Annotated in this window: 55 protein-coding genes, 2 tRNA genes and 1 pseudogene (1 of these 58 cut by a window edge); 28 read left to right on the top strand and 30 right to left on the bottom strand. The window is 65.5% G+C overall.

Features of this window, described 5'->3' with window-relative positions; genetic code table 11:
• The 4 genes in view from RH858_RS14955 to RH858_RS14940 are tightly spaced (at most 33 nt apart) and all read left to right on the top strand, a layout consistent with a single transcriptional unit that may run on beyond the window.
• Positions 1–2,032, top strand: partial view of a chemotaxis protein CheA gene (locus tag RH858_RS14955; protein ID WP_310562306.1) — the 3' portion only. The gene continues 26 nt to the left of window position 1, outside the view; 2,032 of the gene's 2,058 nt are visible here — the last part of the coding sequence; its start codon lies off the left edge, out of view; it ends in the stop codon at positions 2,030–2,032.
• Positions 2,029–2,832 carry a protein-glutamate O-methyltransferase CheR gene (locus RH858_RS14950; RefSeq protein ID WP_310562305.1) on the top strand — a complete coding sequence of 268 codons (804 nt, stop codon included), beginning with the start codon at positions 2,029–2,031 and terminating at the stop codon, positions 2,830–2,832. The genes RH858_RS14955 and RH858_RS14950 overlap by 4 nt, the downstream gene beginning before the upstream one ends.
• Positions 2,832–4,043: a HEAT repeat domain-containing protein gene (locus tag RH858_RS14945; protein WP_259534360.1), complete on the top strand. Its 1,212-nt coding sequence runs from the start codon at positions 2,832–2,834 to the stop codon at positions 4,041–4,043. The genes RH858_RS14950 and RH858_RS14945 overlap by 1 nt, the downstream gene beginning before the upstream one ends.
• Before the next feature lie 33 nt (positions 4,044–4,076).
• Entirely contained in the window at positions 4,077–4,946 is an 870-nt protein-coding gene (locus RH858_RS14940) for a CheF family chemotaxis protein (RefSeq protein WP_259534359.1), read from the top strand.
• 52 nt (positions 4,947–4,998) lie between these two features.
• Here the strand turns inward: RH858_RS14940 and RH858_RS14935 are convergent, their stop codons facing one another.
• Positions 4,999–5,868, bottom strand: a complete 870-nt coding sequence (locus RH858_RS14935) for a CheF family chemotaxis protein (protein ID WP_310562303.1) — start codon at positions 5,866–5,868, stop codon at positions 4,999–5,001.
• A gap of 95 nt (positions 5,869–5,963) precedes the next feature.
• Positions 5,964–6,785 (bottom strand): amidohydrolase, encoded by an 822-nt coding sequence (locus RH858_RS14930; RefSeq protein ID WP_259534357.1) that lies wholly within the window; start codon positions 6,783–6,785, stop codon positions 5,964–5,966.
• Positions 6,786–6,844: 59 nt separating this feature from the next.
• On the opposite strand from RH858_RS14930, the gene RH858_RS14925 reads away from it, so the two are divergent.
• Entirely contained in the window at positions 6,845–7,279 is a 435-nt protein-coding gene (locus tag RH858_RS14925; protein ID WP_310562302.1) for a DUF5788 family protein, read from the top strand.
• A gap of 54 nt (positions 7,280–7,333) precedes the next feature.
• Here RH858_RS14925 and RH858_RS14920 read toward each other — a convergent pair whose 3' ends face one another.
• A complete protein-coding gene (locus tag RH858_RS14920; RefSeq protein ID WP_259534355.1) occupies positions 7,334–8,251 on the bottom strand; it encodes a DUF4349 domain-containing protein in 918 nt (305 codons plus the stop codon).
• 263 nt (positions 8,252–8,514) lie between these two features.
• Between RH858_RS14920 and RH858_RS14915 the strand changes: the two genes are divergently transcribed.
• The 5 genes and pseudogenes from RH858_RS14915 to RH858_RS14895 all read left to right on the top strand — a co-directional run.
• Entirely contained in the window at positions 8,515–9,525 is a 1,011-nt protein-coding gene (locus tag RH858_RS14915) for an extracellular solute-binding protein (protein WP_310562301.1), read from the top strand.
• Positions 9,522–10,340 carry an ABC transporter permease gene (locus RH858_RS14910; RefSeq protein WP_310562300.1) on the top strand — a complete coding sequence of 273 codons (819 nt, stop codon included), beginning with the start codon at positions 9,522–9,524 and terminating at the stop codon, positions 10,338–10,340. The genes RH858_RS14915 and RH858_RS14910 overlap by 4 nt, the downstream gene beginning before the upstream one ends.
• Positions 10,337–11,461: an ABC transporter ATP-binding protein gene (locus RH858_RS14905; protein WP_310562299.1), complete on the top strand. Its 1,125-nt coding sequence runs from the start codon at positions 10,337–10,339 to the stop codon at positions 11,459–11,461. Before RH858_RS14910 ends, RH858_RS14905 begins: the two co-directional genes overlap by 4 nt.
• A 131-nt stretch (positions 11,462–11,592) precedes the next feature.
• Positions 11,593–12,051, top strand: a complete 459-nt coding sequence (locus RH858_RS14900; protein ID WP_259534351.1) for a PH domain-containing protein — start codon at positions 11,593–11,595, stop codon at positions 12,049–12,051.
• Positions 12,048–13,547 (top strand): annotated as a pseudogene (locus RH858_RS14895) (PH domain-containing protein); the annotation flags it as partial. The gene RH858_RS14900 and the pseudogene RH858_RS14895, both read left to right, overlap by 4 nt.
• Before the next feature lie 67 nt (positions 13,548–13,614).
• Here the strand turns inward: RH858_RS14895 and RH858_RS14890 are convergent.
• Complete coding sequence (locus RH858_RS14890) at positions 13,615–13,980, bottom strand: VOC family protein (protein WP_259534350.1); 366 nt, start codon at positions 13,978–13,980, stop codon at positions 13,615–13,617.
• Positions 13,981–14,063: 83 nt separating this feature from the next.
• Between RH858_RS14890 and guaB the strand changes: the two genes are divergently transcribed.
• The 3 genes from guaB to RH858_RS14875 all read left to right on the top strand — a co-directional run bounded on the left by guaB (position 14,064) and on the right by RH858_RS14875 (position 17,547).
• Positions 14,064–15,560: an IMP dehydrogenase gene (gene guaB, locus RH858_RS14885; RefSeq protein WP_259534349.1), complete on the top strand. Its 1,497-nt coding sequence runs from the start codon at positions 14,064–14,066 to the stop codon at positions 15,558–15,560.
• 106 nt (positions 15,561–15,666) lie between these two features.
• Positions 15,667–16,851 (top strand): TrmB family transcriptional regulator, encoded by a 1,185-nt coding sequence (locus tag RH858_RS14880; protein ID WP_310562298.1) that lies wholly within the window; start codon positions 15,667–15,669, stop codon positions 16,849–16,851.
• A gap of 99 nt (positions 16,852–16,950) precedes the next feature.
• On the top strand, positions 16,951–17,547 hold the full coding sequence (locus RH858_RS14875) for a HalX domain-containing protein (protein ID WP_310562297.1): 597 nt from the start codon (positions 16,951–16,953) through the stop codon (positions 17,545–17,547).
• A 42-nt stretch (positions 17,548–17,589) separates the two neighbouring features.
• On the opposite strand, the gene RH858_RS14870 is transcribed toward RH858_RS14875, so the two are convergent.
• Together RH858_RS14870 and RH858_RS14865 are read right to left on the bottom strand one after the other, a co-directional pair.
• Positions 17,590–18,765 (bottom strand): aminotransferase class I/II-fold pyridoxal phosphate-dependent enzyme, encoded by a 1,176-nt coding sequence (locus RH858_RS14870; protein ID WP_310562296.1) that lies wholly within the window; start codon positions 18,763–18,765, stop codon positions 17,590–17,592.
• Positions 18,762–19,244 (bottom strand): Lrp/AsnC family transcriptional regulator, encoded by a 483-nt coding sequence (locus RH858_RS14865; RefSeq protein ID WP_259534346.1) that lies wholly within the window; start codon positions 19,242–19,244, stop codon positions 18,762–18,764. The genes RH858_RS14870 and RH858_RS14865 overlap by 4 nt, the downstream gene beginning before the upstream one ends.
• Before the next feature lie 147 nt (positions 19,245–19,391).
• Here RH858_RS14865 and RH858_RS14860 point away from each other — a divergent pair, with 147 nt between their 5' ends.
• Positions 19,392–19,817: an EamA family transporter gene (locus tag RH858_RS14860; RefSeq protein ID WP_259534345.1), complete on the top strand. Its 426-nt coding sequence runs from the start codon at positions 19,392–19,394 to the stop codon at positions 19,815–19,817.
• A 27-nt stretch (positions 19,818–19,844) separates the two neighbouring features.
• On the opposite strand, the gene RH858_RS14855 is transcribed toward RH858_RS14860, so the two are convergent.
• The 4 genes from RH858_RS14855 to RH858_RS14840 form a co-directional block, all read right to left on the bottom strand.
• The gene (locus RH858_RS14855) at positions 19,845–20,444 is read right to left on the bottom strand and encodes a thioredoxin family protein (RefSeq protein WP_259534344.1); all 600 of its coding nucleotides are present in this window, start codon (positions 20,442–20,444) and stop codon (positions 19,845–19,847) included.
• Positions 20,445–20,550: 106 nt separating this feature from the next.
• Entirely contained in the window at positions 20,551–20,856 is a 306-nt protein-coding gene (locus RH858_RS14850) for a hypothetical protein (RefSeq protein ID WP_310562295.1), read from the bottom strand.
• 308 nt (positions 20,857–21,164) lie between these two features.
• Positions 21,165–21,731 carry a cob(I)yrinic acid a,c-diamide adenosyltransferase gene (locus RH858_RS14845; RefSeq protein ID WP_310562294.1) on the bottom strand — a complete coding sequence of 189 codons (567 nt, stop codon included), beginning with the start codon at positions 21,729–21,731 and terminating at the stop codon, positions 21,165–21,167.
• Between the two features lie 143 nt (positions 21,732–21,874).
• Positions 21,875–22,270, bottom strand: coding sequence for a thioesterase family protein (locus RH858_RS14840; protein ID WP_259534336.1), 396 nt, complete (start codon positions 22,268–22,270; stop codon positions 21,875–21,877).
• A 154-nt stretch (positions 22,271–22,424) separates the two neighbouring features.
• On the opposite strand from RH858_RS14840, the gene RH858_RS14835 reads away from it, so the two are divergent.
• From RH858_RS14835 to RH858_RS14825, 3 genes are all read left to right on the top strand, one after another.
• Complete coding sequence (locus RH858_RS14835) at positions 22,425–22,580, top strand: hypothetical protein (protein ID WP_259534335.1); 156 nt, start codon at positions 22,425–22,427, stop codon at positions 22,578–22,580.
• A gap of 569 nt (positions 22,581–23,149) precedes the next feature.
• On the top strand, positions 23,150–23,608 hold the full coding sequence (locus tag RH858_RS14830) for a hypothetical protein (RefSeq protein WP_259534334.1): 459 nt from the start codon (positions 23,150–23,152) through the stop codon (positions 23,606–23,608).
• 1 nt (position 23,609) lies between these two features.
• Positions 23,610–24,248: an METTL5 family protein gene (locus tag RH858_RS14825; RefSeq protein ID WP_259534333.1), complete on the top strand. Its 639-nt coding sequence runs from the start codon at positions 23,610–23,612 to the stop codon at positions 24,246–24,248.
• Positions 24,249–24,273: 25 nt separating this feature from the next.
• Here RH858_RS14825 and RH858_RS14820 read toward each other — a convergent pair whose 3' ends face one another.
• The gene (locus tag RH858_RS14820; RefSeq protein WP_259534332.1) at positions 24,274–24,573 is read right to left on the bottom strand and encodes a DUF6432 family protein; all 300 of its coding nucleotides are present in this window, start codon (positions 24,571–24,573) and stop codon (positions 24,274–24,276) included.
• A 128-nt stretch (positions 24,574–24,701) separates the two neighbouring features.
• On the opposite strand from RH858_RS14820, the gene RH858_RS14815 reads away from it, so the two are divergent.
• Both RH858_RS14815 and RH858_RS14810 read left to right on the top strand, forming a co-directional pair.
• Positions 24,702–25,811 (top strand): hypothetical protein, encoded by a 1,110-nt coding sequence (locus RH858_RS14815; RefSeq protein ID WP_259534331.1) that lies wholly within the window; start codon positions 24,702–24,704, stop codon positions 25,809–25,811.
• Between the two features lie 37 nt (positions 25,812–25,848).
• Entirely contained in the window at positions 25,849–26,232 is a 384-nt protein-coding gene (locus RH858_RS14810) for a DUF5611 family protein (RefSeq protein ID WP_259534330.1), read from the top strand.
• Between the two features lie 4 nt (positions 26,233–26,236).
• On the opposite strand, the gene RH858_RS14805 is transcribed toward RH858_RS14810, so the two are convergent.
• From RH858_RS14805 to RH858_RS14790, 4 genes are all read right to left on the bottom strand, one after another.
• Positions 26,237–26,467, bottom strand: a complete 231-nt coding sequence (locus RH858_RS14805; protein ID WP_259534329.1) for a hypothetical protein — start codon at positions 26,465–26,467, stop codon at positions 26,237–26,239.
• Positions 26,468–26,472: 5 nt separating this feature from the next.
• Positions 26,473–28,128: a lysine--tRNA ligase gene (lysS, locus tag RH858_RS14800; protein ID WP_259534328.1), complete on the bottom strand. Its 1,656-nt coding sequence runs from the start codon at positions 28,126–28,128 to the stop codon at positions 26,473–26,475.
• A gap of 4 nt (positions 28,129–28,132) precedes the next feature.
• A complete protein-coding gene (gene pyrH / locus RH858_RS14795; protein ID WP_259534327.1) occupies positions 28,133–28,852 on the bottom strand; it encodes a UMP kinase in 720 nt (239 codons plus the stop codon).
• 69 nt (positions 28,853–28,921) lie between these two features.
• Positions 28,922–29,707, bottom strand: coding sequence for a helix-turn-helix domain-containing protein (locus tag RH858_RS14790; protein ID WP_259534326.1), 786 nt, complete (start codon positions 29,705–29,707; stop codon positions 28,922–28,924).
• 149 nt (positions 29,708–29,856) lie between these two features.
• Here RH858_RS14790 and RH858_RS14785 point away from each other — a divergent pair, with 149 nt between their 5' ends.
• From RH858_RS14785 to RH858_RS14770, 4 genes are all read left to right on the top strand, one after another.
• On the top strand, positions 29,857–31,791 hold the full coding sequence (locus RH858_RS14785) for a hypothetical protein (protein ID WP_310562292.1): 1,935 nt from the start codon (positions 29,857–29,859) through the stop codon (positions 31,789–31,791).
• Between the two features lie 15 nt (positions 31,792–31,806).
• Complete coding sequence (locus tag RH858_RS14780; RefSeq protein WP_259534324.1) at positions 31,807–34,302, top strand: MMPL family transporter; 2,496 nt, start codon at positions 31,807–31,809, stop codon at positions 34,300–34,302.
• An 81-nt stretch (positions 34,303–34,383) separates the two neighbouring features.
• A complete protein-coding gene (locus tag RH858_RS14775; protein WP_310562291.1) occupies positions 34,384–35,268 on the top strand; it encodes a molybdopterin synthase in 885 nt (294 codons plus the stop codon).
• A 270-nt stretch (positions 35,269–35,538) separates the two neighbouring features.
• Positions 35,539–35,808: a hypothetical protein gene (locus RH858_RS14770; RefSeq protein WP_310562290.1), complete on the top strand. Its 270-nt coding sequence runs from the start codon at positions 35,539–35,541 to the stop codon at positions 35,806–35,808.
• A 96-nt stretch (positions 35,809–35,904) separates the two neighbouring features.
• Here RH858_RS14770 and thrS read toward each other — a convergent pair whose 3' ends face one another.
• From thrS to RH858_RS14740, 6 genes are all read right to left on the bottom strand, one after another.
• Positions 35,905–37,851, bottom strand: a complete 1,947-nt coding sequence (gene thrS, locus RH858_RS14765) for a threonine--tRNA ligase (protein WP_310562289.1) — start codon at positions 37,849–37,851, stop codon at positions 35,905–35,907.
• Between the two features lie 247 nt (positions 37,852–38,098).
• Positions 38,099–40,933 (bottom strand): aconitate hydratase, encoded by a 2,835-nt coding sequence (locus RH858_RS14760; RefSeq protein WP_310562288.1) that lies wholly within the window; start codon positions 40,931–40,933, stop codon positions 38,099–38,101.
• A 214-nt stretch (positions 40,934–41,147) separates the two neighbouring features.
• Positions 41,148–41,519, bottom strand: a complete 372-nt coding sequence (locus RH858_RS14755) for a rhodanese-like domain-containing protein (RefSeq protein ID WP_310562287.1) — start codon at positions 41,517–41,519, stop codon at positions 41,148–41,150.
• A gap of 100 nt (positions 41,520–41,619) precedes the next feature.
• On the bottom strand, positions 41,620–42,108 hold the full coding sequence (locus RH858_RS14750) for a TspO/MBR family protein (protein WP_310562286.1): 489 nt from the start codon (positions 42,106–42,108) through the stop codon (positions 41,620–41,622).
• 56 nt (positions 42,109–42,164) lie between these two features.
• Entirely contained in the window at positions 42,165–43,700 is a 1,536-nt protein-coding gene (locus RH858_RS14745; protein WP_310562285.1) for a TrkH family potassium uptake protein, read from the bottom strand.
• 1 nt (position 43,701) lies between these two features.
• The gene (locus tag RH858_RS14740) at positions 43,702–46,089 is read right to left on the bottom strand and encodes an amino acid permease (protein WP_310562284.1); all 2,388 of its coding nucleotides are present in this window, start codon (positions 46,087–46,089) and stop codon (positions 43,702–43,704) included.
• Positions 46,090–46,295: 206 nt separating this feature from the next.
• On the opposite strand from RH858_RS14740, the gene RH858_RS14735 reads away from it, so the two are divergent.
• The 4 genes from RH858_RS14735 (at position 46,296) to RH858_RS14720 (ending at position 50,247) form a co-directional block, all read left to right on the top strand.
• Positions 46,296–47,090 carry a TrkA C-terminal domain-containing protein gene (locus tag RH858_RS14735; protein WP_310562283.1) on the top strand — a complete coding sequence of 265 codons (795 nt, stop codon included), beginning with the start codon at positions 46,296–46,298 and terminating at the stop codon, positions 47,088–47,090.
• Positions 47,091–47,240: 150 nt separating this feature from the next.
• Positions 47,241–48,578, top strand: coding sequence for a Trk system potassium transporter TrkA (trkA, locus tag RH858_RS14730; protein WP_310562282.1), 1,338 nt, complete (start codon positions 47,241–47,243; stop codon positions 48,576–48,578).
• Between the two features lie 148 nt (positions 48,579–48,726).
• Positions 48,727–49,050, top strand: coding sequence for a DsrE family protein (locus RH858_RS14725; RefSeq protein ID WP_259534313.1), 324 nt, complete (start codon positions 48,727–48,729; stop codon positions 49,048–49,050).
• A 63-nt stretch (positions 49,051–49,113) separates the two neighbouring features.
• Complete coding sequence (locus RH858_RS14720) at positions 49,114–50,247, top strand: cysteine desulfurase family protein (RefSeq protein ID WP_310562281.1); 1,134 nt, start codon at positions 49,114–49,116, stop codon at positions 50,245–50,247.
• Position 50,248: 1 nt separating this feature from the next.
• On the opposite strand, the gene RH858_RS14715 is transcribed toward RH858_RS14720, so the two are convergent.
• The 9 genes from RH858_RS14715 to RH858_RS14675 form a co-directional block, all read right to left on the bottom strand.
• Positions 50,249–50,782, bottom strand: a complete 534-nt coding sequence (locus RH858_RS14715; RefSeq protein WP_259534311.1) for a metal-dependent hydrolase — start codon at positions 50,780–50,782, stop codon at positions 50,249–50,251.
• A 218-nt stretch (positions 50,783–51,000) separates the two neighbouring features.
• Positions 51,001–51,183, bottom strand: a complete 183-nt coding sequence (locus RH858_RS14710; protein ID WP_259534310.1) for a hypothetical protein — start codon at positions 51,181–51,183, stop codon at positions 51,001–51,003.
• Positions 51,184–51,247: 64 nt separating this feature from the next.
• Positions 51,248–51,502: a hypothetical protein gene (locus RH858_RS14705; protein WP_259534309.1), complete on the bottom strand. Its 255-nt coding sequence runs from the start codon at positions 51,500–51,502 to the stop codon at positions 51,248–51,250.
• Positions 51,499–51,738 carry a hypothetical protein gene (locus RH858_RS14700; RefSeq protein WP_259534308.1) on the bottom strand — a complete coding sequence of 80 codons (240 nt, stop codon included), beginning with the start codon at positions 51,736–51,738 and terminating at the stop codon, positions 51,499–51,501. The genes RH858_RS14705 and RH858_RS14700 overlap by 4 nt, the downstream gene beginning before the upstream one ends.
• A gap of 174 nt (positions 51,739–51,912) precedes the next feature.
• Positions 51,913–51,987: transfer RNA gene (locus RH858_RS14695), tRNA-Ile, on the bottom strand.
• Between the two features lie 104 nt (positions 51,988–52,091).
• A tRNA-Asn gene (locus tag RH858_RS14690) sits at positions 52,092–52,164 on the bottom strand.
• 86 nt (positions 52,165–52,250) lie between these two features.
• The gene (cca, locus tag RH858_RS14685) at positions 52,251–53,648 is read right to left on the bottom strand and encodes a CCA tRNA nucleotidyltransferase (RefSeq protein WP_310562280.1); all 1,398 of its coding nucleotides are present in this window, start codon (positions 53,646–53,648) and stop codon (positions 52,251–52,253) included.
• Between the two features lie 55 nt (positions 53,649–53,703).
• A complete protein-coding gene (locus RH858_RS14680; RefSeq protein ID WP_259534306.1) occupies positions 53,704–54,507 on the bottom strand; it encodes an ABC transporter permease in 804 nt (267 codons plus the stop codon).
• Positions 54,504–55,496 (bottom strand): ABC transporter ATP-binding protein, encoded by a 993-nt coding sequence (locus tag RH858_RS14675; RefSeq protein WP_310562279.1) that lies wholly within the window; start codon positions 55,494–55,496, stop codon positions 54,504–54,506. Before RH858_RS14675 ends, RH858_RS14680 begins: the two co-directional genes overlap by 4 nt.
• A 258-nt stretch (positions 55,497–55,754) precedes the next feature.
• On the opposite strand from RH858_RS14675, the gene RH858_RS14670 reads away from it, so the two are divergent.
• Positions 55,755–56,405, top strand: coding sequence for a helix-turn-helix domain-containing protein (locus RH858_RS14670; RefSeq protein WP_310562278.1), 651 nt, complete (start codon positions 55,755–55,757; stop codon positions 56,403–56,405).
• Positions 56,406–56,467: the final 62 nt, after the last annotated feature.

Below are 56,467 nucleotides of genomic sequence, written 5' to 3'. Positions count from 1 at the left end.
CGCCGAGGCGGAAGACGGGATCACCGACCTGAACAACGCGCTGCTCGCGCTGGAAGCAGATCCCGGCGATTCCGGAGCGATCGACGACGTGTTTCGGGTCGCACACACCCTGAAAGGCAACGCCGCGGCGATGGGGTACGACGGCGTCTCGGAACTGGCTCACACGCTAGAGGACCTGCTCGACGACGTCAGGACAGACGACCTCGAGGTGACGCCCGAACTGATGGATCTGCTGTTCGAGGGCGTCGACGCGATCGAGGCGATGGTCGGAGAAATCGCCGACGACGGCGAGGTGAGAACGGATGCCGGCGGAATCGAACGGCGCCTCCGGGAGTGGGAAACCGACGACGGTCTCGGTGACGGCGACGATACCGGCAGCGGGACCGAGGCGATCGACGAACTGGACGCCGACTCCTCGGAGCTCGTCCGGGCGTCGGTTCGGATCGGCGAGACGGCGATGCCGGGCGTCGACGCGACGTTCGTGCTCGAAACCCTGCAGGAAATCGTCGACGCGTTCGCGACCGATCCCGACCCCGAACTCCTCGAGGACGGCGAGTACGGCGACGGGTTCGACGCGTATCTGCCGGCGGCAGACGGCGCCGGCGCAACCGCGGCGATCGAGGAGTTGCCCCAGGTGGAGCGCGTCGAGACCGTTCCCCTCGGAGGAGGGCCGGATTCAGACGACGACCGCGAGGGAGACGCCAGTCCGTCGGAGAACGAGACCGACGACCCCGCCGGCGGAACAGGAAGCGAGGAACCCGGCGGCGAAAAACCGGACGACGACGAGAAACCGGACGACGAGAAACCGGACGACGAGAAATCGAACGACGAGATATCCACGATCCGGGTCGACGTCGAACAGGTGGACGAGCTGTACGGCCTGGTCGAACAGCTGGTGACGAGCCGTATCAAGCTCCGTCGCGAGCTGGAGTCGGCGGGCGTCGAGTCGGACGCGCTCGACGAACTGGACAAGCTCGCAAACAGCCTCCAGGACACCGCGATGGACATGCGGCTCGTCCCCTTCTCGCAGGTCGCCGACTCGTTTCCCCGGCTGGTGCGCGACGTCGCCCGCGACGTCGACAAACAGGTCGCTTTCGAGATGGAAGGCGGTGACGTCGAACTCGACCGGACGATCCTCACCGAGATGCGGGATCCGCTGGTTCACGTGCTCCGGAACGCCGTCGATCACGGGATCGAATCGCCCGAGGAACGCGAGGCCGCCGGCAAGGATCCGACCGGAACCGTCGAGTTGACTGCGACGCGGAGCCGCGATCACGTCGTCATCGAGGTGTCCGACGACGGCGCCGGCATCGACCCCGACGAGCTCGCCGAGAAGGCGATCGACGAGGGCGTCGTCACCCGCGAGGAGGTCACGGCGATGGACGACGGGGAGATCTACGACCTGGTGTTTCATCCCGGCCTGTCGACCGCAGAGGAGGTGACCGACGTCTCCGGACGCGGTGTCGGCATGGACGTCGTACGGACGACGGCCCGCGGGCTCGACGGCTCGGTGTCGATCGACAGCGAACCGGGCGCCGGCACGACCATACGGTTTCGGCTGCCGGTCACCGTCGCGATCGTGAAGGTAATGTTCGTCAGGGTTGGCGACACCGAATACGGCATCCCGATCAAGAGCATCGCCGAGGTGTCCCGCGCGGACGACGTCGCGGAGGTGCACGGCGAGGAGGTCATCCGCCACGAGGACGACCTGTATCCGGTGATCCGGCTGGCGGATCGCCTCGGGGAACGACCGCTGGATACCGGCGGCGAGATGACGAGCGCGGCCGCCTCGACGAGCGCGGCGGCGACCGACGGCGGGGACGCAAACGGCGTCGATACCGAGGACGGAATGCTCGTCAGGATCCGCGAGGAGACCCGGCAGGTCGCGTTACACTGCGACGAGGTGCTCGATCAGGAGGAGATCGTTGTGAAACCGCTCGAAGGACCGCTCTCTGGGACCCCGGGCATCGGCGGTACGGCGGTGCTCGGCGACGGGGACGTGGTCGCCGTACTCGACGTGATGAGCTTATGACCGGTGAAACTCCCTTCGAGGGTGTGTTGCGCCAGATCGAAGACTCCGTCCCGTTCGAGCCGGGCTATTACAACGAGTCGTACCTCGATCGGCGGATCTCCGCCCGGATGCGGCGCCGCGACGTCGACGACCACACGGAGTACGAGCGGCTGCTCCGGGAGGAACCCGACGAACGGGAGGCGCTGATGGACGCACTCACGATCAACGTCACCGAGTTCTTCCGCAACCCCGAGATGTGGGAGGTTCTCAGGGGGGTGCTCCGGGAGATGACCGAAACGAAGCGCCAGGTAAACGTCTGGTCTGCACCGTGTGCGGACGGTCGGGAGCCGTACTCGGCGGCGATGCTCGCGTGTGACGACCCCGAGATCGACGAGCGCCGGCTCTCCGTGCTCGGGACGGACATCAGCGACGAGGCGCTGGAAAACGCCAGGGCAGGCGTCTACCACACCACCCGAACCACGGACATCGCCGCGGAACTCGAACCGCTGTCAGCGCCCGAACAGTGGGTCGACCGCGACGGCGACTCCTTCCGGGTTCGGGACCAGGTAAAAGAGCTCGTCGAGTTCGAGAAACACGACCTGATCCGGGACGGACAGATGTCGGCGTTCGACGTCGTGTTTTGTCGCAACCTGCTCATCTACATCGACTCCGGGCACAAGGGCGACGTCTTCGACACGCTCGAGTCGTCGCTGTCCCCGGGGAGCGTGCTGGTGGTGGGAATGACCGAGAGCGTTCCCCCGGACCGTCGGGATCGGTACGAACCGGTAAACAAGCGCCGTCGCGTGTTCAGGTGGGCGTGATGTCGCTGTACGAACTCGCCCGCGAGGGCAACGTCGAACGGCTCAGGGACGCGCTCAACAGCGACAGCCCCGCAGTCAGGCGGCGCGCGGCCGAACTCCTGGGGGAGCTGGGAGACGAGGACGACCAGCCCACGATCGACGCGCTGTTGCGGGCGGCAACCCGCGACGAGGAAACCCGCGTACGGGGGGCCGCGATCGACGCGCTGGATCAGGTGGGGCAGTCGGCGGTCGAACAGTTGCTCCGGGAGCTCACCGGCGGCGGCGCCGGCGACGCAGACTGGGTTGCGGCCCGGCGGTTCGCCCGGGCGCTGTCGGCCGAACGGCCGGAGCTCCGGATGGCGGCGGCGAACGCGCTCGGCCGACTCAACGACCCCGACACCGTCCCGGCGCTGGTAAATGCACTCGAGGACGAGGATCCCCGAGTTCGACTGCGCGCATGTCACGCCTGCGGGTCCATCGCCGATCCGCGAACCGTCCCGCGGCTGGTCGACCGACTCGGCGACCAGCCCCGGATCCGACACGCCGCCGCGAACGCACTGGGGGCGATCGCGACCGACCGGGCGCTTTCCGCGCTCATCGAACTGCTCGAAGACGACGACGAGTCGATCCGTCGGATCGCCGCAAGCGCACTCGGGGAGGCGAACAACGCCAGGCCGATCGAGCCGTTGGCGCGAGCGCTCGGCGACGACAGCGAGATCGTCCGCAAGGCGGCGGTGTACTCGATCCTCGAACTGCTGTCGAACGTCCCGACCGACCGCAGCCACGCGGTCAGGGATCGGATCGTCTCGCAGCTTCGCGAGACCGGTGACGCCACCGCGATCGAACCCCTTGTAGAGATCATCAGAAAAGGTCGACAGGACCGGCAGCGCCGCAACGCCGCCTGGATCCTCGGGAGAGTCGCCGACTCGGACTCCGAGGCCGCGATCGGGGCGCTGGCCGACGCGTTGGCCGACGAGGACGAACGAACCGCTCAGTTTGCGGCCACGAGCCTGGCGTCGATCGGTGGCCCGGTCGTCGAATCGGCGCTGCTGGACCGACTCGATCCCGATGTCGAGGAAGGTGCCCGGGCGAAGGCGGCGTTCGTCCTCGGCCAGGTCGGCGGAACGCAGGCCAGAGACCGGCTCGAAAAGCTCACAGACGACGACAGTGCCGCGGTCCGGAAGCGAGCCTTCGCGGCGGTGTCGAAGCTCAGGGCAGGTGGTGACGCGTGAGGGGTGCTCCGCCATGAACGGAGGTGACGGTTCGTGAGCAACGAAGAATACAAGATCGCCGACACGACCGGTCGGTTCGCGATCGCAGTCAACGAGGGGCGCGCCGTCAACGACGTCTCCTGGACGTCCGGTCGGATCCTGCTTTCGAACCGGCGACTAATCCTCGCGAGCAACAACGGCAAGCGGACGATCCCGCTGTCGAAGCTGCAGAGCCTCGGCGGGAGACACGACGCGAACCAGGAGATCACCAGGGTCGCCGGCTACGTGAGCTTCGATCTGGGCGAGCAGGTGATCCTCGTCAGCGCGGGCGACCACGAGAGCTTCGAGCGCGACGTCTACCGGGCGCTGCTCGACCAGCGGATGGTGCGGGCGAAACATCCGGCAGTTGCCGGCGGCGTGGTCAAGGAAGCGGCCACCTGGGAGCGGGCACGGATCAAACTCGACGGCGACGGGCTGAGCGCCGCCCTCGAGAGCGGCGCGTTCGTGAACCTCGACCTCGACGACATAAGCGGGCTCGAGACGACCGAACGGACGATCGACGGGGAGAAACAGCCGGTCCTGGAGGTCTCTCACACGGACGAGGAGGGAACGAGCATCGAAACCCACATCTCCGGGCCGCCGCGCCGGTGTCGGTTCGTCAAGTCGTGGCTGGACAAGGGGGTCGAACGGAGCCAAACGAACGTCGATCTCGACGAGCGCGAACGGGAAGTGCTGATGGCGCTGTACTCGGGTGTGTCACCGTTCGAGATCCCCGCGTTTCTGGGGATGGACGTCGACGACGTCGAGGAAATCTTCGAGCGACTGATCGAACTCGACGTCGTCGAGGAAGTCAGGGTTCGCCGGGAAGTCGCGCTCAACGCTCGCGGCCGGAACATCGCGAGCGAGGCGATGAACGAGCAGTGATCCGTGAAACGAGCAGTGATCCGTGGTCTGTCTGCGACAGGGGCCGGCTGCTTCACCCGTTTACCGACTCCAGATACGTACTGACGACCATCTGCCCTTTCGGCGTCAGCGTCGGTCCCCCCTCCCCGTCGACGACGAGCCCCCGGTCCCGGAGCCCCTCGAGCACCATCGACGCCCGCGTGGCGTCGCCGGTGACGATGTCGGAGACGGTCACGTCACCGTCGGCGGTGTAGAGGGTGACGAGGATCTGGAGCTCTTCCTCGGTCGGATCGAGTTCGTACACCTCCTCCATCACCTCGCCGTACTCGAGTTTGACGTACCGACCGATCACGTTGAGCGTCCGTTCGCTGGGGACGGTGACGAGCGACGTCACCGGGGTCCCCTCGGGGACGTGTCGAACAGACAGGGTCGGTCGGGTCTCGCCCTCGAGTGTCCGCTGGAGCCGCTCGTAGTCGACGACAGTCGAGAGATCGATCGAAAACGGCTCCCGACAGCCAACGAAGCTCAGCTCCCCGTCGCCGAGTTTGATCGCCGCCCGCTGGTCCGGTTCGTCGGTGACGCGCCCACCCACCTTCGCGGGGTGGCGGACCGACGCCGTGACGTCGTGCAACAGCGCCTTGAAAAGCACCGTCGTGAACCGCTCCATCGGCTCCGGGTTCCCTTCGACAACCGCAGTCCGTCGCGCGTTCCCGTCGGTGTACGCGACGGTGACGGTGTCGCTGAAAAACGACTGGAGGTCGCCGGGCACCGTCCCGACGGCGACGTCGAACACCGACGAGAGCGGCACCGTCGTTTTGACCTCGTCGGTGGCGAGCACCAGTCGACGCTGGCTGAGCAACACTCGCCCCGCGACGGGCTCGTTCCCGGCTACGTCGGCGGTGTGGACCCGCCCCACGAAGTCGGCGACGACGGATTCCCCCATCGATTGTTCCCGGGTAGCGCGTGGCCTTTACGCTTTCCCGCGAACTTTCAGGCGTGATAACGACCCGAACCCGTGGAGTTCGGACGTGGCACCCGTCACTCGCTCCCGGCGAGCCCCGGGATCACCCGTCCGGGGTTCTTCGAGAACGCCCGCCGCATCGCGTCCTCGGGAACGTCGAGCGTGAGGATCTCCATCACCGCAACGTCGGGATGCGAATCGGGTGCCCCGCTGGCGAACAGCACCCGATCGGGATGTTCGCGGAGCGCCCGTTCCATCGGATCGCGATACCTGACGAACCGGGTGTCGAGGTAGAGTTCGTCGTGTGCCGACAGCAGTTCGATCGACTCGGCCATGAGTTCCCGGTTCAGCGGGAATCCACCGAATCCGGAGAGGACGACCGGAAACTCGTAGTCGAGGACGAACTCCGCGACCGCCTGGGGAGGGAATCGAACCCCGCCTCTGACGAGCACGGGGGAACCGACGTCCGCGAGCATCTCGAGGACGTCGGCCTCCGGGAGTCCGTCCCGGGCAGGATCGAGGAGGAACCCGTGGAACCGATCGTCGTAGGCGTACTGCTCGACGTCCTCCGGATCGGCGTGATACGGCTCCCGCTTGACAGCGAGGTTCCGGACCCGGCCGATCGTCGACGAGTCGGGGACGCGGGGACCCCCCACCCGTGCGAACGCCATGAACGGTCGATCGACGCTCAACCGCGCGACGGCGTTGTTCATCCGGAGATACCCGCCCGATTCTCTGGGTCCAGGTGCAACGACCGCGCGAACGACTCCGGCCTGGTGGAGTTCCCGCTCGAGCCGTTCGGGGGTGATGTCCCGCCCCCGTCGAGTGACCGCCTCCCGGTCCGGATCGAGGCGCACACCCACGTCGACGATCCGGAACCCGTGCTCCAGCTCCAGCATCGGCTGACAGTCCACGGTCCAGACGCTTAAGCGTCCGTGGTGTCAACCCCTACGCTGCGGTGAAAGAGTATCAGCGCAAGGGGCTGCTCGAACGCGTGAATCGGGAGGCGGCCACGGTCGGCGCGTCGATCCCGGAGACGATCGAACTCGACGGCGAGGAGATCCAGCTGCGGTCGTTCGTCTTCGAGATCAAGCGCCGGGAGACGATCCCGTCGGGAGAGCGAGAGCGGGTCGAAACCGCAAAGCGGAACCTCCGCCGGGAACGCCGCAGACGGCTCGACCGGCTCGAAACCGAGGAGATGAGCTACGCCGAGGGCGAACGGCTCGCGGAGTCGATCGTCGGGATTGACCGCGCCCTGGACGCGCTCGAACAGCTCGGGCCGGTCGATCTCGAAGCCGAACAGCGACGCAACGAGGCGGCCGACCGGAAACGGTGGATGTCGTTTCTGCGACAGGCGCTCGGCCACGACGACGACGCGAAACGCCGCTTTTGAAAAGCACTGCGTGGATTCCGTCGGCCTCACCGCCGCGACCGCCAGACCAGCACCTCACCGCCGCGACCGCCAGACCAGCACGCCACCGAGCGCGACGAGGAACGGCGCTCCGAACGTCAGCGCGTACGGCGCGGCGTACGCCGCCGCGACGACGCTCGCCCGTAGCACGGTCGCCACGCCCGAGATCGACTCGAGGAACGCCTCCGTTACTGGCGTGTCGTACCAGGCGTCGGGATCGGCCGTCTCCGGCTCCGGCGTCGATTCGGCGAGCGAGACGGTGATCGTCGCGTACGCGACCTGCTGTTCGAGGGCGCGCTGGCGGGCCTCGAGCCGTTCGATCTCCTCCTGGGTGGCGGACAGCCGCTCCTGGACTGCGAGCACGTCCTCGGTCTCGTTGGCCTGCTCGTACAGTTTCCGGTACTGGTCCCGCTCGGCCCGGAGGTTCTCCAGGCGCGCCTCGATGTCGACCAGCTGGTCGGTCACGTCCTCGGACTCGGTCGACACCGACTGCACGTTGCCGACGCCGCCGATCTCGTCGATCGCCTCGTCGAACGAGTCGCTCGGTACCCGGACCACGAGTTCGCCGGTGGTCCACGTCTCGTTGTCCCGCTCGTGGACCTGCCTGGTGGAGTCGCTCACGAACCCGTCGTGGTCGGCGACGATCTTTCGAATCTCCCCGTCGGCTGTTTCGTAGGAATCGACTTCGAGTTCGACGCTGCCGGTGAAGATCAGATCCCTGTCCGGCGCCGGCTGTGGGGCTGTCGTCGAGCCCGTCGTGGCCGTCGTCGAGAATGTCTCCCCCTCGATGTCGACGTCCGCGTCGTCGGCAGCGACGTCTGCAGACCGTTCCGCTTCGACCTGTTCTTCGATCGCCGCCGAGTCCGCGTCGTCCTCGAGCGGTGCGCTACCGACACAGCCGGCCGCGAAAAGCAGGAGCACAAGTGCTGCGACTGCGAGGGTTCGTCTCTGCATACTCCGACGTCTGCGCGAGATTGCCCTATAAGTTGGCAAGGCACAAACGCCCCTTTGAGTCTTCCAGAAGGGACTCCGATCGCATCAGTCACCAGATCGTTCTCGCCGAGGACAACAGACCACTATCGCCGAGTACGAACGGAACCGGTTACGAACTGGCGCGTGAGGAAGACACAGCTGGCGTATTGTAACCATATTTAGTTTATTTTCACAGAGAGATAACCCTAGGTGGTTATATGAGGCCCGGAGTCAGACGTAGAAGCATGAAGCGACATGAGGATGCGGAGGCCACCGGAAATTGGTGCCGTCGTTCCGCCGTCGCGGAGCCGGATGGATCCGGTCACGGTCGGCGTCGGTTTCTCCGCGACCTCGGGACAGGAATCACGGCGGGGGTCGCCCTTCCGGCGCTTTCGGGCTGTCTGGGATCGGCCGCCGAGTCCGTGAGCGTTCTGGCTGCCGGGAGCCTCGCGCACACCTTCGAGGACCACGTCGGGCCGGCGTTCGAGGAACGGACCGGCGTCGCCCTCCACGGCGAGTACTACGGGTCGAACGCGGTGATGCGGATGGTCGAAGACGGGACCAAACACCCGGACGTCGTCGTGAGCGCGGACGCGACTCTCCTTCGCGACCGCCTGTACGAGGGGTTCGTCGACTGGGACGTGGAGTTCGCGACGAACGTGCTCGGGATCGGCTACAACCCCGACACCGACCTCGGCAAGGGCCTCGAACGCGACGAGCCGTGGTACGAACTGGTGCGGGGACTGCCCGAGGGAGACCTCACTATCGGCGATCCGGACCTGGACCCGCTGGGGTACCGGGCGGTACAGGCGTTCGAGCTCGCCGAGGCGGAGTACGGGCTGGACGGGTTCCGCGAGGAGCTGCTCGAGCTGACCTACCGGGAGCCCGAGGAGCCACAGATGATGGCGGGCGTCTCGACGGGCGCACGCGCCGGCGCGGTCGTCTACGGCAACATGGCCGTCGATCACGGGATGCCCTTTTACGAGTTCCCGCCGGCGTACAACTTCGCGGAGCCGAAGCTTTCCGATCACTACGCGAGGGCGGTCTTCGTCACCGACGAAGAGGGGTACGAGGCAGTCGGGCGGCCGATCCTGTACAACGCAGCCGTGCCGGCGGAGGCTGACACCCCCGACGCGGGTCGTCAGCTCGTGGAGTTCCTGATGGACAGGCCGGAGATCCTGATCGATGCCGGGCTTTCCGTCCCCGACTCGCTGCCGCGAGCGTTCGGGGAGCCGCCCGCGGAGGTGGCGCCGTGAGCTTCGAACGTCGGACACCGGTGTGGCGCGGGATCCGCGTTCCCGAGCTTTTGGTGCCCGCGCTTCTGGGCGGGCTGATCCTCGCGTACTTCCTGTTGCCGTTCGTGACGTTCCTCTACCGGACCGGGACCGCCGACGTACTCTCGGGACTGGCCACGCCGGAGGCGCAGCTTGCGATCCGGAACTCGCTTCTCACTGCCCCCGTCACCACCGCGATCGCGACCGTTCTCGGCGTCCCGCTCGCGTACGTGCTCGCCCGGAAATCCTTCCCCGGCAAGCGGGTGGTCGAGGCGCTGGTGATCATGCCGCTGATCGTCCCACCGGTCGTCGGCGGCGCGATGATCCTGACGGCAGTCGGGCGGTTCACGCCGCTTGGATCGGCGGCGGCCGCCGTCGGGCTCCCGCTGACGGACAGCCTCGCGGGCGTGATCCTCGCACAGCTGTTCGTCGCCGCGCCGTTCGTCATCATCACGGCCCGGGCCGGCTTCGGCGCGATCGACGTCCGGGTCGAGCAGGCCTCCCGGTCGCTGGGGTACGGGCCGGTGTCGACGTTCTGGAACGTCTCCTTGCCGCTGGCCCGAGGGGCGATCATCGCGGGGATCATCCTCACGTTCGCGCGGGCGATCGGCGAGTTCGGCGCCACCATGATGGTCGCGTACAACCCGCGGACGATGCCCACCCGGATCTGGGTGGAGTTCATCGCCGGCGGGATCGACGCGATCGTTCCCCTTGCGGTCGCGCTGTTCGCGATCACGCTCGGGGTGCTCGCGCTCGTCCAACGGTTCGGTCGCGTGCCGACGGTGATCGAACGGTGATTCTCGAACTCGAGGACCTCACGCACCGCTACGGCGAGGAGCTGGCGGTCGACGGCGTTTCGGTCGGTCTGGAGGGCGGCGAACTGGTTGCGGTGCTCGGACCGAGCGGCTGCGGCAAGACGACGATCGTCCAGGCGATCGCGGGACACGTCCGGCCGTCGGGCGGGCGAATCCGACTGCGGGGAGTAGACGTCACGGACGATCCTCCCGAGGATCGACAGGTCGGGATCGTCTTCCAGCATTCGACGCTTTTTCCCCACCTCACGGTGGAGGAGAACGTCGCATACGGGCTGAAAGCCCGGGACGTTCCGCCGGAACGCCGGGAGGAAACCGTAACCAGATTCCTCGAGCTCGTCGAACTGCCGGACCAGCGGGAGGCGTACCCTGGAGAGCTGAGCGGCGGGCAGAAGCGTCGCGTCGAACTCGCCCGGGCGCTCGCCCCCGAACCCGACGTGCTGCTGCTCGATGAACCGCTCTCGGCGCTGGATCGGTCCCTCCGGGTCGGGCTGCGCGAGGAGATCGCTCGAATACAGTCGGAAACCGGCGTGACCACGCTGCTCGTTACCCACGACCAGGAGGAAGCGATGTCGCTCGCGGATCGCCTCGTCGTGATGGACGACGGCCGGGTCGCCGGGATCGGTCCGCCACGGGAGCTGTACGAGTCGCCGCCGACACCGTTCGTCTCCTCGTTTCTCGGCCGGTCGAACGCGCTTTCGGCGACGGTGACCGGCGGACCGACGCCGACGATCGCGGTCGGTGGCGAGGCCGCGCGACTTCCCGAGGGGGGCAAACCGCAGCCAGTATCGGGCAACGTCGACTGCCACGTCCGTCCCGAAGACGTGTCGCTTTCAGTGGGCGTGACCGACGGCAGCGGCGACGATGGCGATGAAAACCCCGTCGACGAGGATCGAACCCCCGTCGGCGACGTCCTCTCGCTCCCGGCCGTCGTCCGCCGCGTCGCCGACGTGGGGCGCCGGTACGACGTCACGGTCGAACTCGAAACCGGGGACGAACTCGTCGCGGAACGGGCGGCGAGACCGCCGAACCGGGGGACGCGAGTCGAGGTGCGGATCCGGCCGGCCGACGTGGCGGTGTTCGATGCCGAGACCGACCGGGGTTGATCGACGAACCCGAAGTCGCTGGCCCCGACGGGGCCACAACGGTACTGCGGATACTTATAGGCGTCCGCATCCAATCCCCCACAATCACCGATGCGTCGAACCCCCGTAGCGCTCCGAGCGGAGGAGAAGCGATGAACCGACTACATCCACGGATACAGTTCGTCTGGGCGCTCCGTTCGCTGTTGCTCGCGGCTCTCGCGGCGGTCCCGGCCGGCGCCGGATACGCCTTCTTCGGGCTGTCCCAGTACGTTGCAGCAGCCGTTCCGGGTGCGGTGCTTTTTCTGGGAATCGTCTTCGCGGTCGCCCGCTACCGGCGGTGGGGATACGAGATCCGCGAGGACGACATCTATCTGGAGCGAGGAGTGATCACCCAGGTCCGCACCGTCGTCCCCCTGGTTCGGATCCAGCATGTCGATTCCCGCCGGGGACCGATAGAGCGGGCCACGGGTCTGGCGAGTTGTGTCGTCTACACCGCCGGCTCCCGGGGGGCGGACGTTCGGATACCGGGGCTGACGCCGGAGAAGGCGGATCAGCTCCGCGAACGACTGAAGCGGCTCGCGATCCGGGCCGAGGGGGAGGACGCGGTGTGAAGCTGTCGCCGGTTTCGATCCCGTACCGGGCGTTCCAGAAGGCCTCGAGCCTCCTGATCGCGGCGTTTTTCGTCGTGGCTGCGGGCTCGGGCGGCGACGTCGCCGGGGTCCCGGTGGTCGTCCCCCTCGCGGTCGGCGCGGTCCTGCTCGCGGTGGGGTACGAGGTCGCCTACTACCGACGCTTCGAGTACGAGCTCACCGACGACACCTTGGACATCAGGTCGGGCGTGGTCTCCCGCCGCGAGCGGGAGATCCCGTATCGACGGATCCAGAACGTCGACATCAGCCGGAACGTGCTCCAGCGGCTCCTCGGGATCGCGGCCGTCAACCTGGAGACTGCGGGAGGTAGTTCGACGGAAGGATCGATCCGGTACGTCTCCCCCGGCGAGGCGAAACGGCTCCAGTCGGAGCTCCAGCGGCGCAAACGCCGGGTCGAATCCGACGTCAGGGGGGACCTAGACGACGGGGCGGAAGCTGAGCCAATCGAGGAAACTCTGCTGTACGCCATCTCGCCGACCGAACTCGGGTTAGTCGGGGCGCTGTCGTTCGATCCGCGGCTGCTGGGGCTCGCAGTGTTCCTCGCGTCGGGATCGTTTCCGGTGTTCCAGCAGTTCCTCCCGGACCCCGAGGCGCTGCTGTTGTCGATCACCGGACTGGTGGTCGTCGTCGGCCTGTTTGCGGCCTCGTGGATACTGGGAGTCGCGATCGCGGTGACCAACTACTACGGGTTCCGGCTCACCCGATCGGGCGACGAGTTTCGGTACGAGCGGGGCCTGTTGCGCCGGTTCAGCGGCTCGATCCCCTCCGAGAAGGTCCAGTCCATCACGGTTCAGGACAACCCGCTGAAACGGACGTTCGGCTACGCGACGCTGGTGATCGAGACAGCCGGCTACGCCCCCGGCGGCGGCGAGGGGCGGGGCCAGCAGGTCGCTGTGCCGATCGCCCGGACGGATCGGATCCACCGGCTGGCAAACGAGGTCGAGGAGTTCGGCACCCCCGCGTTCGAACGCCCCCCGGGACGCACCCGACGCCGGTACGCGTTCCGGTACAGCATCGGGATCGGCGTGCTAACCGCGATCGCGTACGGCGTCGACCGGTATCTCGGGTTCGACGTTCCCTGGCCGTACGTCCTGGGTCTGCTCGTGTTCGTTCCGGCAGCCGCCCACCTCAAGTGGAAACACAGGGGGTACTGGCTCGGGGAGGACCACTTCCTCACGCGCAACGGCTTCTGGCGTCGGGAGATCAAGGCGGTGCCGTACTACCGGATCCAGAACGTGATCGACACCCGGACGATCTTCCAGCGGAGATGGAACATCGCGACGGTCCACGCCGACACCGCCGGCACCCTCTCGCTGACCGGCAGCGGTGCAGCCGCCGTCGACTACGACGACGAGGACGCCGACTGGCTCCGGGGGGAGCTGACCGATCGGCTCCAGGAGGCGCTGGAGGAGCGACGCGATCCCCAGCCGAGGTTCGAGTGGATCGACCTGGACTCGGCCGAATCAGCCACTGTCGATTCCAAGGATGACGCCGGCACCAGCGACGCCTCCCTGTGATCGCCGATCACAGGTCGACGTCGTGGAGGAACGTCTGAAACTCTGCGGTCCGCCTGTCGGGGTCCTCGGCGAAGAACTGGTAGATCCGGTAGCGCTCGTTCTCGTGAGGTTGTTCCAGGGCGGCGTCGCCGATCCGGTCGTGCATCCGATCGACCGCTTCTCTCGAGTCGTACACGAACGTCAAGATCCCACAGTCGTCGGTGCGGTCCCGGGAACAGAAGCCGAACCGGAACGCGTCGTCGCCCTCCCCGTCCGCGTACTCGAGGATCGTACAGCCGGGCTGTTCCAGCCAGACGTCCGCGCCGACCGTATCGGTATAAAAGTCGACGACTGCGTCGTGTCGCTCGGTGGCGAAGAAGACGATTCCTGACATATGTATGGGTTCGTCCGAGCGAAACATAAAGGTCCCCGGCCGACCTTCGACACGCTTTTCCAGCTCCCACCTCGACGACTTACATGGAGAGAGACGTTTCCGGCGACGAACCCTTCTCGGAGAAACTCCGCGTTCCGGAGGCACTGACGTTCGACGACGTACTGCTTCGACCCGCAGAGAGCCGAGTCGAACCCGACGAGGCCGACGTGAGCACCCGGGTCTCGAAGAACGTCGAGCTGAACGTCCCCGTCCTGTCGGCGGCGATGGACACGGTGACGGAAAGCGAACTCGCGATCGCGATGGCTCGCGAGGGCGGACTCGGCGTGCTCCACCGGAACATGACCGACGAGGAGATGGTCGAGGAGATACAGCGCGTCAAACGGGCCCACGAGCTGGTGATCCGGCGGGAGAACGTCGTCACCGCCCGACCGGAGCAGACGGTCCGGGAGGTCGACGCGATGATGGAGCGAGAGGGGGTTTCGGGCGCCCCGGTCGTCGCCGACGACGACACCGTACTGGGGATCATCTCCGGCACCGACATCCGACCGTACCTCGAGGTCGGCGAGTCCGACGCCGTCAGGGAGGCGATGACCGACGAGGTGATCACCGCCGGCGAGGACGTCACCGCCCGGGAGGCGCTGGAGCTGATGTACGACTACAAGATCGAGCGCGTCCCCATCGTCGACGAGGCCGACCGGCTGGTGGGGCTGGTGACGATGCAGGGAATCCTCCAGCGGCGCGAACACGAACACGCCGCCCGCGACGAGGACGGTCGGCTCCGGGTCGGCGCCGCAGTCGGCCCGTTCGACGCCGACCGGGCCCGCGCCGCCGACGAGGCCGAGGTGGACGTGATCTTCATCGACTGTGCGCACGCCCACAACCTCAACGTGCTCGACACCGCCCGGGAGATCAAAGCCGAGGTCGACGCCGACGTCGTCGTCGGCAACATCGGCACCCGCGAGGCCGCACAGGCCTGCGTCGACTTCGCGGACGGCCTCAAGGTCGGCATCGGCCCGGGATCGATCTGCACCACCCGTGTGGTGTCGGGGGCGGGGATGCCCCAGATCACCGCCGTCGCGGAGGTCGCCGACGTGGCGGCCGACCACGACGTCCCGGTGATCGCCGACGGCGGAATCCGCTACTCCGGGGACGCGATCAAGGCGATCGCCGCCGGCGCCGACGCCGTCATGCTCGGCTCCTACTTTGCGGGCACCGAGGAGGCACCCGGCCGAATCATCACCATGAACGGCAAGAAGTACAAGCAGTACCGTGGGATGGGCTCGGTCGGCGCGATGAAGTCCGGCGGCGGCGACCGCTACCTCAAGGACACTGAAGACGACGAGGAGTTCGTTCCCGAAGGAGTTGAGGCGGCGACGCCGTACAAAGGAACGCTGGCCTCCGAACTCTACCAGCTGGTCGGCGGGATGCGGTCGGGGATGGGCTACGTGGGCGCAGCGACGATTCCCGAAGTGAAGGCAGAAGCCGAGTTCGTTCGCGTCTCCACTGCGGGTCAGACCGAAGGGCACCCCCACGACGTGATGATCACCGACGAGGCACCGAACTACAGCCCCGATCGCTAGACGGACGACTGACAGCCCGATCTCGATCCCGCCGTGCGATGTCGACCGGCTGAAGTGTAACGCTACTGAAAAGGGGATTAACGTACCCGGAGTCCGAGTGAGCGATATGGAAACTGCCGACTTGCGTCGCGCGCTCGAGGAGGCGGGTCTGTCGCAGTACCAGGCGGATGCGTATACGGCCCTCCTTCGGCTCGGCTCCGCGAGCGTGACGGAGGTGTCGACAGCCTGTGACGTCCCGACTGCACGGATATACGACGTGCTCCGAGACCTCGAGGACCGAGGGTACGTCGAGACGTACGACCAGGAGAGCCTCCAGGTACGGGCGTGTAACCCGGAGGGAGTTCTCGAGGACCTGAGGCGGCGTGCGAGCCGGCTCGAGGACGCCGCTGCGGAGATCCAGAACCGCTGGGAAGAACCCGACATCGAGGACCACCGAGTCAGCATCGTAAAGCGGTTCCAGACGGTGTTCGACCGGGCGGCACACGTGATCTCGGAGGCGGAAAACGAGGTACAGGTCGCCGTGACCCCGGAGGGATACCGGGAGCTGGAGCCGGCGTTGGAGTCTGCCCACCAGTCGGGAGCGCTGGTGAAGGTGTCGATCCACACGGGCCGGGAGGAAGACATCTCCGCACTGCCCGACGAGGACCGGTTCGAAGGGGTCGTCACGGAAATCCGTCACCGGCGGCTTCCGACGCCGTTCCTCGCGCTCGTCGACCGGACGCGGACCTGTTTTTCCCCACACCGTGCGTCGCTGAACGAGTACGGCGTCCTGGTCGACGACCACACCCTCTCGTACGTGTTCCACTGGTACTTCCGGACCTGTCTGTGGGAGGTGTGGCCCGTCGTCTACGACGACCGGAACGTCGAGCCGCCGCTTTCCTACACCGACATCCGCCGGTTCGTCAGGGAGGTGCAGCCGCTCGTGGACGACGGCGCGACGGTGACGGCCCGCGTCGACGGCTACGACACCGAAACGGGGGGAGCGGTCACCGTCGAGGGGATCGTGTGTGATCTCACGTACGTGGGAGAGGCCAACGACGGCGACATCCCGCTCACACAGCTCGCCGGGCAGGTGACTGTCCACATCGAAAACGTCGACGTGGTCGACACCACTCCGGGATCCCAAATTCGGAACAGGAACTCGGTGACGGTCGGTGGCTGGGGCGCGGTGATCGAGGACATCGAGGCACGACGGCTGACAGTGACTGGGATCGAACACGTCGACGGATCGAAGCCGGACAGGTCCGGAGAGGAGAGCCAACTCGTGGACCTGGAGAGGACGACGCGATGACGACCTCCCCGACCGGATTCGCCGGAACCGCCGACTCGAAGAGGTATTTTCATATGCCCTCCCGTGGCATGAAGAACGTGTACACCTCGAGGACAGACTATGAGTGAGGATGCCCCGCTCGTGCTCATCGTCGAGGACGAGCCCGATCTTGCGGATCTGTACGCCGCGTGGCTTTCGAGTGACTACCGCGTGCGCACCGCCTACGGCGGGCAGGAAGCGCTCGACGAACTCGACGAACAGATCGACGTCGTCCTGCTCGACCGCCGGATGCCCGGCGTCTCGGGGGACGAGGTGCTCGAGGAGATTCGGGAGCGGGGGCTCGACTGCCGGATCGCGATGGTAACAGCCGTCGAGCCGGACTTCGACATCGTGGAGATGGGGTTCGACGACTACCTCGTCAAGCCGGTCGCGAAAGAGGAGCTGTACGAAACCGTCGAATCACTGTTGACGCGGAGTAGCTACGACGAGGGCGTCCAGGAGCTGTACGCGCTCGCCTCGAAGAAGGCGCTGCTGGAGTCCGAGAAGGGCTCGGCCGAACTCGAGAACAGCCAGGAGTACCAGCAGCTCGAACGGGAGCTCGAAGAGCTCCGTTCGGAGCTCGGGGAGACGCTCGACTCCTTCGGCGACCACGAGGAGTTCGTCAGTGTGTTTCGGGATCTCGAACGCGAGGCCGACGTCGATCCGTTCGAGGAGTGAGCGCGGGTCGGGGCGGAACGTTCACCGAAGAACCGCCAGCAGTCACCCCTCGAGGACGAACGTCTCGATCCGGTCCATCGCTGTTTTCAGCTCGTTCATCCCCGTCGCATACGAGACCCGCAGGTGCCCCTCGCCGCCGGCGCCGAACACCCGTCCGGGCACGACGGCGACGCCCTGTTCCTCGAGCAAGGACTCCGCGAACGCCTCGTCGTCGTCGCCACAGTCGGGGAACGCATAGAAGGCGCCGGTCGGCTCGAAACAGTCCAGTCCCATCTCCTCGAACCGGCTGTGGACGTAGCGCCGACGGCGGTTGTACTCCCGTCGCATCCGGTCGACCTCGTCGCCGCAGCTCGACAGCGCCTCGAGCGCGGCGTACTGTGCGGTCGTCGGCGCCGACAGCATCGTGTACTGGTGGATCCGCGTCATCGCGTCGACGATCTCCGGGGGACCTGCCGCGAAGCCGAGCCGGAGGCCGGTCATGGCGTACGCCTTCGAGAAGCCGTTGACCACCAGCGTCCGCTCGCGCATTCCCGGCAGCGACGCGATCGAGACATGGCCCCCGTCGTACGTCAGGGCGGCGTAGATCTCGTCGCTCACCACGAGCAGATCGTGTTCGCGACAGAACGCCGCCACCCGCGCGAGCTGCTTGCGGCTCATCGTCGCGCCGGTCGGGTTGTTCGGATAACACAGCACCAGCACGTCGGCGTCTTCGGCGCCTGCCGACGAGAGCACTTCGGGGGTGAGCGCGAAGTCGTCGGCGGCGCGCGTCGGCACCGGAAGCAGGTCGCCGCCGGCGAGGTCGACCCCCGGCCCGTAGGAGATGTACGTCGGCTGGTGAACCGCGACGACGTCTCCGGGGTCGACCAGCGCGCGCATCGCGAGGTCGACCGCCTCGCTGGCGCCAGTCGTGACGAGTAGTTCCTCGCCGGGGTCGTACGACAGCCCCCATCGAGTCAGGTAGTCGCCGATCCGTTCGCGCAGTTCGAGGAGTCCACGATTGGACGTGTAGGAGGTGCGACCGCGCTCCAGCGACTCGATGGCTGCGACGCGGGCGGCCCACGGCGCGGAGACGTCGGGCTCGCCGACGCCCAGCGAGATGACGTCCTCTCGCTGTTCGGCGAGCTCGAAGAAGCGACGGATCCCCGACTCCGGAAGCGTGGCGGCGCGCTCCGAGAGCCGGGAGCCGAACGCCGACCCCTCCATCTCGCGTTCGCTCATGGCGACACTGAAAGGCGGTCGTCCTCGTCGCGATCCTCGAAGACGAAGCCGCCGTCCTTGTACGTCTCCATCACGAAGTGGGTCACGGTCTGAGTGATCTCCGGTACTGGGGCCACCTGCTCGGAGACGAACCGGGAGACGGCCTGCATCGAGTCGCCCTCGACCTCGATCGCGAAGTCGTAGTTGCCCGAGACCAAAAGCAGCGACTTCACCTCCGGGAACCGGGCGATCCGGTCGGCGATCTCCTCGTAGTCGGTCTCGCGGTCGAGTTCGACGTTCAGTTCGACGATCGCCCGCACCGTGGCGGCGTCGACGGCGTCCCAGTCGATCACGGCGCTGTACCCCTTGATGACGCCGGCGTTCTCGAGCTCCTCGATCGCGGCCGCGACCGCCTCGGGTTCGCGGTCGAGCTGGCGGGCGATGTCGTCGACCGACGTGCGGGCGTCGTCGGCGAGTACCTCGAGCAGTTCGCGGTCCATACCTCCCTCTCGACGCCGACCCGCAAATGGGTTGTGCCCGGCGCAAGCCTGGCGGCCGGCAACGGGCGGAGTGCTTCCTCGGCCGTCTCGACGACCCGTTCTCGTCAGTTCCGGCGAATTTTTGTCCGACCCGGTCGGCGGGAACGTATGCGATGGCTCACGTGGGCGCTGCTCGCGCTCGTCGGATACACCCTGGTCGCTCCGCTGATGCGGGTGGCAACGAGCGGCACGAACCCGATCCCCAGCGACGTCGCCGCACTGATGACCAATACGATCCTCGTTTTGGCTGCACTCGCGGTCGTACTGGCGACGGATCAACCGCTCGCCGGGAGTTTGACACACGAGAAGGCGCCGCTGGTGTACGCCGCCGGGATCTGTCTGGCCGTCGGCATCCTGGCGTACTACCGGGCGCTGGCGCTGGGGCCGGTGAGCATCGTCACGCCGGTGTTCGGGCTGTTTCTGGTGACCAGTTCCGCAATCGGCATCGTGGTGCTCGGCGAGGATCTCACCGCGCGAAAACTGCTCGGGATCGTCTTCGCGATACTGGCGGTGTATCTCGTCAGCGTGGAGTGAGATGCGAACCGATCACGACGGGGACGGCTACACCTCGTCCCAGTACTCCGGTTCGTTACCCTCCGCCCACTTGATCGAACAGCCGCGGGAGGCGTTCCAGTCGACGGTTACCTCCTCGCCGGCGAGCACCTCCTCGATCGCCTGCCGGATCTCGAAGCCGGGCTCTCCCGAGGGGTCGTCGTCGGGGTTCAAGGCGTCGTCGAGCCGACCGTGATACGCCAGTCGGAACGTTCCGCCGTCGTTTGCAAACAGGAACGGGTCCGGCGTGCAGGTGGCGCCGTACGCCGCAGCGACCGCCTGGGTTTCATCGTGCAGGTAGGCGTCGTAGGCGATTCGCCCGGACTCGACGTACGCTTTCATCTTCTCGAAGGAGTCGTCCGGGTACTCCTCGGCGTCGTTGGGGTTGATACCCACGACGGCAACGTCGTCGTACTCGGCGGCGATGTCGTTGAGCGTCCCCTCCTTGGCTTCGGCGTACGGACAGTGGTTGCACGTGAACACGACCAACAGCGCCTCGTTGTCCGTGAAATCCGAAAGCGCGTGCGTCTCGCCGTCGACGCCGGGAAGCTCGAACGACGGTGCCTCCTCGCCCTCCTCGATGACCTGGATGCTCGGCAGTTCTACCATGTCAGTGGATTACCGTTCCACGAGTAAAAATACGGAGGGCCGCTCGTCGTCAGCGTCGGGAGCGAGTTGGCCTGTCGACCGCGGCTATTTGGCCTGTCGACCGCGGCTAGTTGGCCTCTCCGGACTCGCCAGGTGTTCCGGGCTCTTCGGGTTCGTCGTCCCTGAACGCCTGGATCTTCGCGCGGGCGCTCTCGATGGCCTCCTTCGCCTCGCCCTCGGCGCGCTCTTCCAGCTCCGACAGTTCGGCCTGGAGCGATTCGAGTCGCGACGGCTCTGGCTCCTCATCGGCCTCGCGGCCCGTCAGCTCCCGGACCTTCGCCTCGAGGTCCTCGAGTTCCTCTTTCATGCCCGCTTTCGCGTGTTCGACCGCTCGTCCGAGGTAGTACCGTGCGTCTTCGAAGTGCTTGCTCATATTTGCCCTTAGGAAGAGGACAGATATAATCCTTGTGGGGAACCGGCGGCACGGGCCATCGTGCGGTCGATCGTAACAGGCAGGACGCTCCACGACGAACGGTTCGAGAGTGAATCGATCGACCGTCGACGCCGCGGCCGCCACCCCGATCGGAGCCGTCCTGCACGTCGGCGTCTGGACTGCTTGGCAGGCCTATCGGGCCATCTCACCCAATTCAAGGCGGAGGCCCCATCCTCAACGAGCGCAGGGGTTCCGATGGTCAATCGGAAGCACAAGCGAGTAGGGTGGGGTAGTTGACGGCGGCTCTCTCAATAGGTCGGCGACTCCTCGCGTTCGCCGTCCCGCCGGTTGACCACCCGGGCAAACACGAACAGGGCGTCTGAGAGCCGGTTGAGGTAGACGATCGCCTCCTCGTTTATCGGATCGTCGGCCGCCAGCGCGACCGCCCGGCGCTCTGCCCGGCGGACCACCGTCCGGGCGTGGTGGAGCCGCGCCCCCGACTCGCCTCCACCCGGGAGAATAAACGAGTCGAGGGGGTCGAGCTCCTCGTCGAACTCGTCCATCCACTCCTCGAGCTGGTCGACGTGTTCCTCGCGGATCCGGGTCAAGTCGCCACCCGCCTCGCCCTCCCCGTCGGTATCGCTTCCGTCGGTTCCGGGGCTTGCGAAGTCGGCCTGGATGATGTGGAGGTGGTTCTGGATCGCCGACAGCGTCTCGTCGACGTCGTCGTAGCCCGTCGGACGGATCGTTCCGACGAGAGCGTTGGCCTCGTCGACGGTGCCGTACGCCTCGATTCTGGCGCTGGTTTTCGAAACGCGAGTGGCGTTTCCGAGATCGGTCATGCCGTCGTCACCGCGCCCGGTGTAGATCCTCATCGGGCCACCTCCGAAAGCGTCTCCCGAACGTGCTCACAGAACGGACAGCCGTCCAGCGCGTACAGTGTGGTCGTCATTGTCGAACGATGGCTCCCCAGGGGCAAGTAAGTTCCCTCGTTGGCGACTCTCCTCGATCGATGGGATCAGAGACCGTGGGACGCGGCGATCTCCTCGCGCCACTCCTCGGGGATCGGCTTCGAGGAGTCCGACTCGAAGTCGTAGGTCACCAGGACGGACTCGGCGACGGCGACCACGCTCCCGCCCGTCCGGATTTCGTACTCCATCGGAACGCTGGAGCGCCCCAGCTCGGGAACGTCGATCGCGACCTCGACGGAGTCGGCGTCGGTGACTGGTTTCCGGTAGTCGACGGAAAGCGACGCCAGCACGACGTCCAGTTCGCCGATGCCGGCCCCGAGCACGGTTCGGAGATACTCGACGCGCGCCTGTTCGAGATACGTCACGTACACGGCGTTGTTCACGTGCCCGTACGCGTCGAGGTCGCGAAACCGAACCTGAACGTCGGTCGTAAACTCGGTCATGGTTCGCGATTGTCCGGCGGCTAACTTAGCCGATCCGAAACCGGAGAGTAGGTATTCTATATAGCATCATGGAATTTACAATCGGGCGGGCTCTCCGATCAGAGACGAAAATCCCAATATTCAATTCGGTTGGACGTGGAGTTTCGAGCATACCATGGAACGCAATGAGGAGTGTCCGAAGTGTGGTGGGGAACAGAAGTTCTGGCTGACTGCGTCGATGGAGGTTCACCTCGGAGAGAAGACGAAGTGGCGCTGTAGCGAATGTAACTTCGGGTTCATCGAGATCAACGGGATCTCGACGCTCGCCTGAACGGCCGACTATCTCTCCGTTTTGGGATCAGCCGGAATAGCTGCAGGATCGTCCCTTCAACAGGCGAGACGTTTCGACGGATCCGGCCGATCTGTTCGCCTCGAAGTGCTTCATGCTCGCCGCAGAACTGTTTCTCTGCGCCCCGCTGTTGTTACCGAGAGATTCGCAAGGGAGAATATCCTTTGTTTAAACTCTATAGTGCTATAGGAAATGTAAACTCGTCCAGTCGGGGTCGGCGCCGCCGAGCGACGGACAGCGCCGCCACTTGAGAAGCCAGTCACGTTAGTTGACGCGTTCGGGACTCAATCGGAATCGACCCACAGCTCGCCGTCAGAAAGGGAGGGGGAATGGAGCGTGTGACTTCCCCCAGGAGTGCGTACGACTCCCGGGCACATAGTTGTGGGAGATATTTTATAATCTGATAAAAGGAAACGAAAACAAGGCACCGATCGGAGACAACGTGTAGGCACGCGAGCGGGGACGATCAGTCGATCGTTCGTCGGAAGGTCCGGTGGATTACTATTAAGCATAAACAAAGCCTTTAGTATAACTAGAAGCTATTGGCAGATATGAGCACGACCGACTCAGCCGGGACGGATGGGACACTCGCCCGAAAAACGAGCGACGAACCTTCGAAAGCGACGGTCGAAGCCGAGTCACTGCCGTGTCGACCGACGGACGCGATCCCCGTCGAGATCGATGCAAAGGAGATCGAGTCGACGGCGAAACCGTATCTGCAGGACCTGAAGTCGACACTGCTTTCGAACGACCGCCAACCGGCCCACGTTGTCGTCGAAGCGACGTTCGACGAGCCGGGATCGATCCCGATCCACAGCGAGACCGATCGACTCCGCCGGCACCTGCTGGCGGCGTCGTTTCTGGGCGCCGGGCGCGTGACCGTCGAGATCGACGCGGTCTCGAATCCGGCTCGGGTCGCCCCTGCGCTGTCCGCAATCGAAGAGCGGGCGCGCCGCGAAGGGATCGCGCTTTCGGTGAGCGTCCCCGAAGGCGTCACCGTTTCCGCCTGACGTGTCCTCCAAACGGAACCTGGCGACCCAGCTCGCGGTCGTCGCCGGCTTCGAGGACCCGGTCGCGAGCCTGGAACAGTACCCCACCCCGCCGGAGCTCGCGGCCCACGTGATCCACGTCGCGGACCTGCAGGGCGACATCGAAGGACGGACGGTGCTGGATCTGGGTACCGGGACCGGAATGCTCGCACTGGGGGCTGCCCTCCGTTCCCCGGCACGTGTGGTCGGGATCGAGATCGACGCACCGGCACTGTCGATCGCACAGCGAAACGAGCGCCGGGTGGGATCGACTGCCCCCGTCCACTGGATTCGCGGGGACGCCGGCCGACCGCCGATCCGAGACGGGGCCCCTACGACGGTCGTGATGAATCCACCGTTCGGCGCCCAGGACGGACACCGCCATGCGGATCGGCGCTTCCTCGCAACTGCTGCCGAACTCGCGGACGTCTCCTACTCTATTCACAACGAAGGCAGCCAGGACTTCCTGGAGGCGTTCGCGTCGGACAACGGCGGCACGATCACCCACGCGTTCAAAGCGGAGTTCGAACTGGAACACCAGTTCGACCATCACGCCGAAGACCGGCGCGACATCGACACGGAAGTGTACCGGATCGAGTGGGGATCCGCTCGGGAAGCCTGAGCTCGAGCGGTACGGCCTCCGGGAGCTAGAGTCCGAGCCGCTCGCGGATCTCCTCGAAGAATCCGTGGCGACCGTCCGAGCCCTCTCCCGACTCGGGCACCACACGGTCTGCGGGCGTGATCCGCACCGCCTCGCCGGTTCGATCGACGTGGATGAGACCGTCGTCCTTCAGCGCCGCAAGTGCCTCTTCGAGTCCGTCGATTCCCGTGTCGACGGCCGTACGGAGTTCGAGAACCGTCATCCCCTCCTCGGCGCGATCGACGAGCGCGTCGAGCACCGCGACCTCCGTGTCTGGACGGTCGCGATACTCCGGCTTCGCCTGCATACGCGTACGAACGACCGGCGACCGTTTACGTTTACCGGCGGGGCAATCGCTCGTTCGGCCCGTAGCGTCAGCCGTCCGTCAGACAGCGAGCGTGGCGCTTTTAGTAGAGGAAACCGCTCTTCCAGCCAATGGGACTCAGGTGTCTGCTCGGACACGACTTCACCGAACCCGAACTCGAGCGCGACCGGGAGACGTCGGGTGGGGAAGTCGTCATCACAGTTCGGGAGGTCAAAACGTGCCGCCGGTGTGGGGAAACCCAGATCGTCAGCGAAAACAAGGAAGTCACGTCGGTCGAACAGCTCGCGGAAACTGCCCGGAGAGCCGATGACGGGGATAGCTCGCCGGAGTCGTCCCCCGAACCGGAACCAGGCGCGGCCGACGCTGGCACCGACGAGTTGGCCTCCGGTTCGCCCGCCGAAGCCCCTTCCGAACCGGATGTCGGGGAGGAGGAGATCGACGAGGGGTCGGAAGTCGATCCGGACGACGAGGTCACGGTGGACGCGTCCGGAGAGAGTGACGCCGACGAGGGACCCGCGTTCGAAGACGACGACGTTTCACAGGACGCCGAGGAGGACGACGGGATCATTCTCGACGACGAACCGACCGACTCCGACCGGTCTCCGGGTGCCTGGCCGGACGCAAGCGACACGCGCCAGGAAGGTGAGGATCCGACCCCCGACGGCGTCGAAGGCGCGGCTGGAGACGAAAGCGCGATCGTGGACGAGACAGCCGAAGACGACCGTGCTGAACCGTGGCCCGACCAGCACGGTGAAGACGAGGGGTACGACGCCGAGCCGGGCGGCGGCACGCCGGAGGGTGTCTCGTTCGGAAGTGGGCTCAGGCCCGAGGCGACCGACGGACAGTCCCCGGAGGACGACGAGGGGGTCGAATTCATCGAAAGCGCCGGGGACGTGTCGGGTTCCGGCGGAGCATGGCCCGACCCGACGGACGGCGCCCCTAGAGAAACCGCCGACAGCGCCGCCGGTGACACCGACGATGCCAACGGAGACGACGACCGTGCCGAGGTGTCGGAGACGGACGCCGCCGAGGACACGGAGTTCACCCGAGCTGCCGACGCCGTCGACACGAGCACGGGGACGCCGTTCGAGACGGAGTTCTTCTGTCCGGAGTGTGGTCACACCGCACCGACCGACGGATCGTCGCTGCGTACCGGCGACATCTGCCCGGAGTGTCGCCGGGGGTATATCGCGGAGCGGGAACGGGCCCCCGAGCGGTGACGAAACAGGTAAACGTCACCCTTTCGAACGAGTGTCCATGAAGGAGTACAAGATGCGCCGCGGGGAGCATCTCGAGGAGCGCGTCCCGGACCTGAAAGGGAAAATCGAGGAGTACTTCGGCGAGGTTGCCGGTACCGACGAGATGAACGGCCACGAGCTGTTCGTCGTCGAGGATCCGGACAATCCCGTCTTCGAACGAATCCTCGCCGGGACAGCGAAGTACAGCGGCAAGAAGGACAAACTCGCCGTTCACTTCGAGGAACGTCCGGCCGAGGACGTCATCGCCGAAGGGCAGGCGGACGCCGCCGCCGAGGCGGTCTCGCTGAAGAACGACTTCCTCGAGGAGGTAACCGGCCGGGACGCGAAGTCACGCCGGGAGTCGATGAAACGCGCCGTCGAGGACGACGCCCCCGACGTCTGATGGGTCACCACTCCTTGCAGTCGGGACAGACGAACGTTCCCTCTTGACGCCACAGTCGGGACGCAGTCGAGCCACAGTCCGGACACGCCTCGCCCCCACTCGACCAGCGCGACGTAGCGGCGGCGGGTTCGACGTCGTCGACTGAATCGTCTGTCCCGTCGCCGTCGGACGGTTCTCCGTTCTCGTTATCGTCGTCGTCCGGAACGAAGTCGTCGAGCGAGTACTCTTCCGGCACGTCGATCACTCCTCTCGACGGAGGCGGGCGACGACGAAGTCGCACTCGAGTTCGCCCAGGAACTCGCCCAGACGGGGCCCCTGCGTCTCGTCGAAGAACAGCCGGTAGCCCGCCTCGAAGAACTCGCCGACCTCGAGATCGTTCCGTCTGGCGATCTCGTACATCTCTCCCTGGATCTCTTCCCCGTCGTGGCCGGCCTCGACGAACGCCGCGAGATCCTCGAGTGCCGTCTCGATTTCCGCGTCGAAGGCGACGTCGGGGAGGTCCGCCTGGAGTCGGTAGTTGTACTCGTTGTCCATTCGTTCGGCCCACGCCCGGGCCTTTTCGACCCGATCGAGCGCCTCCGCGACCGCCCAGTCGGGCGTGTCAGGGTCGAGGTGACCCTCCTCGCGTGCGAGTCGCTCGCGGAACTCCCGGTCGTCGACCATCCCGAGCACCGCCGCAAACGTGTACGGGAGACGGACGCGGTCGGGATCCGGGTCGGCGTCGGGGCCGAGAACGTACGGATACGCCCGCTCTGCCATCCGAGTGAGCTCCTCGTCGTCGACCTCGCCGAAGTACGCTCGTTCGAACCGGTCGAAGTCGTCGACGAGCTGGTCGAGTCGAGCGAGATCGAGGTTGCGGGCCTTCGACGGGTCGAGCGCGAAGAAGTACCGGATCACTGCCGGCTCCAGCAGCTCTAGCAGCTCCGAGACAGTGACGACGTTGCCCGCAGACGAGGAGAGCGCCTCCCCGTCGAGTGTGAACCACTCGTAGGTCATCGGCACCGGCGGCTCGATCCCGAGGACGTTGCGGGCGATGTCTTCGCCGCTGGGCCAGGATCCCTCGGCGTGGTCCTTGCCGAACGGCTCGAAGTCCACGTCGAGCACCTCCCACTGGGCGGGCCACTCGAAGCGCCAGGGGAGTTTCCCCTCCCGAAACGTGGCGGTCCCCTCGTGCCCGCAGCCGTCGATGGTGGAGTCGCCGACCTCCAGATCGGTACATCGATACGCGACGGTACCGGCGCCGACGTCGACCGCAGTCACCGTCTCGGTGATCTTCCCGCACTCCGCACAGATCGGATTGAACGGAACGTACGAGTCGTCGATCTTGGCCTGATACTTCCCCAGGACCTCCCTTGCGGCGTCGAGATCCGAGAGGATCCGCCCGATCACGTCGTCGAAGGCGCCCTCCTCGTACAGTTCGGTGTTCGAGACCATCTCGACGGGAATGTCGAGTCGAGCGGCGTCAGCCTGCAGGAGTGCGGTAAAGTGGGCGGCGTACGACTCCGCCTCGCCGAAGGGATCCGGGATCGCGGTGTACGGCTTGCCCAGGTTGCGCCCGAGCGCGCCGGCGTCGACGTCGCCCAGACCGACGAGGTTGCCGTCCCGGTCCGCCAGTGTCCGGGGGAGCTTCCGAAGGGGATCCCGGTCGTCCGAGGTGAACACCTGTCGGACCTCGTGACCGCGGTCCCGGAGCACGGCCGCCACGAAGTAACCACGAATGATCTCGTTGAAGTTCCCGAGATGGGCCACGCCCGACGGCGAAACGCCCCCTTTGATCACGATCGGCTCGTCGGGGTCGGTCGCCTCGATCTCGTCGGCGACCGCCTCCGCCCAGAACGCCCGTCGCGCTGCTCCGGAGTCACCGTCTGCAGTGGAATCGGAGTCGAAAGCGGTCATGGAATCACTCGACCTGTGCCCAGTAGGTCGGCCGGTCGCTCTCTGCAGGGACGATGTCGGTGCCGGTGTGATCTCCGCGCAACACCGCATCGACCACGCGCTCGGGGTCGGTACCGTCTAGCACCACGGTGCGGATGCCGCCGCGCTGGATGAGCTTGGCGGCGAGCAGGTCGACTGGGGCCGACGCACCCGCGTCGCGGCTCATCGGCACGATGATCTCCACCAGCTCCTCCGGGGAGAGTTCCGCGTACTGGGTGGCGGAATCGTCCTGGTTCGGATCCGCGTCGTACACCCCGTTCGCGCTGGTAGCGTACACGAGCAGGTCGGCGTCGACCGACTCGGCGAAGGCGGCGGCGACCGCGTCCGTGCTCTGTCCCGGGGCGACTCCACCCATCACGGCGATGTCCCCGCGGCGGAGCGCCTCACCGGCGGCGTCGTACTCTTTGGCCGGCGACAGGTTCGCCGCCTGTCCCAGCGCCGCGATCAACAGCCGGGCGTTGAGCCGCGTCGCGCCGATCCCGAGCTGATCGAGCTGTACTTCGTTCGCGCCCAGTTCCCGCGCCGCGGCGATGTACTCCCGGGCGACCTTGCCGCCGCCGGCGACGACGCCGACGTCACACCCCTCGTCGACGAGCGTCTCGATCATGGAGGCGTACGCTGCCACGCGATCCGGGTCCAGGTCCGGCGCGAGCACGCTGCCGCCGATAGAAAGAACGACTCTCATTGCCACGGGATAGCCCTGTTTCGCTCTTAAGGATTGTCAACCGCCGGCCGAGCCCGGGCGCCCCGCCGATCACTCCTCGGACGTCTCCGAAAGCGACTGTTCCACGAGCGAAACGAGCGTGCGGGCAAACCCCGAATCGCTGCTCCAGAACGCCGTCTCCTCGCCGTCGTCTCCGGGATCGGGAACGAGAACGCTGTGCAACACGTTTCCGTCATCGACCACCAGAAGGCGGGCCGCGTGGTCCTCCTCGGACATCGTTTCGGGAGGTTCGATCGCCGTCACGCCGTCCACGTCCGCGAACCGGTCGAGCGTCTGGCGGTCGCTGCTTATTACCAGAACGTCGATCCCGGCGTCGTCACGCTCTGCGAGCAGTTGGACGTGCCGGTCCGGGAGGAACCGTTCGTTTCGCACTCCGAGAACGATCCGGCGTTCGGCACCGCCGATCAGCTGAGCGATCCGTCCGTCGATCGCCTCCCGGCCCCGGACCGTCCAGATCTCCTCGCGGGTCTCGGCATCGTGGGACTGTGAGCGCTCCAGCTCCTCGAGCCGGTCGACGACCGTCTCGAGATCTCGTTCGAGCCGGGATCGCAGTATCGACTCGATCTCTTCGGGAGCGGTGGCGTGGTACTCGCGTGGAGTGGCGTGTTGAACGTGCAGGAGGCCGAGCTCCTCGAGCTCCTCGGCGGTTCCGTACACCTGTGATCGCGGAACGTCTGTGGCGTCAGCGAGCTCCCTTGCGGTCGCCGATCCGAGCCGTGCGAGTCCGAGCAGAAGCCGTGCCTCCGTGCGGGTCAAGCCGAGTCGGACGAGCGACCCGACCGCCGCCTGCTCGTCTCCGCTGTCCGACCGAGTCATCTCCCGACACCGGTGAAAGGCGCCACATATTTACGCAGCGACATTGTTAGTAGCTTCATACTAACACTACGATATATGAGTTCCGAACCCCCCTTCCTCGCCTCCCTCCAGTACCGATCTCGACCGTCCCTCCTGGAGGACATCCAGCCGTGAACTCCCGCACGTGGCTGGTCGTCGGGTTCGCCGCCGCGATGGTGCTCGCCCTGCTCGCGATCCCCGTTGCAGGAACCGGGTTCACCAGAGGAGAACCCGACATCGACGTGTATCTCCCCGAAAACGAGGTCACGCCCGGAGAGGACGCCACACTCGGGCTCCAACTGCAAAACGACGGCGACCTGTCGACCGGGACACAGCGGGACGCCGTCCTGACCGCCCGAAGCACGACGGTCGAAGTCCGTGACGGCGGCCCCTTCGAGGTGAGAACCGGAACGACTCCCGTCGGCACGATCCAGGACGGCATGACCGTTTCCGCGCCGGTCAGGATCACGGTCCCCGAGGACCTCGAACCCGGCGAGTACGAGATCGACCTCCGGGTCCGGTACTCCTACACTCAGCAGGTGCAGACGGGATCGGACATCCCGTTCGATCGCTCCGCGAGGGAAACCCACACGGTGACCGTTCGCGTTCTCCCCGACTCGCAGTTCGAAATCGTCTCCGTGAGCGGCGACGTTCAGCCCGGCAGCGGCGGCGAAGCCGCCGTCGAGATCCAAAACGTCGGCACCGAAACCGCCAGAGAAGCGCGCGCCACCGTGACCGGCTCCGGTGGACTCGTCTTCGACGGCGGCGCCGCCGAGGCGTTCCTCGGCGACCTCGAACCGGACGAGTCGGCGACCGTCGAGATCGACGCTTCGCTCCCGGACGACGCCACCGCCGCACCCAAACCCGTCTCCGCGAACGTCCAGTACCGGGACGGCGACGGTCGCGACCGAGAGGCGCGCGCGCGAAACGGGAGCCTCGTTCCCATCGCCGAGCAGTCTTTCGACGTCCGAGATCTCGAGGGAACCCTGTCGACCGGCTACGGCGGGACGGTTACCGGTACCGTCGTCAACGACGGCCCGAGAGACGCCACCGGTGTCGTCGTCACCGTGGACTCCGAGTCGCCTGCCGTCCAGATCGACGAACCCCGCGTGTCGATCGGTACCCTCGAGGCCGGCGAGGCCCGAACGTTCCAGTTCCGAGCCGGCGTGTCTGCCGACGCCGATCCCGGGCCCAGGCAGGTTTCCGTTACCGTCGGCTACGACGACGATCACCGGAGTTCGCTCCGGGCGGAACCCGTTACCCGGCGCGTCGACGTCGCGGAGACCCGGTTCGACGTCGTCGATCTCGATGACACGCTCTCGGTGGGGTACGACGGGACGATCACGGGGACACTGGTCAACCACGGCGACAACCCAATCGAGGACGGCGTCCTCACGATCGAGCCGGCCTCCGACTCGCTGTTCGTCGAAGAGCGCCGATACGCGCTCCCTCGGCTCGAACCGGGCGAGTCGGCCGCGTTCGAGTTCCCCACCGACGTCAGCGGGCAGGCCGACGCCGGTCCCCGGCAGGTCAGCTTCACCGTCGACTACCGCGGCGCGACCGGTCGCAGCGTCCAGTCCGAACCGATCACCCGACGCGTGGTCGTCGACGAGCGCCGCCCGGAGTTCTCGCTTTCGGCCCCCGACGCGTCCGTCGAGGCGGGCGGCTCGACCACCCTCGAGATCGAGATCACCAACGATCGGCCGGAGACGCTCTCGAACATCGACGCCAGGCTGTACGCCGAGAGCCCGTTCGACTCGACGAGCGACGAGGCGTTCGTGACGGAGCTGGCGCCCGGAGAGAGCGCGACACTCCAGTTCCAGCTGTCGGCAGACGACGGAACGATGCCGAAGACGTATCCGGTCGAACTCGACTTCCAGTACGACACCCAGCGGGGTGACACCGTGCTCTCGAACACGTACAAGCAGGCAGTAGACGTCCAGCCTGCGTCCGACGACGACGACGGCCTCCCGATCGAACTCGTCGGCGTCGGCGTCGGGGTCCTCGCCGTCCTCGCCGTGGCGGTGGTCCTCTGGCGGCGACGATCGGCCGGCGGCAGACCGTGAGGGGGACGCGAAGCGATGGCTGAGTCCGACGACAACGATCCCGTGACCAGGGCCGTAAACCGGCTGGTCACGGAGCGACCCTGGACGATCGTCGCGGTCTTCCTGCTTCTCACCGCTGGGTTCGCCGTGGGGATCGGAACCGACGCCGAACAGCAGGCAGGGGCCGACCAGTTCACCGAGGACATCGAGGAGTTCGAGGCGTTCGAGGAGATGCAGGAGGTGTTCGCCCCCCGCGACCGTGATGGCGGTGGAGCCAGCGCTACAGTGTTCGTGAAAGACGACCGGAACGTGTTGTCCGAGCAGTCGCTGTTGCGGATGCTCGAGGCGCAACAGCGGCTCGAAGATCGCGAGGGCCTCCGGGTGTCGGCGACGTCGAGCCCGGCGTCGACGATCGCCCGCGAAATCGACCCGAGTGCGACGACTGTCGAGACCCAGCGCCGGACGATCGAACGCGCCTCCCCCCGACAGCTCGCTGGGGCGATCCAGTCCGCCGCCGACCGAGGATCCCTGGGAGGAGTCAGCACCGACCTGAATCCGGCTACGGGATCGGCGTCGACGGCACAACTGCAGGTGAGTTACGACCTGCCCGCCGGCGCCGGACAGTCCGACCGGGCGGCGCTGCAGTATCGAACGATCGACGTCCTCGAAACCGTCGACGGCTACACGATCAACGACAACGTCGTCGTCTTCGCGGACGCGCTCCTGGAAGACGAGATCCTGCAACTGCTCAACGACACCGCAATCGTCGTCTTTCCCGCAGCGATACTGCTGATCGTCTTCTTCCTCGTGATCGCGTACCGGGACCCCGTCGACCTCGGGGTCGGGGTCGCCGCACTCGTGATGACGCTCGTGTGGACGTTCGGCTTCATGGGATACGCCGGGATCCCGTTCGGCGACACGATGGTGACGATATTCCCGCTGTTGCTCGCGGTGGGGATCGACTTCGGGATCCACATCATCAACCGGTACCGCGAGGAACGGCTCGACGGCGCCGGGATCGACGACGCAATGCTACTAACTACCAGCCAGCTGACTGTGGCGTTTCTCATCGTCGCGATCACCACCGTGTTCAGTTTCGCGGCGAACCTGACGAGCCCGCTCGGGAGCCTGCGGGACTTCGGGCTGGTCGCTGCGGCGGGTATCACCTTCACGTTCCTCATCTTCGGCGTGTTCCTCCCGGCGGCGAAGGTCGCTTTCGACCGGCTCCGGGAGGGACGGCGGTTCCCCCAGTTCGGAACGAAACCGCTCGGACGGAAGGGATCGATCCTGGGGACGATCCTTCCGGCGGGCGTTTCCCTGGCCAGGGTGGGTGCCGTCGGCGTCCTCGTGGTCGCACTCGTGGTCGGGGGCGCGGCAGGCGCGTACGGGACCGGCGTGGACACGGAGTTCTCCCAGGAGGTGTTCTTCCCGAACGAAGAGCGCATCGAACAGTACGATCGGCTTCCCGAGCCGTTCAAACCGGGAACCTACTCGTTCCTGGAGGTGATCTCGATACTCGAGGACGACTTCGATCAGGGATTCATCGGGAGCGTGACCTTGTACATCGAGGGGCCGGAGGTGCGTTCGGACGCCACCCTCAGAGAGATCGACCGCGCGACCCGGGATCCGCCGCCGGCGTTCGCCGGCGACCGGCGCGAGGCGGACGCCAGCAGCGTGCTCTCCGTGACTCGACAACACGCCGAAGAGAACCCCGAGTTCGGCGCGCTCGTCCGGCAGACCGACACCACCGGAAACGGCGTTCCGGACCGCGACGTCGACCGGGTGTTCGAGTCGCTTCTGGATTCCCCGCGAGGTGACCAGGCACGGACGTATCTCGCCGACGACCGGAGCGCGACCCGGATCCAGTTCCAGCTCACCGCCGAAGCGGACGCGACGGACGCCACTCGCGACGCGTGGGTGGTCGCAGAACGGTTCCAGACGCTGGAGGCGACGCCGACCGGACAGATCGTGGTGAACCAGGCGGTGATCGACCGGATCACCGAGTCGGCGATCGTGAGCCTGTTCGTGGCGTTCGGGCTGACGGCGGCGTTTCTCGCGATCAGCTACCGGCTGCTCGAAGGACGGGCGATCTACGGAATCATCAACCTCGTTCCCGTCGTCGTGACTGTCGCCCTGCTGGCGGGATCGATGCGGCTGTTCGACATCGCCTTGACACCGATCAACGCGCCGATCCTCGCAGTCTCGATCGGTCTCGGGGTGGATTACACCGTCCACTTCATGCATCGATTCGTCGACGAATTCGACGGTGATCCCGCCGTCGACGTGTACGAGGCGCTGCTGGTGACAGTTCGAGGAACCGGCGGTGCGTTGACCGGCAGTATGCTCACGACCGTCACCGGAATCGGCGTGCTGTACGTCGCATTGATTCCTCTGATCGCGGAGTTCGGGATCCTGATCGCGCTGGGGGTGCTGTACGCCTACCTCGCGGCGATCCTGTTGCTCCCGGCCACGATCGTGGTGTGGGTTCGGGCTGAGGCCCGCCTGCGGGGCGTCGAAACCGCGGCGGTGTGACCGTCGAGTCCGGCGCCGCCGACTCGGTCGGCCGGAACTACGGCGGAAAGCCATTTATCCACGCGACCCCGGGAACTACGTATGCAACCACTCAGCGTCGTCGGCCCGGGCGCCGACGCCGTCGTGCGATCGCTCGCGACGCGTCTCGAAGGCCGGGTCGCCACGGTGCGGGCAGCCGAACGCGAAACGGGAACCGGAGAGGGCACGGGCGTCGCGGACGGCGGACTCGCAGCCGAAGCCACGTCGGAGCCGAGACCCGACCCAGCCACGACGGTTACACTTAGCGAAGACGGAACCTGGAGCGTCAGCGGATCGGACGGCACGTTCACTGACCTCCTCGAGACGCTTGCGCCGACCCACGACTACGTGCTCGCGGCCGGGTTTACCCGGTTGCGGGTGCCGACGGTTCGGCTGACCGGCGACACTGACGAGGGGTCCGACGCGGGCAGTGAAGGGCCCAACGAGGAGGAGATCGCCGGTGATATCGTGGAGACGGCGATAAATCCGGAGGATCTAGATCTCGAGGCTCTCGCCGGGCGGATCGACAGCTTCGAGCCCTACGTCACCCTGGAGGAGCTCGTGGCGGAGGCGAAAGCCTCGCCGATGGCGGAGCGGTCGGGTGCGATCGCAACCTTCACCGGCCGCGTTCGGGTTACGGATTCCCCAGACGACGATCGGACCGAACGGTTGGTCTTCGAAAAGTACGACGGCGTCGCCGAAAACCGGATGGACGACATCCGGAAGCGCCTGGAGTCCCGCGATGAGGTGTTCGAGGTGTTGCTACACCACCGTTCGGGCGTCATCGAGGCCGGTGAGGACATCGTCTTCGTCGTCGTCCTCGCGGGGCATCGCAAGCAGGCGTTCCGGGCAGTCGAAGACGGGATCGACCAGTTGAAGGAAGAAGTGCCGATCTTCAAGAAGGAATCGACCGAAAGCGAAGAGTTCTGGCTCCACGAGCGCGAGTGAGTATCGCCGACGAAAGCGGAATTCTCACCGATCGAAAACGGATTTCGGCGTCGAAACCACCGTTCATTCGTGGACCGAACGTCTCGTCGATCGGAACCCATCTTGAAGCCTCAGATCATGTTTTAAAACTTCTAGACTGATTTAAAAAGTTCGTAAAACGTCCGTCAGACACAGTTTATCGGCAACACTCTCCTGAAAGGAGCTGAATCACCCCTAACGTTCCTGCCTTTATAACACCCCCTCGGCACAATGGAGGGACGAGGTGTCACAATGAGCGCGACTGCAACCCCCTCCACCGACGTGACGACGGAGACGGACTCCACTGAAGAGTCGAAAGAGGAACGTCTCAGGTCGTACCTCCGAAAGCGAGCCGAAGACGGCGAACTCTACTTCAAGGGCAAGTTCATCGCCGACGATGTCGACCTCTCCCCGAAGGAGATCGGCGCGCTGATGGTGAAGCTCAGCGAATCCGCCGCGGACCTCCAGATCGAAAAGTGGTCCTACACCGGCGCGACGACCTGGCGCGTCGAACCCGCCTGAACTGTCCACAGAACGAACGCACGGCGATCACGACCCCGGGACGTCGATCCGGTCCCCGCCGATCGCGCTCCCCGGCAAATCGACCTGGCGACTAGCTCACGCGAGGAAGTCCGGTTCGGTCCGTTTCTCCTCGCGTTCGTTTTCGAGGTGTTCGAGGAACGCCTCCAGTTCGACGTCCGCTTTTTCACGCTCGAACCGGTCCCGTACGGAGACAGTACCGGTCTCCTCCTCGTCGGGACCGACGACCAGCATATATGGGAGCCGGTCGTCGTGGCCGGCCCGGATCTTCCGGCCGACCGTCCAGTCGCGGTCCTCGATGTCGACCCGGAAGCCGGCCTCCGAAAGATCGTTTTTCACGCGGTGGGCGTAGCCGAGCGTCTCGTCGCTCACGGGGAGGATCCGAACCTGTTCGGGGGCCAGCCACAGCGGGAAGTTCCCGTCGAAGTGCTCGATGAGTACCATGAAGAACCGCTCGTAGCTGCCGTACAGCGCCCGATGGATCATCACCGGGCGGTGCTCCTCGTTGTCCTCGCCCGTGTAGGTGAGATCGAACCGTTCGGGCATGTTGAAGTCCAACTGAACGGTCGGCCCGTCCCAGCTGCGGCCGAGCGCGTCCTCGAACGCGAAGTCGATCTTCGGCCCGTAGAAGGCGCCGTCACCGGGTTCGAGGGCGTAGTCGTAGCCGTCGGTCTCGAGCACCTCCCGCAGCTGCGACTCGGCGGACTCCCAGATCTCGTCGCTTCCGACCGACTTCTCCGGCCGGGTCGCAAGCGCCACCTCCACCTCGAGGTCGAACGTCTCGATCACCTCGAAGATCATGTCCATCACCTGCCGGACCTCCGCCTCGATCTGATCCTGCCGGACGAACAGGTGGCCGTCGTCGATCGTGAACGCCCACACCCGCGAGAGCCCGGACAACTCGCCGCGCTGCTCCTTCCGGTACACCTTCCCGTTCTCGAAGTACCGCATTGGCAGCTCCCGGTAGGACCAGGACTTCTGGTCGAAGATCGTCGCGTGACCGGGACAGTTCATCGGCTTGAGGCCGTACTCCTCGTCGTTTACGTCCAGCAGGAACATGTCGTCCCGGTAGTTGTCGTAGTGGCCGGACTGCTTCCACAGCTCCGTCCGGAAGACGTGGGGCGTCTCGACCTCCTCGTAGCCGGCCCCACGGTTGAGCTCGTTGGCGTACTCCTCGAGTTCCCGGAGCACGGTCTTGCCGTTGGGGTGATACAGCGGGAGCCCCGGACCCGTCACCGTGGGGATCGAGAACAGGTCCATCTCCCGGCCGATCTTCCGGTGGTCCCGCTTTTTGGCCTCCTCGCGTCGCTCGAGGTACTCCTCGAGGTCGTCCTCGCTTTCGAACGCCGTGCCGTACACGCGGGTGAGCGTCTCGTTGTCCTCGTCGCCGCGCCAGTACGCCGAGGAGATGTTCAACAGGGCGAACGCGCCGACCTCGCCGGTGGACTCCACGTGTGGCCCCCGGCAGAGGTCCTCCCAGTCGTCCTGGACGTAAAAGGAGACGACCGCTTCGCCCGCAGCCTCCTCTTCCAGGATCTCGCGTTTGAACCGGTTGTCCGCGTAGCCGTCGATCGCCTCCTCGCGCGGGCGCTCGTCCCGATGGAGTTCGTAGTCGGCCTCGACGATCCGTTCCATCTCCTCTTCGATCTCCGCGAGGTCGGCCTCGTCGAGGTCGACGCCCGTCACGTCGTAGTAGAAGCCCTCGTCGGTCGGGGGGCCGATCGCGAGTTTCGCCTCCGGATACAGCCGCTGGAGTGCCTGGGCGAACACGTGGGCGGCCGTGTGTCTGAGGACCCGGAGGTACTCGTCGGCGTCGTCGGTGACGATCTCGAGGCGGGCACCGTCGGGGACGACCGCGGCCTTGTCCACGAGTTCGCCGTCGACGACGCCCGCGACTGTGTCCCTTCCCAGCCCCGGACCGATCTCGTAGGCGACGTCCTCGACTGTCGATCCCTCCGGTACGGAAAGCTGTGATCCGTCCGGAAGGACGACCGTCACGTCTGCCTGGGCGTCGCTCTCGCTCATGTCATCCAGAAGCCGGACGAGCGGGATAAGTGTTTTTGGACGCCGGCACTCCGTCGCACGGGATGGGTCGAACGGGAACGTGTCTTCAAAACCCGCGGTTTAAAGTAATATAGTACTCTTCCGAAATACTATCCTCCCCCATACTAACTGCTGGAAGCAATCCGCCATAGACGCATCTGTCGTCGAGCCCGAACGATAGCCGGTCTCCGCGAAACGAATGTCAGACCGGCGAGACCGCTCGAACCGCCTAGTTCTCCTCGGTCAGCAGCCGCCGGAGCACGTAGTGCAGGATGCCGCCGTGTTCGACGTACGTCACCGCGGCGGGGGTGCCGACCTGTGCGGTTACCGGGAACTCGACGGTCTCGCCGTCCTCTTTCTCGGCGACGACGGTGAGTTCGGCGTTGGGTTCCAGGCCGTCGTCGAGCCCGCGGATGTGGAAGTACTCCGAACCGTCGAGCCCGAGCGACTCCCAGGAGTCGCCGGGCGAAAACTGCAGCGGCAGCACGCCCATGCCGACCAGGTTGTCGCGGTAGATCCGTTCGTAGCTCTCGGCGATGGTCGCGCGGATCCCCAGCAGGTCGGTCCCTTTGGCGGCCCAGTCGCGGCTGGATCCGGTACCGAACTCCACGCCCGACAGCACCACGAGCGGCGTCTCCTCCTCGCGGTAGCGCTCGCTGGCCTCGAAGACCGTCGTTTCTTCATCGGTTGGATGGTGGATCGTGTAGCCACCCTCCGTCCCGTCGAGCATCTCGTTTTCGATCCGGACGTTCGCGAACGTCCCGCGCATCATCACTTCGTGGTTGCCCCGACGGGAGCCGTAGGTGTTGAACTCGTGGGGGTCGACGCCGTGGTCCATGAGCCACTGCCCCGCCGGCAGGTCGGGACCGAACGGACCGGCCGGGCTGATGTGGTCGGTGGTGACCGTATCACCCAGCAGCATGAGACACCGGGCGTCCTCGATATTCGACACGCCGGGCTTTTCCAGCGGGAAGTCCGTGAAGAACGGCGGTTCCCGGATGTACGTCGACTCGTCGTCCCACTCGTAGACGTCGCCGGTGGGCGCGTCGAGCGCCTCCCAGCGGGCGTCGCCTTCGAACGCCTCCGCGTACTTCTCTTCGAACATGGAGGAGTCGACGTTGTCGTGGATTGCCTCTTTTACCTCCTCCGGGCTCGGCCAGACGTCCGAGAGGTAGACGGGTTCGCCGTCGTCGCCGACGCCGATCGGTTCCTCCTCGAGGTCGACGTCCATCCGTCCCGCCAGCCCGTACGCGACCACCAGGGGCGGGCTCGCCAGGTAGTTGGCTTTGATCTTCGGGTGGATCCGCGCCTCGAAGTTCCGGTTGCCACTGAGGACGCTCGTGGTCCAGAGGTCGTGTTCGTCGATCGCCTCCTCGATCGATTCCGGCAGCGGGCCTGCGTTGCCGATACAGGTCGTACAGCCGTACCCGACGACGTGGTACCCCAGATCCTCGAGATACGGGAGCAGCTCGGACTCCTCGAGGTACTCCGTGACGACGCGGCTCCCTGGCGCCAGGCTGGTCTTGACGTAGTCGGGCACTTCGAGCCCCATCTCCACGGCGTTTTTCGCCAGCAGCCCGGCAGCGATCATCACCGACGGGTTCGAGGTGTTTGTACAGCTGGTGATCGCGCTGACGACGACGCTCCCGTGCCCGATCTCGGCTGTAGTGCCGTCATCGAGTTCGATGGGGACCTTCTCGCCGAGGTTCGACTTCGACGTCGGCGAGGGTTTTTGCATCTGTGCGGCGTCGCCCCCGGCGGTCGTCGTGGGTGCGTCGCCTCCGGCAGCCGTCTCGGGGGCGCCGCCGTCGCCCCCGTCGTCGAACCACCGATCCAGGTCGGCCGGGTCCTCGGGCGTCGCGTCGGCGACCTCCTCGGCGACCAGCTCCCGGAAGTGAGTCTTCATTCCGTCCATCGGGACCCGGTCCTGCGGGCGCTTGGGACCGGCGAGACTGGGTTCGACGCTCCCCAGGTCGAACTCGACGACCTCGGTGTATTCGGGCTCCTGCTCGCCGAACAGTCCCTGAGCCTTCAGGTACTCCTCGACCAGCTCGACGTGTTCGGGGTCGCGGCCGGTGAGTTCGAGGTAGTCGAGCGTCGCCTCGTCGACCGGGAACATGCTGATCGTCGACCCCTGCTCGGGGGCCATGTTCGAGATGGTCGCCCGATCTGCGACCGAGAGGCTGGAGACGCCCGGACCGAAGAACTCGACGAATCGGTCGACGACGCCGACCCCCCGGAGCTGTTCGGTGACGTGCAACACCAGGTCCGTCGCGGTGGCTCCCTCCGGGAGTTCGCCGGTGAGCCGGACGCCGACGACCTCCGGGAGCTTCATCGTGATCGGCTGGCCGAGCATAGCGGCCTCCGCCTCGATGCCGCCGACGCCCCAGCCGACGACGCCGATCCCACCGATCATGGGGGTGTGGCTGTCGGTGCCGACGAGCGTGTCAGGAACGAGCCACCGGTCGCCGTCACGCTCGCGGTCGTGGACGACCTGTCCGAGATGTTCGAGGTTTACCTGGTGGACGATCCCGGTGCCCGGTGGGACGACCTGGAACCGATCGAAGGCGTTCTGGGCCCACTTGATCGCCCGGTAGCGCTCCGCGTTGCGCTCGTACTCGAGTTCGACGTTCTTTTCGTAGGCGTCCTCGGATCCGAAGTAGTCGACCTGGACGCTGTGGTCAATTACCAGGTCACAAGGAACCTCCGGCTCGACGATCGAGGGATCGGCCCCGTTGCGATCGGCGGCCGACCGGAGCGCCGCGAGGTCGACCACGGCCGGGACGCCCGTGAGGTCCTGCAGCACGACCCGAGAGGGCGTGAAGGGGACCTCAACGTCGGGGACGTCCGGCTCCCAGCCGGCGGCGTTGCGGACGTCCTCCTCGGTGATCCCCTCGCCGTCGAGGTTCCGGAGCACCGACTCCAGCAACACCCGGATGCTGACCGGCAGTTTCTCCAGGTCACACAGTCCGGCGTCCTCGAGCGCGGTCAGGTCCGCCATCCGGTAGGTGGTCCCGTCGTGCTCGAACTCGCGGATCGCACCGAAAGGGTCTTGTCCGCTCATAGGGGCGGGTAGACGCACGCGGTATTTCAATCGTTCGTCTGAGACGCGTTGACAGTGACCGGAGGGCCGTACTACTGGGGGGCATTTTCAGTAACAAGCGCAGAATTGTCGTGCAAACCGAGCACAAACCCGACACCAATGGAGCAACAGCCACGGGAACACGCTCGAACGCTCTCGCCCGCGGCCCGTGGACCCGGGGGCTCAATCAGCCGTCTCAACCCACCGTTCGCCAGAGCAACGACCGCAATTTGTAGCCGATCGTCCCGTTTTGGTAGCCGTTCCAGCCGCTCATCCCACCCAGGAGCGTGGCGGCGTCGTGGCCCTCCCCCTCGAGGACGGCGGTCGCTTTTTTCGCGACGATCCCGGCCTTGCAGATCACGACGACGTCCTCCTCGCGGGGAATCTCGTCCAGCTGACTCCGAAACGAGGAGTCGTCCCCGCGTTGGAGGTCGCTGTACACCGGGACGTTGTGTGCCCCGTCGATGCACCCGCGCCGGTAGGAGTCCCGGGGACGGATATCCAGTAGAAACAGGTCCTCACCGGCGGAGAGTCGCCGGTCGAGCTCCGACGGTCTGATCTTGCCCATATATCCCAGTTGTGCCCACGACCGATAAGTGTCGCTTTTCCAGCCATCATTGTGCAGGCGTCGTCGAAAGGAACGTCGGAAGCTTCGACGGATCAGCAGGTCAGGCGGCGTAGATCGCGTAGTTGAGGACCGCCGCAAACGACACCCACACCAGGTACGGAACGACCAGCGCGGCAGCCACCCGGTCGACGCGGTCGAACGCGACGATCGTACCGACGATCCCGACCCAGAGAGCGAGGATCACCAAAAGCCCCAGATCGGGCCGCTGGAGGCCGAAGAAAACCGGCGTCCACAAGATATTAAGCGCGAACTGTCCGGCGAAGACACCGAACGCAACCCGCACGTCGCGACGTCGGAGCCCCCGTTTCCAGACGCGGTACAGCGCAAGGCCGAGCAGTGAGAAAAGCAGCGTCCAGACGATCGGGAACAGGATCTCCGGCGGATAGAACCACGGCCGGTCGATCCAGTCGGTTTCGGAGCCGAAAAGGAATGCAGGGAGCGCGCCGAGGGCGTTGACGCCGACGACGAAGCCCGCCGCGAGAAGTGCCTCACGACCGGACGGAAGTCCCAGCGAGCGGTTCGTGTGCATACCGACGGTACGCTGCGGAGTTACTTAAAACGGGGACGGTAATTGATCCTCACTCCTCACCGCTTCCAGAACGCGCCGGTGAAAAGCACCATGACGGGGATAATCTCCAACCGGCCGATCCACATCAGGAAGATCATCAGTAGCTTGCTCGTCGACGGAAACGCAAGATAGCTTCCGAACGGGCCGAGCAGCCCGAACCCCGGACCGATGTTCCCGATCGTCGCGAGGCTGGCGCTTGCAGCCTCGAGAACCGATAGTTCGAGCCCGACGCGGGAGGCGTCCAGCGCGATCACCACGGCCGCGACGGCGAAAAGCACCAGGTACAACAGCGTGAACGCGAAGATTGCCTGGATCACGTCCTCGTCGACGACGTACCTCCCCAGCCGGACCGGCCTGACCGCGTCGGGGTGGGCAGTGGTGAAAAGCTCGCGTCGGATCGTCTTGAGGACGACGAGCCACCGGACGACTTTGATTCCACCCCCGGTCGACCCCGCCGAACCGCCGATGAACATCGCGAACAACAACACGATCTGGGCACTCGTGTCCCACTGGGCGAAGTCACTGGTGGCGTATCCAGTCGAGTTCATGAGGGAGCCGATCTGGAACGCAGCCTGCCGCAGCGAGTTCTCGAGAACGCCCTCCGTCGTGCCGCCGAGTTCGAGCGTTGGCGCTGCACCAGTGAACAGCAATCCCCAGAGGACGACGATCAGTCCGGCGACTGCACCGATATACGCCTGGAACTCCCGGTTCCGGAAGAACGACCGGTATTCACCCTGGAGGACGTAATAAAACAGCGCGAAGTTCGTCCCGGCGACGAGCATGAACGGAATCACGACCCACTGCACCGCCGGCGAGAACGCGGCGATGCTGTCGGCCTGCGGGGAGAACCCACCGGTCGGGAGGGTGGTGAAGCCGTGGGCGACGGCGTTGTACACGTCCATATTCGGCGCGAGTCCGACGTAATGTAACCCGAGCAACAGCAGCACGTAGAGCAGCGTGAACGCGAAGTAAAACAGCCACAGGATCCGGGCGGTTTCGGCAATGCGGGGCGTCAGCTTCTGGAGTTCGGGACCCGGCGCCTCCGAGTCAATGAGCTGGGCCCCGTTGACCGCCAGTTCGGGCAGGATCGCGACCATCAGCACGATGATCCCCATCCCGCCGAGCCACTGGGTGAGCTGTCGCCACAGCAACAGGGCGTGTGAATGCTGCTCGAAGGAGATCTCCCCCATCACGGTCGCGCCGGTGGTCGTGAAACCCGACACCGATTCGAACAGCGCATTGATCGGATGTGACAGGGTCGAGGCGGTCCCGTAGCCGGCAAGCGCGTACGGGACGGCACCGACCAGCGAGACGACGCCCCACACGAGCGTGACGAACAACAGCGCCTCGCGGGGACCCAGATCCGTGTGACTGGAGGCGCGTTCCAGGAGCAGTCCGATCCCGAGTGCGAGCGAAAGCGAGACGAGAAACACCAGAACGTCCTCCCGGTAGACGACCGCGACGGCAAGCGGGACGAACATCGCAAACGAGAGATACTTCACCGCGGTTCCGGTCAGGGCGACACTTGCCCGCCAGTCCACTTTCACCGACATCTCACGACTCCACCGGTTGACTTTCGGTCGGTTCTGATTCCAGCATGGCGACGAGTCGCTCTCGGATCGCCCGTTTGAGCGAGCGAGGTCGAGCGTCGGCCCCGCGTGCGATCACGACCGTGTTGTCGGTCCGTGAAACGATGTCACGTGGAATTGTGCCGTACATCGACCGGGCGACAAAGCTCTCCCCGGTCGCGCCGACGGCGACAGTGTCGTACTCCTCGGCCATTTCGAGCAGTGTCCCCCTGACGTTCTCGGCGACAACGACACGTGACTCGTACTCGTCCGGGTCGAGCCCCGCAGCGGCTGCGACGTCGTCAATGGTTTCTTTGCCGACGGTTTCGGGATCCTCCCGTTCACCGTCGTCGGAATCGCTCGTTTCACTGACGCCGGAACCGTTCGGTTCGTCTACGCCGGATCCCACCTCTTCGGGGGGATCCGTCGCGGCGATCGGTTGCTGCACACTCACCAGCGTGAGCGACGAATCTTCGAACGTTCGATGGATTTCGCCCGCCCGCCTCGCTGCCACGGATGCGTTCGGTCCACGTCCGGCGAGCGCGACGACGTCACCGGGCTGCATACTCGGACGAGTCACGAGCGACACCTCACACGGCGCCCGTTCGACGACCGGGTCGAGCGTGGATCCGAACACCGCGTCCCGTCGGCGATGGTCTGGGCTCCAGCCCATCAACACGTGATCGGCCTCTTCCTCACGAATGACCGAGAGAATGGCGTCGCCGGCGTGCCGGCCGACGATCGCTCGCGTTCGCAGCGGCAGCGACAGCGTGTCGGCAGTGTCACGTGCACTCTCGAGCAGTTCCTGCTGGCGCCCGACGCGCTCCTCCTCGAGTTCGATCTGGGCCGGAGAGGTCTGGGGAGGCACTTCGATCACATTGACTGCTATCAATTCGGCCTTCCCCTCGTGACCGTAGGCGCTGGCGGCCGCATACCGGATCAGTGTCTCTTCGGTGTCCGGGTTCGCGACCGGAACGACGACACGGTATACGTCCTCGTCCCCGTCTCCGTTCCCGGTTCCCCCGACGGATTCGGCTCCACCGGCCGGTTCAGTCGCGATCGCCTCGCCGACGAGGCCGACCGTCTCGGCACGCTCGCGGACGTACAGGAAGTACCATCCGACACCGACGCCCACGATCACGAGACCGATCCCCTGGACGACCGGCCGCATCTGGATCATGACAGCGAGACACCCCAGCCCACCGGCGATCGGCACGGCGGGATACAGGGGATCGGGAATGCGGAAATCCGGAGCGTACGCTGCGGGGTCGGCCCGTCGCATGACGACGACCGCGACGTGAACCAGCGCGTAGGCGACCAGATACGAAAAGGAGGCGACGTCCGCAAGGGTGTCGATCGGAAGCGGCCCCGCGATCAACAGGAGGATGACGATTCCGGTCGCAAGAATCGCCCGGTACGGGGTTTGGTACTGTTCGTGGACCTGGTTGAGCCAGACGGAGAGGATCCTGTCCCGGCCCATCGCGAAGTTCACCCGGGCGGCCGAGAGGATCGACGCGTTCGCCGAAGAGACGGTGGCCAGCACCGCCCCGAAGATCATCGCGAGCGAGCCGATCTCGCCGGCGTACACCATAGCGACGTCCGCCACAGGGATCGTCGACCCCTCGAGTTCGGGGACCGGGAGGACGCCCGTCGAAACGAGCATCACGAGCACGTACAGGATTGCGGGCGTCACGACTGCGGCAATCATCGACAGCGGAAGATTTCGACCCGGGTTCTGGATCTCCTCTGCCGACGTTGCGATCACCTCGAACCCGATGAACGCCACGAAGACGGTGCCGGCGGTGAGGCCCACCGCACCCCAGCCCTCTGGAGCGAACGGCGTCAAAAGTGACGGATCGAGCGCTGCGAGGCCGAAGGCGATAAATGCGATGATCAATACGACCAGCGCGATGACGATCACGTTCTGGAGCGATCCAGTTTCCTTTACCCCACGATAGTTGACGAGCGTGAGGATCGCCCCCATCACCAGCGCCGAGGCGACGACCGGAATCGACGGGTGAAGGCCGGCGAGGTACTGACCGAACCCAAGCATGTAGAACGCGGTCGCGAACATGAGCCCGACCCACATCCCCCAACCGACGATACTGCCGAAAAATCCGCCGAGCGCACGATTGACGTAGTAGTAACTCCCGCCTGCTTTCGGCATACCGGTCGCCAGTTCCGACAGCGACAGCGCGGCCAGAAGCGAGACGACGCCCGCGATCGCAAACGACACCATGCTCGCCGGTCCCGCCCGGCCGGCGACGATTCCGGGCAAGACGAAGATCCCCGCCCCGATCATGGTTCCCAGCCCGAGGGTGTACGCCTCGAGGAAACCGAGGTCTCGGGCGAGTTCCTGCTCCGGCTCAGCCACGCCAGATCACCCAGAGATAGCTGACGACAAACGGGGGAGAAACGAACGACAGATGGAGATCCATAGATGAAATACAGAGAGATACTATATAAAAGATTGCCGAAGAGAATTATCGATACGGCAAAGAAAAAGGGAAAGCGTACGGAAAAGGCAACCACATAGTATTATATTGTTGAAGAGGGAATGCGTCGGCAACGGAGACAGGCGTGCCCAGGGACACCCACAACGACTATCGACTCGACCGGATCGACCGGCGCACGATCTACGCGCTGATGCAGGACGCCCGAAACACCTCGGCGCCAGCGATCGCGGAGACGGTGAACGTCTCCGCCGGCACGATCAGAAACCGGATCGACAACCTCGAGAACCACGGTGTCGTCCGAGGATACACGGCACAGATCGATTTCGAACGCGCCGAGGGCCTGTCGACATCGTTATTCGTCTGTTCGGTCCCGGTGTCGAAGCTGGAGGTACTGGCGCTGGAGGTGCGGGCGATTCCGGGCGTGATCCACGTCCGGGAGCTGCTGTCCGGCGACCGGAATCTCCACGTGACTGCAGTCTCGGAGGACAGCGACGACCGGGAGCGGATCATGGCCGAATTGACCGACCTCGGGCTCGAGATAGAGGCGGATCAGATCGTTCGCAACGAGGCGTTCGAACCGTACGCGCCGTACGGGCCGGAAGACGAGGGGTCGGCCTGGTCCCCGACGGACGTCATCAGCCTCGCGGGTGGGGCCGAGGTAGTCGAGGTGTCAGTCTCGGCGTCGGCACCGATCGTCGATCTCTCGCTGGCCGAGGCGAACGAGCGGGAAATCCTCGACGAAGAGGTGCTCGTCATTACCATCGAGCGCGACGGCACGACGATCACTCCCCGCGGTGAGACGATCGTCCAGCAGGGGGACGTCGTGACGCTTCTGGCTCGCGGTGGAGAGCCGGAACAGGTGCTCGCGACGTTTCACGGGGACGAACAGTCTATACAGACGAACGATGACGAAACGTAGTTACGTCACGCTCTCCGAGCACCGTCCGAAGCACGATCGGTCGACCGATCACGAGCTGTCGGCAAAGCACGAACGACCGGGTCCCATGATGGCACGAACGAATCAAACGAACGGGACGAATCGAACGAGCATATTTCCGGGGGAATACCGATGAAGGTCGTTATCGTCGGCGCGGGCGAGGTCGGGGAAACGATCGCGGCGGCGCTGTGTGACACCCACGACGTGACGGTCATCGACGTGCGCGAGGAGCGGGCCGACGAACTGAACTACTCGATGGACGTGCTCGGAATCGCCGGCGACGGGACCGACGTCGAGACGCTGGAGAACGCTAACCTCGGCTCGGCGGACATGTTCCTTGCGGCGACCGACGACGACGAGACCAACATCGTCACATGTGCCACCGCCAAAGCGATATCCGAGGCGTTCACCGTCGCCCGGATCAAGGACAGCAAGTACCACCGGACGTGGCAGCGAACCGAGGAAGCGTTCGGGATCGACTTCATGGTCGCGACGAACCTGCTCGCGGCCGAGTCGATCGCGCGGGTCACCGCGCTCCCGACCGCGCGGGACGCCGACTTCTTTGCAGATGGGACGGTACAGATGGCCGAGTTCGACGTCTGCGAGCGGTCGCCGATCGCCGGCGGGACCGTCGAGGAGGCAGACCGGTACGACTCGCTGACGTTCGCGGCCGTGCTCCGGAACGGCGACGTGGAGATCGCCCGCGGGGACACGGAGATCGACGTCGGAGACCGGGTGGTCGTGATCGGCAGCTCCCAGAGCGTCCACCAGTTCGCCCGCGACAGCGTCCCAGAGGAGATGCGCGGCGACACCAACGAGGTCGTCATCGCCGGCGGATCGGAGATCGGCTATCACGTCGCTCGACTGTTGAACGAACAGGGGCTGACGACGCGGCTGGTGGAACAGGACGAGCGCCGGGCGCGAAAGCTCGCGGAGGCGCTGCCCGACACCATGGTGATGCATTCAGACGCGACCGATGCCGGCTTCCTGGAGCGAGAACACGTCGGCGACGCGGACATTTTGGTGTCGGCGCTGGACAGCGACGAGAAGAACCTGCTGGAGTCACTGCTGGCCGAAGAGCTCGGAATCGAACGGACGATAAGCATCATCGACCAGTCCTCGTACGTCGGTCTCTTCGAGCGAATCGGCGTCGACGTGGCGATTAGCCCCAGAAGCGTCGTCGCCGAGGAGATAACCCGTTTTACCCAGAGCAGCAACACCGAGAACATCGCGTTCATCGAGACCGACAAGGCGGAAGTACTGGAGATCGAAATCGACAGGGAGAGCGTGCTCGCCGGGCGGCCGATCCGGGAATCGATCGGCGATCTTCCGACCGGCGTGGTGATCGGCGCGATCACCCGCGACGGGGAGATGGTGATTCCTCGGGGGGAGACCGTCATCGAACCGGGGGATCACGTAATCGCCTTCGTGAAGTTCGACGTCATCGACGAGGCGATCGAGAAGCTGTAGCCTCCAGCAGCATTCCGCAAGAGAACCGAACGTCCAGTTCGTCTGTGTTGTCGTCGCGATACACCCGAACGAAGAGCGTTTCCAGAACTGGCCGACGACGAACCGCTGGAAGAACTATAAGCCCAGATACTCAACTCTTCGAATAAGTATGCAACTAAACCTCATCATCGAGACGAACGACGCCGAACGCGTATGGAACGCCTTCAGGTTGGCGAACACTGCCCTCGAGAACGGCCACGACGTGGAGACCTTCCTGCTGGGCGACGGGGTAGAGGCGCCGGACATCGAGACCGAGAAGTTCAACCCGCACGGAGTGATGGTGAAATACACCCGGAACGGCGGGGAACTGGAGGCCTGTGGGACGTGTCTCGACTCCCGCGACATCGAACCGGACGACCTCCGGCCCCGGTCGACGATGGGTGAACTCCTCCGGATCGTCGAAGAGGGCGATGAAGTGCTCACGATCGGATAGCACGGAGAGTGGAATGCCGCTTCGGCGCACAGTGTTCGGCAACCGACCGACGAGATCCCTCACATGATCTATCTCGACCACGCCGCGACGACCCTGCCACACGAAGACGTCGTCGCCGCTATGGAACCGTACCTGGAATCGCACTACCACAACCCTGCTGCAGGATACGCCGACCGCGCAGCCGAGGGACTGGAAACCGCACGAGAACGGGTTGCAACCCTCATCGGAGCCCCGCCGGCGTCGATCGTCTTCACCGGCGGCGGAAGCGAGGCCGACAACCTGGCACTGAAAGGGATCGTGGACACCGCCGCCGGCGAGAACCGCGGACACGTGGTCACCTCGGCGATGGAACACGATGCGATCGAAGAGACGTGTCGCTGGCTCGAACGGCGTGGCGTCGAAGTGACGCGTATTGCGCCACGTGAGGACGGCCGAGTCGATCCGGCCGCTGTCGAAGACGCGATCCGCTCGGACACGGTGATCGTCTCGATCATGCACGCCAACAACGAGACGGGCGTCGTGCAGCCGCTACAGGAGATTGCGACGGTCGCTCACGAGCACGGTGCCCTCGTGCACTCGGACACCGTCCAGAGTGCGGGGAAACTCCCCGTCGACGTCGAGCGGCTCGGCCTGGACATGGCGAGCCTCAGCGCACACAAGTTCTATGGCCCCAAGGGCGTGGGTGCGCTGTACGTCCGCGACGGCCTCGAGGCCGAACTGGAACCGCTGATCCACGGCGGGGGCCAGGAGGGTGGTCTCCGCAGCGGAACCGAAAACGTCCCCGGTCTCGTCGGGATGGGCGTCGCCGCCGAGCGGGCCCGGGCAGATCTCGAGGAGCGTGCCGACAGGTTGTCCGGGTTGCGTGACGACTTCGTGCGACGGGTCCGGGAGGTGAGCGGAGGGACGCTCGTCGGCCACCCCGAACAGCGGCTGCCGGGATATGCACTGTTCTGTTTCGAGGAGGCGACGGGCGCCCAGCTCGTCGACGCGCTGGCCGACCGGGGGATCGCCGTCTCCAGCGGCTCGGCGTGCCATACCGGAACGGCCTCCCCGTCGAGGGTGCTCACCGAGATGGGCATCGACGCCCAGACCGCACTGGGCGCCGTCCGGTTCTCGATGGGGCGGCATACCACGGCCGACGACGTCGATCAGGCAGTTGCCGCGCTCGAGGACGCTCTCGAGGTCGCTCGGGGGTGAGTTACCGGAGGAAGGCTCTCACTGGCTCTGCACCCGGATACCCGTCACGCCGCCAGAGGACGGCGGCGATCCCGAGGAGAACGAACTCGGAGAGAAAGTACGGGCTCGAAAGCGAATCCAACAGAAGACGCAGGACAGACGGAGCCCCCTCCTCGTATGGTTCGACGGCCAGTAGCGGCCAGAGGAGAAAGTTCGCCTCCGCCTCCGCATCCCACAGAACTGGAAGCGCATCGACGATCGAATGGGAAAGTGCACCGATCGCAAACGCGATACCGTATTCGGGGCGTTCAAACCGATTCGCGACCCGGTAGCCGAGATATGAAAGCGGGATCAATACCAGAAGCGAATGGGCGAGGGTCCGTCCCGTCGGGAGCACGCCGAGGTACCATGCGAGTGGCTTATCGACGATGTCCGGAAAGAGACTCCCAACCACCACCATCAGGACAGGACCGTGATCGGGGAGTTCGTTCGCTCGTATTCGCACGGCGATCGAATAACAGAGATAGGCAACTGCAACGTGTCCCCAGGGCCACATACTCTGCTACGGTGAACGGAACAGAGAAGTAAATACCCACGGATGAGCGGCTTTCCACGAAGAGAACCCGGAGAGCCTCGTAGTGGGACAAACGCGACTGGACGCTATCCGAGTGTGCGGATCGTCGTGACCGGGGTACCGACCCAGTCTCTGCAAACCTGGTCGTTCTGGAGGGGGAGCCCGTCCGCACACCGAGAGGATAGATCGCAGCTGCGGTGTCAGGGCGGCACGCGGTGAAGAAGCGCGTCGATCCGGGACCGGAACCACTGCAAGATCGATCCGGTCCCCGAACTCCCGGACTCGCCCCCGTCCGGTGTTGCCGCCGGCGTCGGCGTGTCGTCGCCGTCGGAATCCTCACCGTCGGACTCACCGTCGCCGGACGCTTCGCCGCCGCGAACCACGGCCCAAGCCCATCGGGATACAGATAGTTCGCCTGGTACTCGTGAGGGGCGGTCTCGACGGCTTTCACCGCGATCCCTCCCCGAAGCGCCGGGAACAGATCCGGCAGACACCGAAGTACCAACACCGATATGGCTCGTTACGAAGCGATCGTCGACAGAACCGACAGGTGCGTTCCGTCCGGATCACCGGCCGACCCCCATCGGTCACGATCTCGTCGATCGCCTCACTCACTTCCTCGTCGCTCGCGCCAGCATCGGGGTGAGCGATCCGCTCGCCTGTCCGGGGGTCGTACAGCTCGGAGGCCCGAACGAACCTCATTCGAACCACCTCGCTTCGCTCGGACCGTGACGACCTGGCGCCTCTCGAGCGTCTGGCGTCGACACCGACTTGCCGGCGGCACTTCCCTCGAAGAGCCGAACCCAGGTGTCACACTGTGGGCAACGATGGGCGCGGTCGCGTTCGTCGCCGTACACCCGCCGGAAGTCCGTGGGCACGTGGGCGCCACACTCGAGACACCGCCGTCTTCCGGTTTCCCCCGTGACGAGCGGCGTCATGGCGCACCACCTTCAGGAATAAAAACCGCCCGACGGTAGAGGGATCCAACCAGTGACCAGTTGACATACTGCCTGAGAGGGGGGTTCCCCGGACCCTCTAATCCGTCGAAAATACGTGCTTCGATGCCTTTACGCTGTGTTTCTACTTCAGCCAAGAATCGGCTGGTGAAAACATGGGCCCTGCCGGATTTGAACCAGCGACCGCCCGGTTATGAGCCGGGTGCTCTGTCCAGACTAAGCTAAGGGCCCTCGATCCGTAGTTTCCCGTCGCTCCCCTTGAGTGTGCCGGACCAGTCCGACCCTCGAAACCGAACGGCGGCCACGCGGCTCGGGGCGTAGCCGCGGGGGAGAAGCGCCGGAGCCAGGACTCGAACCTGGGACCGCCTCGTTAACAGCGAGGCGCTCTACCATCTGAGCTACTCCGGCTTGCACCAGTTGGTAGACCAGTTGTTTTGATAGGGCTTTCGTTTCCGTCTGCCCGGGCGAGGTTCGAGTCGTTGCAAGCCGTTACCTCAGGGACGTGGATCGAAGTACGCAGCGAGGTCGCGACCGAACGACTCGACAAGTGTGTCGACCTCGTCCCCGACCAGCACCGTCCGATCCTCGAGTGCGTCCTCGATCTGGGCCCCCGTTCTGACCTCCAGCAACACCTCGCTGCGGAGATACTCGCTCGCGTCGGTGAACTCCCGGGGGCGCTCGACGATGTAGCGATCCTCCACCAGGAACGGCCCGTACAGACGGTCGTCGGTCCCGTCGTCGCGCCCGGACCGCCCCGCATACTTCTCGTAAAACCCCTCGGCGTGGCTCCGGACGCTCACCGGCGGGCCGACGTGACGGGACACCGCCGGCACCGTCGGGCTCGCGAGTTCGAGGAACAGCACCGCCTGCCCCTGTTCGTCCGCCGGCCCTCCAGTGTCCTCGACGAAGGCGTCGGCCCGGAAGACGTCGAAGCCGTGGTCGTCGAGCCCGTCGATCACGCCCCCCAATGTCCGGCGGAGCTGGGGCCACAGCTGGTCGTCGACGACGTCGGGCGCCTCGAAGACGACGGCGACGGGGGTGGTCCGACGGTCGCGGACGTGGGCTCGCAGCTCCGCCGCCGAGAGTGGCTCGCGTTCCGGCGGGAAGAACAGCTCCTCGCGGGGATCCTCGAGCAGCGCCCGGCTGTAATGCTGGAACCGTGCGAGGTTTTCGGCCGACAGGACCGCCGCCACGTTCCGTTCGGGGTCCGTCGGATCGATCACGATCAGCGGATCCGTGAACGTCTCCCGGCCGTGCTCCTCCGGATCCAGTTCCACCGGCGGATGCCACTCGGCGGCGGCCTCGACGAGGGGGACGAAGCCGTCGTACTCACAGACCAGCAGTTCCGTGAGATAGCCCGAAAACCCGCGCGTCCTGAGGTCGCTGCCGTACGCGCCGATCCCCTTGAGGAACCGCTTTGCGAGTCGGACGTCCCGCGCCAGTTCGTCGTCGAGGTTCTCCTCCAGGTACGTGGAGTGAAACGGCGTCCGGTCGACGGCCGACTGGATGTGCTCGGCGTCCTCGACGTCGTAACACGGGACGAGATCAACGTCGAATCCCTCGTAGATTCCCTTCACGTACGGGTGTTCGGCGTACTCCTCGCGGCCGTCTGGCAACACCTCGTGACCGATCGTCAGCCCGTACTGGACGAGCTCCGAGCGGTCGATCTCGGGGGGCAACCGCACGAACATGTCGATGTCGCGGTCGCCCGACAGCCACGTCCCCCGGGCGGTCGACCCGACGAGGACGACGTCGCCCTCGACGTCGAGGTCGGACAGCGCCGACAGCGTTCGCTCGCGAAGTTCGCCGGCGACCTCCTCGAACCGGGCGCGCTCGGCCTCGTCTGGCGTCACGCGCGCTTCGACCGCCGACAACACCGCCTCCAGGCTCATACCGACCGATTCACACGCGCTTCCTAAACGCGTATCGGCTCACAGGCCTTTCGGCTCACAGGTCCTCGCGCTGGAACTTCAGGCTCCCCAGAAGCGGCGGCGCGAGCAGCCACACGACCAGCATCGCGGCCGCCGACACCTGGAGGCCCGCGGTCTCGCCGGCGAACAGCTGGCCGGCGAGGAAGCCGTCGGTGACCAGCTGGAACGCGGTGCTTGGGTTCGCCAGTTCGGCGACCTCCTGGGCCCGTTCGAGGGGGAACCAGTCGGGGAACTGCGCGAACAACAGCAGGAACCCCCCGGTCGCGGCGTTCCACAGCGGAACGAACAGGAAGTACAGCCCGATCGCGCCCGCCAGCGCCCGGCGCTGTGTTGACGCCGCCGCCGAGAACCCGACGCCGATGCTGACGAACACAGCCGCAAAGACGACGACGAGCAGCGTGTACCCCACGTACGCCAGCGGATCGAACTCCAGGGGACCGACCGCGAGCACGATCGCCGGGAGCACGAACCCCACCAGGATCGCCCCGCCGAGTGCGGCCGCCCGGCCGAGGACCTTGCCGAAGACGACGTCGATCCGGCTGTGGGGCAACGCCAACAGCAGCTTCAGGGAACCGCTCTCGCGCTCCCCGCTGATCGCGTTGTAGCCGATGACGAGCCCGATCAGGGGGACCAGCGTCCCCACGAACAGCTGCCCGAACAGGCTCAGGATGACGTTCGCCTCCAGCGTTTCCCCCTCCGGTGGACGGAAGAGGTACGCCGTCCCAGTGAACAACAGGACGAAAAGCACCGTGAGCCCGATCAGCCACCGCGACCGGATCGCGTCCTCGAAGTCCTTCCGGGCGACAGACAGCAGGCTCACGCCGACCCCTCCCGATCGACCGGGGTCTCGGCAGCCTGCGGTGACCCATCCGAGTCTCCGGCCTCACCCTCCGTGTACGCCAGGAACAGGTCCTCGAGCGACGCCTCGCGGGTGGTGAAGTCGTCGACGTCGATCCCCTGCTCCTCGAGCGTCGACAGCACCGCGGTCTTGGCGTCGCCGCGGCAGGAAACCGTCAGCGTGTCGCCGTCCAGTTCGACTGCCGAGACGCCCTCGAGGTCGCGGATCGCCGCCGTCGCGCCGGCGACGCCCTCCTCACCGACGCCTTCGGCTCCCTCGCCGATGGTGATCACCAGCGTCTCGTCGTCGCCGACAGCCTCGCGGAGCCCCTCGACGCTGTCCTCGGCGACGAGCCGGCCGTCCCGGAGGATCCCCACGCGATCGCAGACGGCTTCGACCTGTCCCAGCACGTGCGAGGAGAAGAAGACGGTCGCGCCGCGGTCGACCTCCTCGCGAACGATCTCGCGCATGTCCTTCGCACCGGTGGGGTCCAGGCCCGACGACGGTTCGTCCAGAATGAGGAGGTCGGGCTCGCCAACCAGCGCCATCGCGAGCGCGAGCCGCTGGCGCATCCCCTTCGAGTAGCCGCCGGCCTTCCGGGCGCCGTCGGCCGCGAGTCCGACCCGGGATAACAGCTCGTCGGGATCGTCAGCGGCGTCCTTCGAATCGATCGCGAACTCGACGTGCTGTCGGCCGGAGAGCCGGTCGTAGACGCCGAACCCCTCCGGCAGAACCCCGGTCCGCTGGCGCACCGCCAGGCTCTCGCGGTGGGCGTCTCGTCCGAGGACGCGCACTTCCCCAGCGGACGGGCGAACGAAGTCCAGCAGAATGTTGATCGTCGTCGATTTCCCGACCCCGTTCGGACCGAGGAAGCCGTACACCTCCCCCTCCTCGACGGTCAAATCGAGGTCGCGGACCGCCGTGACGTCGGCGAACTCCTTTCTCACGCCGGACAACTCGATGGCAGCCATACGGCCATTTCCCCCGTCATCGAATAAAGACTTGTGACACGACCTTTTTGAAACGGAACGAACGCTCACAACGTCACCGCCTCCACAATGAACCGTCGGCGGCGACGGGACCGAGGGCCGACACAGAGACGCGACGAGCAGTTCACCGTGGTCCCACCGAGAGAGTTGACGAGTTATTATCAGATGATAGTTACATTTCCCACGATGCGAGAATGGGCGAAAAGGTAAGGGCAGTGAGGCACCAATTTTTAACTGAAAGTGGAAAGCCGAAGGCCCCCGAAAATAATGCAAAAAAATATACGGAAAAGCGGTTCCAAGAGGTCAAAGCGGACCCTGGTGGTCGAACTCGCGCTCGAATTCGGTTCAGCCACGAAAAGCTGTGCAGTCTGCTCGGACTGTTGTCTGGAAAAGCCGATCGAACACCACGTCATCGACGGCACGTGTTACTACACCTGCCAGAGTGGCGACTCCGACACGGAGATAATTCAGGGGAGGGTAGAGATCGATTCGGAATGTGCCTGCCGGGTACTTGCACACCACGATTGCATCCCGTCGCTACAATCGGTCGACAGCGAGCGGATGGTGGTGCGAACGAACCCACAGAACAGGACGGTACTTCGCGAACTGATAGCGGATCTGGATGACGTCGTCGACGAAGTACGGCTCCGCAGTCTCGTCGTTGGTGGAGAGCAGACGAGCTCGAGTTCGGCACTCGTGAACCTCCAGGAACTAACGACTCTCGAGCGCGAGACAGTCGAGAAGGCGATTCTGATGGGCTACTACGACAAGTCAGGCGGCGCCAAATTCGACGAACTTGCAAGCGAATTAGACATTACTACATCCGCCCTGTCGAAACGCCTCAGTTCGGCAGAAGGAAAGATAATGCGGAACTTGTACAGCAACGAATAGCCCGTCTCGCAGACAGTTCTTGTCAGTGTGATGTTAACCCTTCTCAAAGAATTTACTCTACA

It is taken from the genome of Halalkaliarchaeum sp. AArc-GB, from assembly GCF_031432225.1.
Taxonomy (GTDB): domain Archaea; phylum Halobacteriota; class Halobacteria; order Halobacteriales; family Haloferacaceae; genus Halalkaliarchaeum.
Note: the sequence above shows the minus strand (reverse complement) of the source record. Positions and strands in the feature narration are given on the sequence as shown.

Excerpts from the sequence above, each read along its gene's own strand:
- RH858_RS14950 (WP_310562305.1), top strand. The coding sequence starts at position 2,029 with ATGACCGGTGAAACTCCCTTCGAGGGTGTGTTGCGCCAGATCGAAGAC.
- RH858_RS14945 (WP_259534360.1), top strand. The coding sequence starts at position 2,832 with ATGTCGCTGTACGAACTCGCCCGCGAGGGCAACGTCGAACGGCTCAGG.
- RH858_RS14935 (WP_310562303.1), bottom strand. The coding sequence starts at position 5,868 with ATGGGGGAATCCGTCGTCGCCGACTTCGTGGGGCGGGTCCACACCGCC.
- RH858_RS14930 (WP_259534357.1), bottom strand. The coding sequence starts at position 6,785 with ATGCTGGAGCTGGAGCACGGGTTCCGGATCGTCGACGTGGGTGTGCGC.
- RH858_RS14920 (WP_259534355.1), bottom strand. The coding sequence starts at position 8,251 with ATGCAGAGACGAACCCTCGCAGTCGCAGCACTTGTGCTCCTGCTTTTC.
- RH858_RS14915 (WP_310562301.1), top strand. The coding sequence starts at position 8,515 with ATGAAGCGACATGAGGATGCGGAGGCCACCGGAAATTGGTGCCGTCGT.
- RH858_RS14900 (WP_259534351.1), top strand. The coding sequence starts at position 11,593 with ATGAACCGACTACATCCACGGATACAGTTCGTCTGGGCGCTCCGTTCG.
- RH858_RS14890 (WP_259534350.1), bottom strand. The coding sequence starts at position 13,980 with ATGTCAGGAATCGTCTTCTTCGCCACCGAGCGACACGACGCAGTCGTC.
- guaB (WP_259534349.1), top strand. The coding sequence starts at position 14,064 with ATGGAGAGAGACGTTTCCGGCGACGAACCCTTCTCGGAGAAACTCCGC.
- RH858_RS14880 (WP_310562298.1), top strand. The coding sequence starts at position 15,667 with ATGGAAACTGCCGACTTGCGTCGCGCGCTCGAGGAGGCGGGTCTGTCG.
- RH858_RS14875 (WP_310562297.1), top strand. The coding sequence starts at position 16,951 with ATGAGTGAGGATGCCCCGCTCGTGCTCATCGTCGAGGACGAGCCCGAT.
- RH858_RS14870 (WP_310562296.1), bottom strand. The coding sequence starts at position 18,765 with ATGAGCGAACGCGAGATGGAGGGGTCGGCGTTCGGCTCCCGGCTCTCG.
- RH858_RS14865 (WP_259534346.1), bottom strand. The coding sequence starts at position 19,244 with ATGGACCGCGAACTGCTCGAGGTACTCGCCGACGACGCCCGCACGTCG.
- RH858_RS14860 (WP_259534345.1), top strand. The coding sequence starts at position 19,392 with ATGCGATGGCTCACGTGGGCGCTGCTCGCGCTCGTCGGATACACCCTG.
- RH858_RS14855 (WP_259534344.1), bottom strand. The coding sequence starts at position 20,444 with ATGGTAGAACTGCCGAGCATCCAGGTCATCGAGGAGGGCGAGGAGGCA.
- RH858_RS14850 (WP_310562295.1), bottom strand. The coding sequence starts at position 20,856 with ATGAGCAAGCACTTCGAAGACGCACGGTACTACCTCGGACGAGCGGTC.
- RH858_RS14845 (WP_310562294.1), bottom strand. The coding sequence starts at position 21,731 with ATGAGGATCTACACCGGGCGCGGTGACGACGGCATGACCGATCTCGGA.
- RH858_RS14840 (WP_259534336.1), bottom strand. The coding sequence starts at position 22,270 with ATGACCGAGTTTACGACCGACGTTCAGGTTCGGTTTCGCGACCTCGAC.
- RH858_RS14835 (WP_259534335.1), top strand. The coding sequence starts at position 22,425 with ATGGAACGCAATGAGGAGTGTCCGAAGTGTGGTGGGGAACAGAAGTTC.
- RH858_RS14830 (WP_259534334.1), top strand. The coding sequence starts at position 23,150 with ATGAGCACGACCGACTCAGCCGGGACGGATGGGACACTCGCCCGAAAA.
- RH858_RS14820 (WP_259534332.1), bottom strand. The coding sequence starts at position 24,573 with ATGCAGGCGAAGCCGGAGTATCGCGACCGTCCAGACACGGAGGTCGCG.
- RH858_RS14815 (WP_259534331.1), top strand. The coding sequence starts at position 24,702 with ATGGGACTCAGGTGTCTGCTCGGACACGACTTCACCGAACCCGAACTC.
- RH858_RS14810 (WP_259534330.1), top strand. The coding sequence starts at position 25,849 with ATGAAGGAGTACAAGATGCGCCGCGGGGAGCATCTCGAGGAGCGCGTC.
- lysS (WP_259534328.1), bottom strand. The coding sequence starts at position 28,128 with ATGACCGCTTTCGACTCCGATTCCACTGCAGACGGTGACTCCGGAGCA.
- pyrH (WP_259534327.1), bottom strand. The coding sequence starts at position 28,852 with ATGAGAGTCGTTCTTTCTATCGGCGGCAGCGTGCTCGCGCCGGACCTG.
- RH858_RS14790 (WP_259534326.1), bottom strand. The coding sequence starts at position 29,707 with ATGACTCGGTCGGACAGCGGAGACGAGCAGGCGGCGGTCGGGTCGCTC.
- RH858_RS14780 (WP_259534324.1), top strand. The coding sequence starts at position 31,807 with ATGGCTGAGTCCGACGACAACGATCCCGTGACCAGGGCCGTAAACCGG.
- RH858_RS14775 (WP_310562291.1), top strand. The coding sequence starts at position 34,384 with ATGCAACCACTCAGCGTCGTCGGCCCGGGCGCCGACGCCGTCGTGCGA.
- RH858_RS14770 (WP_310562290.1), top strand. The coding sequence starts at position 35,539 with ATGAGCGCGACTGCAACCCCCTCCACCGACGTGACGACGGAGACGGAC.
- thrS (WP_310562289.1), bottom strand. The coding sequence starts at position 37,851 with ATGAGCGAGAGCGACGCCCAGGCAGACGTGACGGTCGTCCTTCCGGAC.
- RH858_RS14760 (WP_310562288.1), bottom strand. The coding sequence starts at position 40,933 with ATGAGCGGACAAGACCCTTTCGGTGCGATCCGCGAGTTCGAGCACGAC.
- RH858_RS14755 (WP_310562287.1), bottom strand. The coding sequence starts at position 41,519 with ATGGGCAAGATCAGACCGTCGGAGCTCGACCGGCGACTCTCCGCCGGT.
- RH858_RS14750 (WP_310562286.1), bottom strand. The coding sequence starts at position 42,108 with ATGCACACGAACCGCTCGCTGGGACTTCCGTCCGGTCGTGAGGCACTT.
- RH858_RS14745 (WP_310562285.1), bottom strand. The coding sequence starts at position 43,700 with ATGTCGGTGAAAGTGGACTGGCGGGCAAGTGTCGCCCTGACCGGAACC.
- trkA (WP_310562282.1), top strand. The coding sequence starts at position 47,241 with ATGAAGGTCGTTATCGTCGGCGCGGGCGAGGTCGGGGAAACGATCGCG.
- RH858_RS14725 (WP_259534313.1), top strand. The coding sequence starts at position 48,727 with ATGCAACTAAACCTCATCATCGAGACGAACGACGCCGAACGCGTATGG.
- RH858_RS14720 (WP_310562281.1), top strand. The coding sequence starts at position 49,114 with ATGATCTATCTCGACCACGCCGCGACGACCCTGCCACACGAAGACGTC.
- RH858_RS14715 (WP_259534311.1), bottom strand. The coding sequence starts at position 50,782 with ATGTGGCCCTGGGGACACGTTGCAGTTGCCTATCTCTGTTATTCGATC.
- RH858_RS14705 (WP_259534309.1), bottom strand. The coding sequence starts at position 51,502 with ATGAGGTTCGTTCGGGCCTCCGAGCTGTACGACCCCCGGACAGGCGAG.
- RH858_RS14700 (WP_259534308.1), bottom strand. The coding sequence starts at position 51,738 with ATGACGCCGCTCGTCACGGGGGAAACCGGAAGACGGCGGTGTCTCGAG.
- cca (WP_310562280.1), bottom strand. The coding sequence starts at position 53,648 with ATGAGCCTGGAGGCGGTGTTGTCGGCGGTCGAAGCGCGCGTGACGCCA.
- RH858_RS14675 (WP_310562279.1), bottom strand. The coding sequence starts at position 55,496 with ATGGCTGCCATCGAGTTGTCCGGCGTGAGAAAGGAGTTCGCCGACGTC.